This is a genomic window from uncultured Massilia sp. (genome assembly GCF_913773735.1).
Lineage (GTDB): Bacteria > Pseudomonadota > Gammaproteobacteria > Burkholderiales > Burkholderiaceae_D > Telluria.
Genome location: NZ_CAJYEB010000010.1, coordinates 57,672 through 113,776, shown reverse-complemented (window position 1 = coordinate 113,776; position 56,105 = coordinate 57,672). Strand labels below are relative to the sequence as shown.

50 protein-coding genes, 1 tRNA gene, 1 pseudogene and 1 riboswitch (2 of these 53 cut by a window edge) are annotated in these 56,105 nt (G+C 68.8%); of the genes and pseudogenes, 15 read left to right on the top strand and 37 right to left on the bottom strand.

Translation table 11 applies throughout. The annotated features are described in order from the left end of the window. The 12 genes from xrtB to QZ749_RS03920 all read right to left on the bottom strand — a co-directional run. Window positions 1-129, bottom strand: the beginning of a protein-coding gene (xrtB, locus tag QZ749_RS03975; RefSeq protein WP_296943503.1) for an exosortase B. 828 nt of this gene lie to the left of the window's left edge; the window shows 129 of its 957 coding nt (coding positions 1-129); it begins with the start codon at window positions 127-129; its stop codon lies beyond the left edge, outside the window. A gap of 1 nt (window position 130) precedes the next feature. Next, window positions 131-997 (bottom strand): chain length determinant protein tyrosine kinase EpsG, encoded by an 867-nt coding sequence (epsG, locus tag QZ749_RS03970; protein WP_296943500.1) that lies wholly within the window; start codon window positions 995-997, stop codon window positions 131-133. A gap of 15 nt (window positions 998-1,012) precedes the next feature. After that, window positions 1,013-2,425: a chain length determinant protein EpsF gene (epsF, locus tag QZ749_RS03965; RefSeq protein WP_296943497.1), complete on the bottom strand. Its 1,413-nt coding sequence runs from the start codon at window positions 2,423-2,425 to the stop codon at window positions 1,013-1,015. 176 nt (window positions 2,426-2,601) lie between these two features. Then, window positions 2,602-3,390 (bottom strand): polysaccharide export protein EpsE, encoded by a 789-nt coding sequence (gene epsE / locus QZ749_RS03960; protein WP_296943494.1) that lies wholly within the window; start codon window positions 3,388-3,390, stop codon window positions 2,602-2,604. 38 nt (window positions 3,391-3,428) lie between these two features. Next, window positions 3,429-4,463 carry an EpsD family peptidyl-prolyl cis-trans isomerase gene (locus tag QZ749_RS03955; protein ID WP_296943491.1) on the bottom strand — a complete coding sequence of 345 codons (1,035 nt, stop codon included), beginning with the start codon at window positions 4,461-4,463 and terminating at the stop codon, window positions 3,429-3,431. 178 nt (window positions 4,464-4,641) lie between these two features. After that, on the bottom strand, window positions 4,642-5,619 hold the full coding sequence (locus QZ749_RS03950) for a GDP-L-fucose synthase (protein ID WP_296943488.1): 978 nt from the start codon (window positions 5,617-5,619) through the stop codon (window positions 4,642-4,644). A 3-nt stretch (window positions 5,620-5,622) separates the two neighbouring features. Continuing rightward, a complete protein-coding gene (gene gmd / locus QZ749_RS03945) occupies window positions 5,623-6,738 on the bottom strand; it encodes a GDP-mannose 4,6-dehydratase (protein WP_296943486.1) in 1,116 nt (371 codons plus the stop codon). 163 nt (window positions 6,739-6,901) lie between these two features. After that, the gene (locus QZ749_RS03940) at window positions 6,902-8,281 is read right to left on the bottom strand and encodes an undecaprenyl-phosphate glucose phosphotransferase (protein WP_296943483.1); all 1,380 of its coding nucleotides are present in this window, start codon (window positions 8,279-8,281) and stop codon (window positions 6,902-6,904) included. A 23-nt stretch (window positions 8,282-8,304) separates the two neighbouring features. Next, complete coding sequence (gene epsL, locus QZ749_RS03935) at window positions 8,305-9,501, bottom strand: XrtB/PEP-CTERM-associated polysaccharide biosynthesis outer membrane protein EpsL (protein ID WP_296943480.1); 1,197 nt, start codon at window positions 9,499-9,501, stop codon at window positions 8,305-8,307. Between the two features lie 39 nt (window positions 9,502-9,540). Continuing rightward, entirely contained in the window at window positions 9,541-10,266 is a 726-nt protein-coding gene (locus tag QZ749_RS03930) for a CAAX prenyl protease-related protein (RefSeq protein WP_296943478.1), read from the bottom strand. 45 nt (window positions 10,267-10,311) lie between these two features. Beyond that, the gene (locus QZ749_RS03925) at window positions 10,312-12,255 is read right to left on the bottom strand and encodes an ATP-binding cassette domain-containing protein (protein ID WP_296943475.1); all 1,944 of its coding nucleotides are present in this window, start codon (window positions 12,253-12,255) and stop codon (window positions 10,312-10,314) included. A gap of 166 nt (window positions 12,256-12,421) precedes the next feature. Next, window positions 12,422-12,496, bottom strand: a tRNA-Arg gene (locus tag QZ749_RS03920). A 133-nt stretch (window positions 12,497-12,629) separates the two neighbouring features. Between QZ749_RS03920 and QZ749_RS03915 the strand changes: the two genes are divergently transcribed. Next, window positions 12,630-13,247, top strand: a complete 618-nt coding sequence (locus tag QZ749_RS03915) for a DedA family protein (protein WP_296943473.1) — start codon at window positions 12,630-12,632, stop codon at window positions 13,245-13,247. Window positions 13,248-13,249: 2 nt separating this feature from the next. Here the strand turns inward: QZ749_RS03915 and QZ749_RS03910 are convergent, their stop codons facing one another. The 7 genes from QZ749_RS03910 to QZ749_RS03880 all read right to left on the bottom strand — a co-directional run bounded on the left by QZ749_RS03910 (window position 13,250) and on the right by QZ749_RS03880 (window position 25,222). Continuing rightward, complete coding sequence (locus tag QZ749_RS03910) at window positions 13,250-13,840, bottom strand: hypothetical protein (RefSeq protein ID WP_296943471.1); 591 nt, start codon at window positions 13,838-13,840, stop codon at window positions 13,250-13,252. Beyond that, window positions 13,837-16,053: a PAS domain-containing sensor histidine kinase gene (locus QZ749_RS03905; protein WP_296943469.1), complete on the bottom strand. Its 2,217-nt coding sequence runs from the start codon at window positions 16,051-16,053 to the stop codon at window positions 13,837-13,839. The genes QZ749_RS03910 and QZ749_RS03905 overlap by 4 nt, the downstream gene beginning before the upstream one ends. Window positions 16,054-16,424: 371 nt before the next feature. Beyond that, window positions 16,425-17,126, bottom strand: a complete 702-nt coding sequence (locus QZ749_RS03900; RefSeq protein ID WP_296943467.1) for a response regulator — start codon at window positions 17,124-17,126, stop codon at window positions 16,425-16,427. 74 nt (window positions 17,127-17,200) lie between these two features. Next, on the bottom strand, window positions 17,201-21,547 hold the full coding sequence (locus QZ749_RS03895) for a hybrid sensor histidine kinase/response regulator (RefSeq protein ID WP_296943465.1): 4,347 nt from the start codon (window positions 21,545-21,547) through the stop codon (window positions 17,201-17,203). Between the two features lie 92 nt (window positions 21,548-21,639). After that, on the bottom strand, window positions 21,640-23,472 hold the full coding sequence (ggt, locus tag QZ749_RS03890; protein ID WP_296943463.1) for a gamma-glutamyltransferase: 1,833 nt from the start codon (window positions 23,470-23,472) through the stop codon (window positions 21,640-21,642). Window positions 23,473-23,650: 178 nt separating this feature from the next. Beyond that, entirely contained in the window at window positions 23,651-24,415 is a 765-nt protein-coding gene (locus QZ749_RS03885) for a 3-hydroxyacyl-CoA dehydrogenase (protein ID WP_296943461.1), read from the bottom strand. Window positions 24,416-24,508: 93 nt separating this feature from the next. Continuing rightward, a complete protein-coding gene (locus QZ749_RS03880; RefSeq protein WP_296943459.1) occupies window positions 24,509-25,222 on the bottom strand; it encodes a hypothetical protein in 714 nt (237 codons plus the stop codon). Window positions 25,223-25,427: 205 nt separating this feature from the next. Between QZ749_RS03880 and QZ749_RS03875 the strand changes: the two genes are divergently transcribed. After that, window positions 25,428-26,723, top strand: a complete 1,296-nt coding sequence (locus QZ749_RS03875; protein WP_296943855.1) for an acetyl-CoA hydrolase/transferase family protein — start codon at window positions 25,428-25,430, stop codon at window positions 26,721-26,723. A 116-nt stretch (window positions 26,724-26,839) separates the two neighbouring features. Here the strand turns inward: QZ749_RS03875 and QZ749_RS03870 are convergent, their stop codons facing one another. Then, window positions 26,840-27,037: a hypothetical protein gene (locus QZ749_RS03870; RefSeq protein ID WP_296943457.1), complete on the bottom strand. Its 198-nt coding sequence runs from the start codon at window positions 27,035-27,037 to the stop codon at window positions 26,840-26,842. Between the two features lie 222 nt (window positions 27,038-27,259). Here QZ749_RS03870 and QZ749_RS03865 point away from each other — a divergent pair, with 222 nt between their 5' ends. Next, entirely contained in the window at window positions 27,260-27,790 is a 531-nt protein-coding gene (locus QZ749_RS03865; RefSeq protein WP_296943454.1) for a thioredoxin domain-containing protein, read from the top strand. Between the two features lie 78 nt (window positions 27,791-27,868). Here the strand turns inward: QZ749_RS03865 and QZ749_RS03860 are convergent, their stop codons facing one another. The 7 genes from QZ749_RS03860 to QZ749_RS03830 all read right to left on the bottom strand — a co-directional run bounded on the left by QZ749_RS03860 (window position 27,869) and on the right by QZ749_RS03830 (window position 34,103). Continuing rightward, the gene (locus tag QZ749_RS03860) at window positions 27,869-30,040 is read right to left on the bottom strand and encodes a sodium-translocating pyrophosphatase (RefSeq protein WP_296943452.1); all 2,172 of its coding nucleotides are present in this window, start codon (window positions 30,038-30,040) and stop codon (window positions 27,869-27,871) included. A 162-nt stretch (window positions 30,041-30,202) separates the two neighbouring features. Next, window positions 30,203-30,859 carry an adenylate kinase gene (gene adk, locus QZ749_RS03855; RefSeq protein WP_296943449.1) on the bottom strand — a complete coding sequence of 219 codons (657 nt, stop codon included), beginning with the start codon at window positions 30,857-30,859 and terminating at the stop codon, window positions 30,203-30,205. Window positions 30,860-31,045: 186 nt separating this feature from the next. Further along, complete coding sequence (gene kdsB / locus QZ749_RS03850) at window positions 31,046-31,801, bottom strand: 3-deoxy-manno-octulosonate cytidylyltransferase (RefSeq protein ID WP_296943446.1); 756 nt, start codon at window positions 31,799-31,801, stop codon at window positions 31,046-31,048. Window positions 31,802-31,809: 8 nt separating this feature from the next. Beyond that, a complete protein-coding gene (locus QZ749_RS03845; RefSeq protein ID WP_296943443.1) occupies window positions 31,810-31,983 on the bottom strand; it encodes a Trm112 family protein in 174 nt (57 codons plus the stop codon). Then, complete coding sequence (lpxK, locus tag QZ749_RS03840) at window positions 31,964-32,995, bottom strand: tetraacyldisaccharide 4'-kinase (protein ID WP_296943440.1); 1,032 nt, start codon at window positions 32,993-32,995, stop codon at window positions 31,964-31,966. Before lpxK ends, QZ749_RS03845 begins: the two co-directional genes overlap by 20 nt. Before the next feature lie 50 nt (window positions 32,996-33,045). Then, complete coding sequence (locus QZ749_RS03835) at window positions 33,046-33,498, bottom strand: biopolymer transporter ExbD (protein WP_296943852.1); 453 nt, start codon at window positions 33,496-33,498, stop codon at window positions 33,046-33,048. Beyond that, complete coding sequence (locus QZ749_RS03830) at window positions 33,498-34,103, bottom strand: MotA/TolQ/ExbB proton channel family protein (RefSeq protein WP_296943437.1); 606 nt, start codon at window positions 34,101-34,103, stop codon at window positions 33,498-33,500. The genes QZ749_RS03835 and QZ749_RS03830 overlap by 1 nt, the downstream gene beginning before the upstream one ends. A gap of 1,086 nt (window positions 34,104-35,189) precedes the next feature. Here QZ749_RS03830 and xseA point away from each other — a divergent pair. The 4 genes from xseA (at window position 35,190) to QZ749_RS03810 (ending at window position 38,801) form a co-directional block, all read left to right on the top strand. Continuing rightward, the gene (gene xseA, locus QZ749_RS03825) at window positions 35,190-36,551 is read left to right on the top strand and encodes an exodeoxyribonuclease VII large subunit (RefSeq protein ID WP_296943435.1); all 1,362 of its coding nucleotides are present in this window, start codon (window positions 35,190-35,192) and stop codon (window positions 36,549-36,551) included. Between the two features lie 118 nt (window positions 36,552-36,669). Continuing rightward, the gene (locus tag QZ749_RS03820) at window positions 36,670-37,248 is read left to right on the top strand and encodes a superoxide dismutase (protein ID WP_296943432.1); all 579 of its coding nucleotides are present in this window, start codon (window positions 36,670-36,672) and stop codon (window positions 37,246-37,248) included. Window positions 37,249-37,434: 186 nt separating this feature from the next. Then, complete coding sequence (locus QZ749_RS03815) at window positions 37,435-38,010, top strand: hypothetical protein (protein ID WP_296943429.1); 576 nt, start codon at window positions 37,435-37,437, stop codon at window positions 38,008-38,010. Between the two features lie 104 nt (window positions 38,011-38,114). Beyond that, window positions 38,115-38,801, top strand: coding sequence for a response regulator transcription factor (locus QZ749_RS03810; protein ID WP_296943427.1), 687 nt, complete (start codon window positions 38,115-38,117; stop codon window positions 38,799-38,801). A 33-nt stretch (window positions 38,802-38,834) separates the two neighbouring features. Here the strand turns inward: QZ749_RS03810 and QZ749_RS03805 are convergent, their stop codons facing one another. The 3 genes from QZ749_RS03805 to QZ749_RS03795 form a co-directional block, all read right to left on the bottom strand. After that, window positions 38,835-39,527, bottom strand: a complete 693-nt coding sequence (locus QZ749_RS03805; RefSeq protein WP_296943424.1) for a hypothetical protein — start codon at window positions 39,525-39,527, stop codon at window positions 38,835-38,837. Between the two features lie 2 nt (window positions 39,528-39,529). Continuing rightward, entirely contained in the window at window positions 39,530-40,384 is an 855-nt protein-coding gene (locus tag QZ749_RS03800) for a MipA/OmpV family protein (protein WP_296943422.1), read from the bottom strand. Between the two features lie 64 nt (window positions 40,385-40,448). Beyond that, on the bottom strand, window positions 40,449-40,940 hold the full coding sequence (locus QZ749_RS03795; protein ID WP_296943419.1) for a hypothetical protein: 492 nt from the start codon (window positions 40,938-40,940) through the stop codon (window positions 40,449-40,451). A gap of 274 nt (window positions 40,941-41,214) precedes the next feature. Here QZ749_RS03795 and QZ749_RS03790 point away from each other — a divergent pair, with 274 nt between their 5' ends. After that, on the top strand, window positions 41,215-42,531 hold the full coding sequence (locus QZ749_RS03790) for an ATP-binding protein (protein ID WP_296943416.1): 1,317 nt from the start codon (window positions 41,215-41,217) through the stop codon (window positions 42,529-42,531). A 10-nt stretch (window positions 42,532-42,541) separates the two neighbouring features. Here QZ749_RS03790 and QZ749_RS03785 read toward each other — a convergent pair whose 3' ends face one another. From QZ749_RS03785 to QZ749_RS03770, 4 genes are all read right to left on the bottom strand, one after another. After that, window positions 42,542-43,222, bottom strand: coding sequence for a thiol:disulfide interchange protein DsbA/DsbL (locus tag QZ749_RS03785; RefSeq protein WP_296943414.1), 681 nt, complete (start codon window positions 43,220-43,222; stop codon window positions 42,542-42,544). 77 nt (window positions 43,223-43,299) lie between these two features. Further along, entirely contained in the window at window positions 43,300-43,695 is a 396-nt protein-coding gene (locus tag QZ749_RS03780) for a hypothetical protein (RefSeq protein WP_296943413.1), read from the bottom strand. An 11-nt stretch (window positions 43,696-43,706) separates the two neighbouring features. Beyond that, window positions 43,707-44,369: a thiol:disulfide interchange protein DsbA/DsbL gene (locus QZ749_RS03775; protein ID WP_296943412.1), complete on the bottom strand. Its 663-nt coding sequence runs from the start codon at window positions 44,367-44,369 to the stop codon at window positions 43,707-43,709. A 209-nt stretch (window positions 44,370-44,578) separates the two neighbouring features. Continuing rightward, complete coding sequence (locus QZ749_RS03770; protein ID WP_296943410.1) at window positions 44,579-46,549, bottom strand: TonB-dependent receptor; 1,971 nt, start codon at window positions 46,547-46,549, stop codon at window positions 44,579-44,581. 89 nt (window positions 46,550-46,638) lie between these two features. Further along, a riboswitch (cobalamin riboswitch) is annotated at window positions 46,639-46,893 on the bottom strand. 129 nt (window positions 46,894-47,022) lie between these two features. On the opposite strand from QZ749_RS03770, the gene QZ749_RS03765 reads away from it, so the two are divergent. The 7 genes and pseudogenes from QZ749_RS03765 to QZ749_RS03735 all read left to right on the top strand — a co-directional run. Then, on the top strand, window positions 47,023-49,335 hold the full coding sequence (locus QZ749_RS03765) for a M1 family metallopeptidase (protein WP_296943408.1): 2,313 nt from the start codon (window positions 47,023-47,025) through the stop codon (window positions 49,333-49,335). 5 nt (window positions 49,336-49,340) lie between these two features. After that, window positions 49,341-50,264, top strand: a complete 924-nt coding sequence (locus QZ749_RS03760; RefSeq protein WP_296943405.1) for a hypothetical protein — start codon at window positions 49,341-49,343, stop codon at window positions 50,262-50,264. A gap of 103 nt (window positions 50,265-50,367) precedes the next feature. Further along, the gene (locus tag QZ749_RS03755) at window positions 50,368-51,183 is read left to right on the top strand and encodes a class III extradiol ring-cleavage dioxygenase (protein WP_296943402.1); all 816 of its coding nucleotides are present in this window, start codon (window positions 50,368-50,370) and stop codon (window positions 51,181-51,183) included. Between the two features lie 114 nt (window positions 51,184-51,297). Continuing rightward, window positions 51,298-51,789 carry a type VI secretion system tube protein Hcp gene (locus QZ749_RS03750; protein WP_296943851.1) on the top strand — a complete coding sequence of 164 codons (492 nt, stop codon included), beginning with the start codon at window positions 51,298-51,300 and terminating at the stop codon, window positions 51,787-51,789. A 10-nt stretch (window positions 51,790-51,799) separates the two neighbouring features. After that, entirely contained in the window at window positions 51,800-52,276 is a 477-nt protein-coding gene (locus tag QZ749_RS03745) for a penicillin-insensitive murein endopeptidase (RefSeq protein ID WP_296943400.1), read from the top strand. Further along, on the top strand, window positions 52,273-52,644 hold the full coding sequence (locus tag QZ749_RS03740) for a hypothetical protein (protein WP_296943398.1): 372 nt from the start codon (window positions 52,273-52,275) through the stop codon (window positions 52,642-52,644). The genes QZ749_RS03745 and QZ749_RS03740 overlap by 4 nt, the downstream gene beginning before the upstream one ends. 101 nt (window positions 52,645-52,745) lie before the next feature. Continuing rightward, window positions 52,746-53,000: pseudogene (locus tag QZ749_RS03735) on the top strand (IS110 family transposase); the annotation flags it as partial. A gap of 13 nt (window positions 53,001-53,013) precedes the next feature. Here the strand turns inward: QZ749_RS03735 and ylqF are convergent. The 3 genes from ylqF to QZ749_RS03720 all read right to left on the bottom strand — a co-directional run. After that, window positions 53,014-53,961, bottom strand: a complete 948-nt coding sequence (gene ylqF, locus QZ749_RS03730) for a ribosome biogenesis GTPase YlqF (protein WP_296943394.1) — start codon at window positions 53,959-53,961, stop codon at window positions 53,014-53,016. Window positions 53,962-54,026: 65 nt separating this feature from the next. After that, the gene (locus tag QZ749_RS03725; protein ID WP_296943392.1) at window positions 54,027-55,286 is read right to left on the bottom strand and encodes a hypothetical protein; all 1,260 of its coding nucleotides are present in this window, start codon (window positions 55,284-55,286) and stop codon (window positions 54,027-54,029) included. Window positions 55,287-55,330: 44 nt separating this feature from the next. Then, a protein-coding gene (locus tag QZ749_RS03720; protein ID WP_296943389.1) for a hypothetical protein crosses the window boundary here: on the bottom strand, window positions 55,331-56,105 show its 3' portion. It continues 98 nt past the right edge of the window; the window shows 775 of its 873 coding nt (coding positions 99-873); the start codon falls outside the window, past its right edge; the stop codon is at window positions 55,331-55,333.

Sequence of the window (56,105 nt, the reverse complement as noted above, 5' to 3'; positions counted from 1 at the left end):
GTACCAGAAGGTCGGCACGAAGAGGACGCCCAGGCCGAGCAGCACCGGCCACCACTCCGGCAACGCGTCGCGCAACGCAGTCCGCAATGCGGCGGCCGGCGCGCGGGCGGCGTGCACCTTGGAATCCATGTCAGAACTCCATCACCACCGAACCGAGCACTTCGCAGCCGGCGTCGGCCAGCTGCTCGGCCGCGCGGCCGATGTGCGAGATGCGGGTGTAGTTCTTGCGCGTGACGAGCAGCACGCCGCCGGCGCGGCTGGCGACGGCGATCGCGTCGACGCCGGACTGGAACGGCGGCACGTCGTACAGCACGACGTCGTAGCGCGACTCGAGCTGGGTGTTGAGGTTGCGGAAGCCCTCGCGCGCCACCAGTTCCTGCGGGTTCGGCGGCAGCGTGCCGGCCGGCATGATCGACAGGTCGACGAAGGCCGGCACGCGCGCGATCACGTCCAGGTCGGCCCGTCCGGCCAGCAGGTCCGACAGGCCCTGGCGCGGCTTGAGCGCGAACATGTCCTGCTGGCGCGGGGCGCGCAGGTTGGCGTCCACCAGCAGCGTCTGCTCGCCCAATTGCGAGAACACGATGGCCAGGTTGGCCGCGAACAGCGCCGCGCCGTCCTCGGGATCGACGCCGACGATGGCCAGCGCGCGGCGCCCGCGCGCGAACCAGCGCAGCATCAGCTGGCTGCGGATCGCGCGCAGCGACTCGACCTGTTCCGAGAACGGCTCGTAGGCGGCGATCAGCTTGGGCGACAGGCCCGCCTGCCCTTTCTGCAGGTAGGGATAGGAGAACTGGCGGGCCAGCACCTGCTGGATGTCGTCCTCGCTGACGAGGCCCAGGCGCACGGCCGCCTCGCCGAAGCGGATGCCGGTCTCCTTCTGCATGCGCAGCACGCGTTCGGCGTCTTCGGGATTGAGCTTGCCGGCATCGAGCAGCAGCGCGCCCATGCTCGACTCGGCGCTGCGCTCGGGAATGGCGTTGAGTATCGGTGAATTCATGGCTTGTCCAATCGATCAGTTCAGGCGCAGCAGGCGGCGCGGCGTCATCAGGGCGCGCAGGCCGCGTCCGTGCGTGCGCGGCGACTTCCACGCGATGGTGCCGAGCACCGGGATGCCCAGCAGGTCCTTGACGTCGCCGGCCGAACGCACCGGGCGGTTCAGCAGTTCCGTCAGCAGCGCCAGGCCCACGCCCAGGATGGTGCCCAGCAGGATCGAGACCAGCGTGTTGAGCAGCACGCGCGGGCCCGACGGGGTGGTCGGCGGCACGGCCGGGTTCAGCAGCGAAATGTCGGACTGCGTCGACTGCGCCTCGATGCGGGTCTGCGAGAAGCGCTGCGAGGCGGCGTCGAAGGCGCGCTGCGCGCTGTCGAGGTCCTTCAGCAGCACGCCCTGCTCGTCGCGGGCGCGGTTCAGCTGCAGCACCTTGGTCTTCTGTTCGTCGACGGCCTTGCGCAGCTCGGCTTCGCGCTGGCGGTATACCTCGGCGTTGGCGCCGACGCTGCGGGTGACGGTGCCGGTGGCGGCGTTCAGCTCGGCGCGCACCTTGTCCAGCTCGGCCTTGGCGGCCAGGTATTGCGGGTGGTTGCGGCCGTAGCGCTGCGACGTGTCGGCGAACTTGCCCTCGGCCACGGCCAGGTTGGCGCGCATGGTCTGGATCAGGCCGTTGTTGGCCACGTCGGGCGAGCCGAACGCGGCGTTGCCGGCGGCGGCCTGGCGCGAGCTGGCTTCCATCGCGGCGGTCTGGGCCGCGACCAGCTGGGCCGACAGGTCGTTCAGGCGCGACAGTTCGACGTCGACGCGGTTGTTGTCGAGGCTGACGATGCCCTTTTCCTGCTGGTACTTCGACAGGCGCGCCTGCGCCGCCTCGAGGTTGTCGCGCAACTGCTTGGTCTGTTCGTTGAAGTAGTTGGAGGCGTTCTTGGCCGGCTCGGTCTTGAGCTGGACGGTGATCTTCTGGTACTCGTCGGCGAAGGCGTTGGCGACGGCGGCCGCGAAGGCCGGGTCGGCGCCCTTGAAGCTGATCTCGACGACGGACGACTCGCGCGACGGCACGATCTCGAGCTTCTTGAGCAGCAGGTCGGCCAGCCAGTCGCGCACCGAGCCCTTGCCCTCGTTGGCCTCGTTGAACTGCTGCACGACGGCCGGGCTGTTCGCCAACCGCAACGCATCGACGACGCGCAGCGCCACGTTCTTGCTGCTGATGATGTCGATCTGCGTCGCCATATAGCCCGGCAACAGCTGGCCCGGCATCGTCAGCCCGGTCAGCGGATCCACCCCCTTGTAGTTCAACAACACGGATGCCGTTGCCTTGTAGGTCTTGTTCTGCACGAGGCTGTAGCCCAATGCCAGTGCGACCGTCACGAGAAGGGTCGTCAAAATGATCTTCTTCCGTGCAAGCAAGATCAGCAGGAATTGTCGGACGTTCATGATGAACCTTTTCAGCAGGGTGGATCGAAAACCAGCAACAGCAATTGGTCGAAACCAACAACAACAACAACAACAAACTGGAACACCGTCAGCGTTCCGGCGCCCCGGGAAACCTTAGCGAGGGGTCGCAGGCCGCAGCTGCGGCCGCGCAGCAGGTTTATCGGGGTTCCCCTCAGTCAGAACCAGGATTCCTTGACGATGACGACGTCGTCCGGCTGCAGGACGTCGTTCGCCTTCACGTCGATCGTACGCGGCACGCCGGCCTGGTCCTTGCGCGTGATCTGCAGGCCGCGCTGGGTGCCGCGCAGGCTCAGGCCGCCGCCGGCCGAGATGGCTTGCTGGACGGTCATCGCGCGCTCGACGCGGAACGGCCCCGGGCGCTGGACCTCGCCGGTGATGTAGGCGCGCGGCGCGCGTTCGACGAAGATGATGTCGCCGCCGGCCACTTCGTAGTCGCGGTTGAGCTCGCCCTTGCGCACCATGTCGACGACGTCGATGGTCTCGCGCGTGGTCTGGCCGTCGCGGGTGCGCACCAGGCTGACCATGTCGCCGCCCTCGGCGCCGATGCCGCCGGCCAGGGCCAGCACGTCGAGCACCTTGCGCTTGCCGTCGATCGGGTAGCGGCCCGGGCGGTTGACCTGGCCCAGCACCGACACCTGCTGGCTGGCCAGCGTGGTGATCAGGAGGTTGACCTGCGCCTTCTTGAGGTAGCCGCCCTTCTCGAGCAGGCCGCCGATCTTCTTCTCGGCCTGCTGGGTGGTCAGGCCGCCGACCTGGACTTCGCCCAGCAGCGGGAAGGTCAGGCTGCCGCCTTCCGAGACGCGCGTCTCGACCGCGAGGTCGGGGCTGCCGTAGACGGAGGCGCGGACCACGTCGCCCGGGCCCAGCAGCACCTCGGCCGCGCCGGCCAGGCCGGCTCCCAGCATCAGGGCCGCCGCGATCATCCAGTGTGCGAATCGTTTCATGGGGTTCTCCTTCTTGTTCGTCGGGGTCTCGGGATGGTTCACTTCAGTCCTGCGACGCCGCGGTCGAGCGCGGCCTTGTCGGTGCCGCCGGCATTCTCGGCCGGCGCGGGATCGGCGGCCGCGGCGGGCGTCGCGGCAGCGGCGGCAGCGGCCGGCGCATCGGCGCCGGCGACGGCGCTGGCGGGCGCGGCGCCGCCGGGCAGCGCGGGCGTCGCCTTCGGATCGGGCATCATGCTCTTGTTCAGGTAGTCGATCTTGGCGGTGGAGCGCAGGCGCTGCAGCTCGGCGGACGCCATTTCCTGGTTTTTCTTCTTCATGAGGAATTGCTCGATCTGCGCCTGGGCGACCTGCAGCGACACCGGCGCATCCTTCACCTCGGCCACCGAGATGAACATCGCGCGCGGCCCCTCCTTAACGACGAACAATTGCCCCTTGGGCATGCCCAGCAGCTTCGACGCCAGCGCCGGCGGCACGTCGGCGGTCGAGCGCGTGACCTGGTTGCGGCCGTAGCGCACCTTGTGCGCATCGAGCCACACGGCGACTTCTTCCAGCGACTTGGCGCCGTCGGCGGCGCTGCGCAGCTCCGGCGTCAGGTCGTTGGAGGAAATGACCAGCTCGTTCATGCTGAACTGCTTGCGGTTGGCAAAGAATTCCGGATGCTTGTTGAAGTAATCCTCGACCTCGGCCGACGTCGGGCGCCCCGGCGTGCCGATCTTCTTCTGCAGGTAGGCCTGGGCGATGATCAGCGCGCGGGCGCGGTCGATCGCCTGCATCACCTTGGGATCGCGGTCGAGGTTTTCCTTGGCGGCCGCCTCCTGCAGCAGCTGGCGGTCGATCAGCACCTGCAGCAGCTGCTTGCTGGCGGTGTCCTGCTGGGCCGACGCCACCCCGGCGCGCTGCAGTTCCTCGTTGAGCTGCAACACCGTGACTTCCTCCCCGTTCACGCTCGCCAGCGCCTGGCCGGGCTTCTTCGCTTCCTTGGCCTTGTCGCCGCAGGCGCTCAAGGTGGCTGCAACCAGGATCAGCGCGGCGCACAGCGCGCGCTTCGGGACGGTGAGGGAGGATGTGTTCATGATGGACGCCAGGTTGTTGTTCAAGATAAAGTTTCCTTCGGTTGGTCAAAGCGGCAGCGATCGCACCGCCACGGAACTCTTTTTATGCGCACCCATTCTGGGAGCCGCACGGTTGAGTATCTGTTCGTCAATTAACACTCTTCCATGCGGCCCCGCCCGCGGCTGCCGCCTGCGCTCCTCAGGCGGCAGCGCGCTTTTCCATCTCGGTCAGTTCGACGAAGGCGTCGTAGGCCATGCGCAGGCCGTCGCGCAGCGGCGTGCGCGCCTGCCAGCCGAGCGACTTCAGCTTCGACACGTCGAGCAGCTTGCGCGGCGTGCCGTCCGGCTTGCTGGTGTCGAAGCCGATGCGGCCGCGGTAGCCCGTCACCTCGCCCACCAGTTGCGCCAGCTCGGCGATCGTGACGTCCTCGCCGGTGCCGACGTTGATGTGCGAATGCATCGGGTCGGTGTGCGCGGCATAGGTGGCCTGGTCGAGGTTCATCACGTGCACGCAGGCCTCGGCCATGTCGTCGACGTAGAGGAACTCGCGCATCGGCTTGCCGCTGCCCCAGATCACGACTTCCGGCGCATTGGCCAGCGTCGCCTCGTGGAAGCGGCGGATCAGCGCGGGGATGACGTGGCTGTTTTCCGGGTGGTAGTTGTCGCCCGGGCCGTAGAGATTGGTCGGCATCACGCTGCGGTAGTCGGTGCCGTACTGGCGGTTGTAGCTCTCGCACAGCTTGATGCCGGCGATCTTGGCCATCGCGTACGGCTCGTTGGTCGGCTCCAGCATGCCGCTCATCAGGTACTCTTCCCTGATCGGCTGCTGGGCCAGGCGCGGGTAGATGCACGAGGAGCCGAGGAACAGCAGCTTCTGCACGCCGTTCGCGCGCGCCTCGTGCACGACGTTGGCCTGCACCATCATGTTGTCGTAGATAAAATCGGCCGGATATGTGTTGTTGGCATGGATGCCGCCCACCTTGGCGGCCGCCAGGTAGACCTGGTCGATGCGTTCGTTACGGAAGAAATCGCGCACCTGGTCCTGCTCGGTGAGTTCCAGTTCCGCGTGGCTGCGCGTGACGATATTGGTATGGCCCTGGGCGCGCAGCGCGCGCACGATGGCCGAGCCGACCAGGCCGTTATGGCCGGCGACGTAGATGCGGGGTTGCGTATTCAACGTTCACTCCAATGAAATTGCGACGTTGTAACCATGCGATGCCAGCAGCTTGTGGCGGCGTGCCCTGTCGAGGTCGTGCGCCACCATTTCCTGCACCATCGCTTCGAAGCTGATGCGGGGTTCCCAGCCGAGGCGCTCGCGCGCCTTGCCGGGGTCCCCGAGCAGCGTGTCGACTTCCGTTGGACGGAAGTATTGCGGATCGACCGCGACCAGCGGTTGACCCACCACCACCCCAGGCGCTTTGTCGCCGCCGACGGACGCGACCACGCCGCGTTCGTGGACGCCTTCGCCCTGCCAGGCGATCTCGATGCCCAGTTCGCGCGCGGCAAGCTCGACGAACTGGCGTACCGAATACTGGCGTCCGGTCGCGATGACGAAGTCCTCGGGGGTATCCTGCTGCAGCATCAGCCATTGCATCTCGACATAGTCGCGCGCATGCCCCCAGTCGCGCAGGGCGTCCATGTTGCCGAGGAATAGCTGCTGCTCCAAACCCTGGGCGATGTTCGCTAGGGCGCGCGTGATCTTGCGCGTCACGAAGGTCTCGCCCCGGCGCGGCGACTCATGGTTGAACAGGATGCCGTTGCAGGCATACATCCCATAAGCCTCGCGATAATTGACCGTGATCCAGTACGCGTACAGCTTGGCCACCGCATACGGGCTGCGCGGATAGAACGGCGTCGACTCGCGCTGCGGCACTTCCTGCACCAGGCCGTAGAGTTCCGACGTCGAGGCCTGGTAGAAGCGGGTCTTTTTTTCCAGGCCGAGGAAGCGGATCGCCTCGAGCAGGCGCAGCGTGCCGATGCCGTCGACGTCGGCCGTGTACTCGGGCGACTCGAACGATACCGCCACGTGGCTCATCGCGCCCAGGTTGTAGACCTCGTCGGGCTGGATCTCGCACAGGATGCGGTTCAGGTTCGAGGTATCGCTCAGGTCGCCGTAATGCAGGAAGAAGTGCGGGTTGTCGGCGTGCGGATCCTGGTAGATGTGGTCGATGCGCGCCGTGTTGAACAGCGAGGCGCGGCGCTTGATCCCGTGCACCTCGTACCCTTTTTCCAGCAACAGTTCGGCCAGGTACGATCCATCCTGGCCGGTGACCCCGGTGATCAACGCTTTTTTCATATGGCTTGCTTCCCAGGGATCCGGCCCAATCTGGCCTTGACCCGTTAAAATTGCAATCTCATCAATTATTCTACGCAGCCCAGCGGATGCCGCAAGCGGCGATCCGATTGAATATTGTCGCTTAAGTCGTCCTTAAGTGCTGTTATTTCCGCGCAGAATGCTTCTAAAATGCATTTTCTCGCGTAAAGACCACCTTGACGGTCTTGAGGATGATCCACAGGTCGAGCCACAGCGACCAGTTGCGCAGGTAGTCCAGGTCGTACTGGATGCGCGCTTCCATCTTGTCCAGCGTGGCCGTTTCGCCACGCAGGCCATTGACCTGCGCCCAGCCGGTGATGCCCGGCTTGACCTTGTGGCGCAGCATGTATCCCTTGATCAGCTTGCGGTATTGCTCGTTGTGCGCGACCGCGTGCGGGCGCGGCCCGACGATGCTCATCCTGCCCTGCAGGACGTTGATGAACTGCGGCAGTTCGTCGAGCGAGGTGCGGCGCAGGAAGCCGCCGATCCTCGTCACCCGCTGGTCGTTCTTCTGCGCCTGCGTCACCGTGGCGCCGTTTTCCATCACCGTCATCGAGCGGAACTTGTAGACGATGATCTCGTCGCCGTACAGGCCGTAGCGGCGCTGGCGGAAGATCACCGGCCCAGGCGAACTCATGCGCACGGCCGCGGCGATCGCCAGCATCAGCGGCGCCAGCATCAGCAGGATCAGGCTGGCGAGCACGATGTCGGAGATGCGCTTGACCATGCTGTTCACGCCCATGAACGGCGATTCGCGGATGGCGATCACGGGCATGCCGCCGACGTTGTCGAAGCGCGCCTGCATCAGGTCGAAGATGTACACGTCCGGCAGGAAATACACCGAGGCGGTGGTGTCCTGCAGCTCGTCGATCAGCTTGCGGATGCGCGGCTGGGCGGAAATCGGCTGGCTGATGAAGATCATCTTGATGCCGTGCGCGCGCACGTAGGCCACCAGGTCGTCGGTCTTGCCGAGCATCGGATGTCGCATGTCGGGCGGGCGGCGGCCGTCGTCGCGGTCGTCGAAGAAGCCGCGCACCTGCATGAACAGGTTCGGATGGCGGTCGCAGATGCCGGCGAACTTCAGGCCGACGTCGTTGGCGCCGACCACCACCACCGAGCGCACTTCCTTGTCGTGCCCGGGCCGCTGGGCCATGCGCGCGGCGATGTGGCTGGCGAGCAGGATCACCGGCGTGGCGACGAACCAGGCCAGCACCACGCGCTCGTCGTAGTAGTACTTCAGGCCGCTGGACGAACCGAGGAACAGCAGCACGGCCACGGTCACGCACCAGCCGAACACGACGTCGCGCGCATACGCCCCCATGCGTCCGCTGCGCCAGGTGCGGTACGGATCGATGTGCCCGTACACGGCCGACGAGATGAAGAAGGCCAGGATCATCAGCACCAGCAGGTAGCCCGAGAACGGCTCGTGGAAGAACAGGGCCGACAGGTACAGCGTCCCCATGACGATCAAGGGATCGAGCACGCGCTGGAAGAACGAGATCAGGGGTATGTCATTGACGGTCATAGAAAGCGATCGGAATCGCGCAATCAGAATTGCGCATTGGCCGACAGCGTCATGCTGTTCGACTTGAAACTGCCGGTGCCGAGCACGACCGATCCGCTGCGCTCCTGGTGCGCCACCCCGGCCGAGACCTGGATGGTCGGGCGCGGCGTCCAGGTCGCGCGCAGGCTGGCCGTGCGGATGGCGTCGCGCAGGTCGCCCGCGCCGTCGAATTCGCGGCGCGCGTTGTAGTTGCGCCGCTCGTAGATGGCGTCGGCGTTGACCTTGATCTTGGCGGTGGCGTCCCACTGGGCGCCCACGCTGGCGCCCTTGTTCAGCGTGTAGCTCACCAGGGTGCTTTCCAGCGGCGCGAAATCGCGCCAGACGGCGGCGTTGTAGGTCATCTTGCCGCGCGGCTGGTAGGTCGCCCGGACCTTGCCGGCGGCGCCCTTGGTCTTGCCGGCGCCGAACGACGGCTGGTCGCGCTGGGTATAGCCGACCAGCGCGTCGAAGCCGGTCGAGCCGGTGGCCTGGTACTTCACGCGCACCTTCAGCTCGTCCTGGTCGAAGTCGCTGCCGACGAGCACGCCGTTGATCGGGCGGCCGTACGGGTACTTGCCCTTGACCTTGCGCGCCACCAGGCCGACCGTGTTGCCGCTGCGCGCCAGGTAGCCGAGCTCGAGCTCGGAGGCATCCTCGGTGCGGTTGTTGAAGCGCTGGCTGAGCAGTTCGTATTCGTACTTGTCGCGCTGGAAGCCCGCGCGCACGCGCCAGGCGGCATGGAAGCGCCACGCGGCTTCCGCGTACTGGCTGCGGCTGGTGCGCAGGTTGCGCTCGTCGCTGCGGAAATCGGTGTACGGCGCCAGCACCTGCTGGTAGGTGGAGCCGATCTTGCCTTCGAGATGATTGCCGAGCTGCCAGAACCAGTTCGCCTGGATGTCCTTGCCGTCATAGTTCAATTGCTTGAAATAATCGAAATCTGTCTTGGACAGTTTGGCGATGATGGAAATCCGCTGGCGGCTATACGTCTTATCGAAGATCAAGCCACCCTCGCGCGTCCACCAGGAATCGGACAAGTGGTTGTCGAATCCGGGCTGGCCCTCGGGCACGCGCAGCAGGTTGTCGTCATGGCCGTAGGCCACGCCGCCGTAGACGTGCAGCGCATCGCGCTGGCCGGCGCCGGCCGGCAGGGCGAACAGGGCAAGGATCAACAGGGCAAGGGGACGCGTGCGGAAGTTCGACATGGTTGGGTATGTTTTTCCTGGGTTGAACGTGCCGGACGGCTACCAGAACGACCAGCTGCCGGTGTGCACCACCCAGGCCCCGAGCAGGCCATTGGTGACGGCGTGGGCCAGGATCGGCGACCAGAGGTTGCGGTGGTACATGTACAGCAGGCTGTAGGCGATGCCGGCGACGATGCCGGCCAGCCACAGGTTGTGCTCGAAGCCGAACAGCACGACGGTGACGACGACGGCCTTGAGGCCGACGCGGGCGGGCGCGACGGCCTCGAAATCGGGCGCGGCGACCCAGCGCATCAGGAAGGAGCGCCAGAACAGTTCTTCCATCACGGGCACCACCAGCGCGGCGCCGGCGATGCGCAGGACCACCAGCAGCCAATCGATCTCGCCATCGACGCGCGGGTCGTAGCCGGCCGGCGTGCCGACGACCATCCAGCCGGTCGACAGCTGGATCCACAGCACGAGCACGACGATGCCGGTGGCCACGGCGGCCAGGATGGCGGAGGGGGACAGGCGGAAGGCGGCCAGCTCGCCGTAGCGGCGCCAGAACAGCGCCAGCAGGCAGGTCACGAGGGCGATCTTGGCCGGGTACAGCCAGCGCAGCACGCCTGGTGCGGCGCCCAGGCGTTCGGCGACGTCGCCGACGACGATGAAGGCCAGGTAGGCCGCGAAGGGCAGGATGCGGGCCCAGGCCGCGCGGTTGAACATGGGAGCGTCGGCAGGCAAGGCTGCCGCGGCGGGCACGGCGTAGCGGTCGTCATGCTCGGTCATGTTCCTCCATCGGCGGGCGCCTGGCCCGCATCCCTCAGTTCATGCTCACTGCTCTCCCCTGGTGCGCGCCTCGAGGCGTTCCCAGCGTTCCAGGGCATCGAGCAGCAAGTCCTCGATCTCCGCGTGGCGCGCGTTCATGCGGCGCGCGTCGGCAGGATTGGTCTTGTAGAAGTCGGGCGCATTCAGCTGGGCCGTGATCGCCGACTGCTCGTCTTCAAGGCTGGCGATGAGCTTGGGCAACTCTTCCAGCTCACGCTGTTCCTTGTAGCTCAACTTTACCTTCTTGCCATTCGCGTTCTGTGCGCTGGATGACATATCGTTGGGTTTGGTCGAATCGGCCTTCGGCACAGACGCTGCCGGCGTTGCCGCCGGGCCAGACGCGGCGGCCGGCCTGGCCGATTTCACCCGTTCCCAATCGCTGTAGCCGCCGACGAACTCGCGCCACATGCCTTCCCCTTCGGAAACGATGACTTGCGTCACCACATTGTCCAGGAACGTGCGGTCATGGCTGACCAGGAACACGGTGCCGTCGTACTCGGTCAGCAATTCTTCCAGCAGTTCCAGCGTGTCGATGTCGAGGTCGTTGGTCGGTTCGTCCAGCACCAGGCAGTTGGCCGGCTTGGCGAACAGGCGCGCCAGCAGCAGGCGGTTGCGTTCGCCGCCCGACAACGACTTCACGGGCGAGCGCGCGCGTTCCGGCGCGAACAGGAAGTCGCCCAGGTAGCTCATCACGTGCTTGCGCTGGCCGTTCACCTCGACCCAGTCGCTGCCCGGGGCGATGGTGTCGGCCAGTGTCGCTTCCTCGTTGAGCTGGGCGCGCATCTGGTCGAAATAGGCGACGTTCAGCTTGGTGCCGAGTTTCACGCGGCCGCTGTCGGCGGTTTCCTCGCCCAGGATCATCTTCAGCAAGGTCGTCTTGCCGGCGCCGTTCGGCCCGATCAGGCCGACCTTGTCGCCGCGCAGGACGGTGCCGGTGAAGCCGGTGACGATGACCTTGTCGCCATAGCGCTTCGACACGTTTTCCAGTTCCGCCACAATCTTGCCCGAACGCTCGCCGGAGCCGATGTCGAGCTTGACCTGGCCCTGCTGGTCGCGCCGCGCCGCGCGCGTCAGGCGCAGGGCTTCGAGGCGGCGCACGCGGCCCTCGTCGCGGGTCCGGCGCGCCTGCACGCCCTTGCGGATCCACACCTCTTCCTGCGCCAGCACCTTGTCGAACTTGGCGTTCTCGATTTCCTCGTTGGCCAGCAGCTCGGCCTTGCGTTCCTGGTACGTCGTGAAGTTGCCCGGGAAGGACAGCAGCTTGCCACGGTCCAGTTCGACGATGCGGGTGGTGACGTTGTCGAGGAAGCGGCGGTCGTGGGTGATGAACAGGATCGAGCCGCGGAATTCGCGCAGCAGGCTTTCCAGCCACTGGATCGAGGTGAAGTCGAGGTGGTTGGTGGGTTCGTCCAGCAGCAGCACGTCGGGCGCCGCCACCAGCGCCACGGCCAGCGCCACGCGCTTCTGCATGCCGCCCGACAGCGTGCCCATGGTCGCATCGCCGGCCAGGCCCAGGCGGTCCAGCGTGGTCTCGACCTTGTTGCCGAGGTTCCAGGCATCGGTGGCGTCGAGCCTGACCTGCAGCTCGTGCATGCGCTCCATCAGCGCCTCGTCGTCGCCCTGGCCGAACTGGCCGGTCAGCGCCTCGTACTCGGCCAGCATCGCCTGCTGCTCGCCCATGCCGAGGGCGACGGCGTCGAACACGGTCATGTCCGGATCGAACACCGGTTCCTGTTCGACGTAGGCGATCTTGAGTCCCTGCTGCATGACCAGCAGGCCGTCGTCCAGCTTCGAGCGGCCGGAAATGATTTTCAGCAGCGAGGACTTGCCGGTGCCGTTGCGGCCGATGAGACCGACGCGTTCGCCGGTTTCCAGCGAAAAGTCGGCATGGTCGAGCAGCGCGACGTGGCCGAACGCCAGTTGCGCGGAAGAGAGGGAAATGACAGCCATGGTGTTATGTAAGCGAGTGCCGCCCGGCGCGGGCCGGAAACGGACAAAAGGGTCGATGAAGCGAGCATTGTACCGACTGGCGGCGCGGCCGGCGGGAACATCGTGGGGAAAACGGGGAGGCGCGGGAGCGCCGTGCGGGAACGCGCGGAAACGCGCGGGAGCGCAGTGGTGTCGCCAGCAGGAATCGAACCTGCATCTAAGTCTTAGGAGGACCTTGTACTATCCATTGTACTATGGCGACACACGCGTGTTGCAGCACGTTATTCTACCCTACCGCCGGCGCGCGAACAATCGTCGCGCACGGTAGGCGCGGCGCAGCCCGGCGCCGGCCGTGCTATCGTGCGTTCATCCCAACCCGCCCGCGCGAGCCCGGCATGTTCGACTTCATCACCGGCTTCCTCAAGGACCACGGCTACCTCGGCCTGTTCGCCCTGATGGTGCTGGAAAACGTGTTTCCCCCGATTCCCTCCGAGGTCATCGTCCCGTTCGCCGGCTTCGTCGCGGCGCACGGCCACCTGCACCTGGCCGGCGTGCTGCTGGCCGGCACGCTCGGTTCCGTCGTCGGCGCCCTGCCCTGGTACTACGCGGCCCGGGCCTACGGCGCCGACCGGCTCCGGCGCGCGGCCGCGCGCCACGGGCGCTGGATGGCGCTGACCTGCCGCGACATCGACAAGTCCCTGCACGCGTTCGACCGCCACGGCGCCGGCGCCGTGCTGTTCGGCCGCCTGGTGCCGGCGATCCGCACGCTGGTCTCGCTGCCGGCCGGCATCGCCCGCATGCGGCTGCCCACCTTCCTGCTGCTGTCGGCGCTCGGCTCACTGGCCTGGACCGCCCTGCTGGCCGCCACCGGCTACGTGCTGAAGGACCAGTACCACCACGTGGCGGACTGGGTCGATCCGGTATCGAAGACCGTGCTGGCCGCGCTGCTGAGCGGGTACCTGTACCGCGTGGCGACCTGGAAGCCGGAACGCGGCGCGGCGCGCCCGCGCTGACCTCACGGCGCCAGGCGCCGGAACGTCACCACCCGGACCAGCGGATCGGCATCCCAGCTGCCGGGACCGTTGATCCTTTCCCACACCGCGCGGTAGGCCGCCACCGGATCGGCGGCCGGTCCCACGCCTTCCGCGCGCGCGTCGTCCGCGCCGATCGCGCCCAGGCGCTCGATGCGCACCGCCACGATCTCGAGCAGGATGCGGCTGGCCGCGCGCGGCATGAACAGCGCCGGGCGCCGGTGCCAGGCCGGCGCCGCGGCGGCGTCGCGGCGCCCGTCGACGTCGGGCGCGTCGACGTCGAAGCGCCAGTCCAGGCCGGCGGCACGGGTCGTATCGACGAAGGCCCACTCGCTGCGCCCGCGCGCGGCATTGGCGCGCGTGGTCCAGCGGCCGAACGCCGCATAGGTTTCGCGCACCCACAGGCGTTCGCCGGGCGCGCCGAAGCGGCCGGCGGACGACGTGCCGGGAGCGACGACGCGCCGCGTCTGCGTCTTGGTGCCCGCCAGCAGCGCGTCGACCATCGGCCGGGAGAACAGGATGCCGCGCTCGCGCGGCGCCGGGACGCGGCGCGCTCCCGCGTCCGCCGGACTCACGCCGGCATCCGCGCGTCCGCCGGCGCCGCGCCGTCCTGGCGCGATGCGGCCACGGCCGCCTGGGCCAGCATGGCGTCGGCGCGCCCGGCCAGCGCCTGCATGGTGAAGGGCTTGGTCAGCAGTTCCATCCGCGCCGGCAGCGTGTCGTTCTTCATCACGGTGCTCTCGGCATAGCCGGTGACGAGCAGCACCGGCAGTTGCGGCCAGCGCATGCGCACCTGGTCGGCCAGCTGGCGCCCGTTCATGCCGTTCGGCAAGCCGATGTCGGTGACGAGCAGGTCCGGACGGCCCGGCTGGCGCGGGTCGCGCCCGGCCTGGCGCTGCAGGTCCTGCAGCAGGCGCAGCGCCTGCGGGGCGTCGGCCGCAACCAGCACCGCATAGCCCTGCAGCTGCAGGACTTCGGCCATCACGGCGCGGATGTCGTCCTCGTCGTCGACGACCAGCACCAGGCCCTTGCCCGTGCCGCTGGCGACCGCCAGCGCGCCATCGGGCGCCGGCGCGGGGACGGGCGCGGCGCCGCACGCGGGCGCGGGCGCGGCGTCGGGTTGCGCCTCGGCCATGTGGCGCGGCAGCAGCAGGCGCACCTCGGTGCCCTGGCCGGCGCGCGACTCGATGCGCACGTGCCCGCCGGACTGGTGCGCGAAGCCGTACACCATCGACAGGCCCAGGCCCGTGCCCTGCCCCATCGGCTTGGTGGTGAAGAACGGGTCGAAGGCCCGCGCCAGCACGTCGGGGGGCATGCCGGTGCCGTTGTCGCGCACGGTCACCTGCACGTACTCGCCGGGCTTGAGGTCTCCGTGGCGGCGCGCCTGCGCCGCGCTGAAGGCGACGTGGGCCGTCTCGATGTCGATCAGGCCACCCTCCGGCATGGCGTCGCGCGCGTTGTTGGCCAGGTTCAGCAGCGCGCTCTCCAGCTGGTTCGGATCGCACAGCGTGGTCCAGACCAGCGGCTGCAGGCGCGTGCGCAGCGCGATCGCCGGGCCGGCGGCGCGCTCGATCAGTGCCATCATCGACAGGACGAGGGCATTGACGCTGGTCGGCCTGGGGTCGAGCGCCTGGCGCCGCGAGAACGCCAGCAGGCGGTGCGTCAGCGCCGCCGCGCGCTGGGTCACGCCGAGCGCGGCGTCGATGCGGGCCGGCAGGTCGCCGCTCTGGCCCATGCGCAGGCGCAGCTTCATGAGTTCCAGGTGGCCGGTGACGCCCGCCAGCATGTTGTTGAAGTCGTGCGCCAGCCCGCCCGTGAGCTGGCCCACGGCTTCCATCTTCTGCGCCTGGCGCAGCGCGTCCTCCGCCTGGCGCAGCGCGTCGGCCTGCTGGCGCTCGGCGGTGACGTCGCGCGCCACGCCGTACAGCAGCTCGCCTTCCGGCGCGATGGTCCACGATACCCAGCGCTGGCTGCCGTCGCGGTGCAGGATGCGCACCTCGTAGCCGACCAGCGGCAGGCCGCCCGCCAGCATGCGCAGCTTGTCCAGCACGTCGGCGCGGTCGTCGGGATGCACCATGTCCATGAAGGGCCGCGTGGTCGCCTCGGCGGCGCTCCAGCCGAAGCGTTCGGTGAACGCCGGATTCACGGTAAGGAAGCGGCCGGTGGCCAGCGAGGCCGCCATCATCACGTCCGGCGAGATGCGCCATAGGCTGTCGCGGTCGGTGGCGTGGGCGGCGAGCTGGTGCGCCAGCGCATCGTTCAGGCGCCGCACGGTGTCGTCGCGCTGGCGCAGCGCGGCCTCGGCGCGTACCCGCGCGCTGGTCTCGACCAGCGTGCACAGCACGCCCGCCACCGCGCCGCGCGCCGTGCGCACCGGACTGCAGCACAGCGTGTGCCAGGTCTGCGCCACGCCGCCGTCGCGTAGCGCCAGCAGCGCGACGTCCTCGCGTTGCGCGGCCGCGCCATCCAGCGCGCGCGCGGCCAGCGGCGCCAGCGCCGCGGCCAGCGCCTCCCAGGCCGCGCCGCCATGGCCGGCCAGCGGCGCGCCCGGCGCCGCCTGGTCGCCCAGCAGGTCGCCACAGGCATCGTTGTGGAAGACGGCCAGCGTCTGTCCCCAGAGCAACAGCGTGGGCAGGGCGGCATCGAGGACGATGCCCAGCGCGCCGCGCAATGCGTCCGGCCAGCCGGCGATGGGGCCGGCGGTCGCGCCGCCGCAGGCCTGCCAGTCGTGCGCGGCGATGCGCGTCGCCATCCGGCTGGCGTTCAGGAAGGTCAAACTGGAATCCACCGTGTTCATTGTTTCCGCTCGTGCAGTCCGCGGCCGGCGGCCGACGACGCAGGGTGCCGTGCAAAGCCGACCATTCTATTGGCAAGACGTCGCGGACGGCGCGCGCCACACCCGGCCCAGCCCGGTGTGCCGGCGCGGTTCCGCAGCGCGCGCCGGGCGCCCGGGACGGCCGCGGGCCGGCCGCCGTCCAGGCGCTGCAACCGGCTCAGTATGCCGGAAAGACCGCGTTCGCGATGGGTGGATTTACAACAGGATGGTGCGCCGCGGCTTGACAGCGCAGGCCGGCCGGCATGCCGTCGCGGCCGGCGCGTCGATCGGCCGGCACAGCGATCGGCCGCACATCAATCGGCCGCACATCAATCGGCCATACATCAGTCGGCCAGCGCGCGCGCCGCCTCGGCCTGGCGCGCGGCGGCCGCGCCGGCCTGCTCGAGCATGCGCGCGGCGGCGGCGCCATCGAGGTCGGCGCCGGCCGCCAGCGCATTGAGCCCGCCGGCCGGCGCGCGCAGGCCGAGCGTGCGGCAGCCTTCGGCCAGGCGCGCCAGCAGGTCGCGCGCCGCCTGCGGCCGTCCGCCGGCCAGCAGGGCCTCCAGTTCCGCCACGGCGCCGGCGAGCTGGCGCTGCAGGCCGCCCAGGTAGAGCTGCAGGCGCGCCGTGTCGATGCCCAGGCGCCGCGCGACCGCGCCGGCTTCCTCGCCGTCGTCGCACGGCGCCAGCCGCGCCAGGTGCTCGGCCACGCCGACGCCGTCGAAGGGTTTCACGATGTAGCCGGCGGCGCCCAGGCCGAGCGCCTGCTCCATCGTCGCGGCATCCGAGGCCGCCGACACCAGCACGAACGGCAGGTGCGCGAAGCGCGCGTCGGCCTTCACCCGGGCCAGCAGTTCCATGCCGGACAGGCGCGGCATGCGCAGGTCGCAGAACAGGATCGCCGGATCGGCGCCGTCCTCGAGCTGGCGCCAGGCCTGCTCGCCATCCTCGGCTTCCCGCACGTCGGCGCCATGGCCGGCGCCGTCGATCATGTGCATCAGCATCATGCGCGAGACCACGTCGTCGTCGACGATCAACACCTTCATGCCTGCTCCGCTAACTATTGTTGAAAGGAAATTATACCGAGTTCAACAGGATGGGGACGCACGCGCTGCGGGCCTCACGCCGTGGCGGCCTCGAACCGGGCCAGCAAGTCCAGCAGCTGCGGCAGGCGCGCGCGCACCGCATCCAGGCGGCCGGCGTCGGCCTGCGCCTCCAGTTCGCCGCACAGGAGGTGCAGTTCGGTCTCGTCGAGATAGCCGGCGCTGCCGCGCAGCCCGTGCAGCAGGCGCCCCGCCGCCTCGTGGTCCGACGCTTGCAGCGCCGCGTCCAGCTCGGCGCGCCGGCGCGGCAGGTCGGCCAGGAAGGTCTGGCGCAGCCTGGCCTTGAGGTCGGTGGCGCGCCGGCCCGCGTTCTGGGCGGCGGCCACGGCCAGCGGCGGCGGCCCGGTGAGCACGCCGAACATGGCGTCCAGGTCGGCCGTCGACGGCGCCGTCCGCGCCGCCGGCAGCGGCATCGGCGCCAGCTGGATGCCGCGCTGCAGCTGGCGCTCGATGGCGCGCGTCAGGTGGTAATGCAGCTGGGTGTCGTCGATCGGCTTGGTCAGGAAGGCGTCCATGCCGCAGGCCAGGTAGCGGTTGCGGTCTTCCTCGCTGACGTTGGCCGTCAGCGCCACGATCATCAGGTGCTGGTCGAGCACCGGCGCCCCCAGCGGGCCGCCGGCGCGGATCAGGCGCGTGGCGGTGGCGCCGTCCATCTCGGGCATGCGCCCGTCCATCAGGATCAGGTCGTAGCGCGTGCGCGCGCACGCCGCCACCGCCAGCGCGCCGTTCTCGACCACGTCGCACTGGTGGCCCAGTTCCTCCAGCAGCATGCGCACGATGATCTGGTTGGTCGGGTAGTCTTCCGCGCACAGCACGCGCAGGCGGTGCGTGTGCGGCTGGCGCGGCTGGTCGGCCACCATCGGGGGCGCCACGCCGTCGGCCAGCGGCAGCACGAAGCTGAAGGTCGAGCCCGTGCCCGGGGTGCTGGTGGCGCCGATGCTGCCGCCCATCAGCTCGACGAGCTGGCGGCAGATCGCCAGCCCCAGGCCGGTGCCGCCGTAGCGCCGCGTGGTGGTGGCGTCGGCCTGCTCGAACTTCTGGAACAGGCGCGGCAGCGCGTCGGCCGGGATGCCGATGCCGGTGTCCTCGACCGAGAAGCGGATCATGTTGCGGCGCCCGGCGTCGACCTGGTCCTCGGGACGGCGCTCGACGCGCACCGTGACCGTGCCGCTCTCGGTGAACTTGAAGGCGTTGCCGACCAGGTTGACGAGGATCTGGCGCAGGCGCGTCGGGTCGCCCACCACGAAGCGCGGCAGGTGCGGGTCCAGGTGCACGGCGAAGCCGACGCTGTGCGCGCCGGCCTGCTCCTCGAACAGCGTGACCACGTGCTCGATCGCGCCGTCCAGCGCGAAATCGATGTTCTCGATGGTGAGCTTGCCCGCCTCGATCTTGGAAAAGTCGAGCAGGTCGTTGATGATCGCCAGCAGCGACTGCGCATTCGCCTGGCCGCGCAGGATCTGCTCGCGCGTCGCGTCGCGCAGCGTGCCGTCGCGCAGCGCGAAGCCGAGCATGCCGATCACGCCGGCCAGCGGCGTGCGCATCTCGTGGCTCATGTTGGCCAGGAACTCGGACTTCTGGCGCGTGGCGTCCTCGGCGCGCTGCTTGGCCTGGTACAGCCTTTCCTCGTTTTCCTGCAGCGCGGCGTTGGCCAGCGCCAGCTCGTCGGTGCGGCGCCGGACCTGGCGCTGCTGCTCGCGCAATTCCTCGGTCTGGCACTCCAGCAGCCGGTTCTGCTGCTCGATCTTCTCGGTGCGCACGCCGACCTGCTGCTCCAGCTGTTCCTTCTGGCGGCTCAGGTTGTCCACCCGCACGCGGTAGATCGCGTAGCCCAGGCCGACCACGAACATGGCGCACAGGCCGCGGAACCACCAGGTCTTCCAGTACGGCGGCAGCACCGTGATCTCCAGGCTGGCGGCCGCGTCGCTCCAGACGCCGTCCTTGTTGGCGGCGCGCACCTGGAAGGTGTAGCTGCCCGGATCGAGGTTGGTATAGGTGGCGAAGCGCTTGCCGGCGTCGACGCCGATCCAGTCCTGGTCGAAGCCGACCAGCCGGTAGGCGAAGCGGTTGCGGCCCGGCGCGGCGAAGTGCAGCGCCGAGAATTCCAGCGAGAACACGGAATCCTCCGCCGGCAGCGTGATGCCGGACAGGCGCTCGATCGGCCCCGGCAGCAGGCCCGGTCGGATTTCCTGGGCCGGCTGGCCGAAGATCTGCAGGCCCGTGATCACGGCGCGCGGCGCGATCAGGTTGTCGTGCAGCGCGCGCGGATTGAACGCCGTGATGCCGTTGTTGCCGCCGAAGTAGAGCGTGCCGTCCGCGCCGCGCAGCGCCGAGGCGTCGAAATAGGCGCCCTCGATGGTGCCGTCGGCCGAGTTGTAGTTGCGCCAGCCGCCGCTGACCGGATCGAGCCGGTGCAGGCCGCTCGAGCTGCTGACCCAGATGTAGCCGTCCAGGTCTTCCAGCATCGCCGCGACCACGTCGTCGGCCATGCCGTCGCGCGCCGTGTAGCGCTGGAAGCGCGGCGTACCGTCCGCCCCGATCACCATCTTGTTCAGGCCCACCGCCGTGCCCACCCACAGCGTGCCGCGGTGGTCCTCGAGCAGGTAGTGCACTTCGTCGTGGCTGATGCTGGCCGGGTCGAGCGGATTGTGGCGGAAGTGGCGGAACTTCCCGGTGGCGCGGTCGAGCAGGTCGAGGCCGTCGAAGGTGCCGACCCAGAAGCGGCCCTGGCGGTCTTCCAGCATCGGCCGCGCGATGTTGTCGGCCAGGCTCGAACTGGACGCCGGATCGTGGCGCCAGGTGCTCAGCTTGTCGGTCCGGGGATCGAGCCGGTGCAGGCCGCCGCGGCTGGCGATCCACAGCATGCCGTCGCGCGTGACCAGCAGGTTGCGCACGTTGTTGGCGTCGACGTCGCCCTCGCGCGACAGCAGGCGGCGCGAGATCTTCCCGCTGCGCGGGTCGAGCCGCGCCAGGCCGTTGCGCGCGCCGACCCAGACCGTGCCGTCGTGGCCCACCGCCGCGGCGGTGGCCATGACGTCGCCGGACATGCCGTTGCTCACCGGCGCCAGGCGGTAGCTGCGGTCGTCGCCGCTGGCCGGATCGAAACGGTGCAGGCCGCCGTTGGTGGCCAGCCACAGCTTGCCGCCGCCGGCGTCGACGATGCCGCGCACCTTGTTGTCTTCCAGCGAAAGCGGCGAATCGGCCCCGCGCACGATGCGCGCGAAGCCGCCGCTGCCCATGTCGGCGCGCGACACGCCGCCGTACCAGGTGCCGACCCAGAAGGTGCCGACGCGGTCGCCGTACAGGGCCGAGACCTGGTTGTCGCCCAGGCTGTAGTTGTCGGTGATGCGGTGCGGGTGGTTCTCGAAGCGCCCCTGCTCGGGCAGCCAGCGGTACAGGCCGCGGTCGTGCGAGCCGACCCACACCTGGCGCTCGGCATCCTGGTACAGCACGCTGATCTCGCCCGACGGCATCTCCTCGGCCGGGCCGAAGCGGCGCAACTCGCCCTTCTGCCCCAGCGGCAGGCGCTCCAGCCCGCCCATGCTGCCGACCCACAACCGGTTGCCGGCATCGACCAGCAGCGCCTGGATCACGTCGGACTTGCCGCCCTGCGCCGACGGGTGATGGCGGAAGTGCATCAGGTCCGGATCGAGGCTGTCCAGGCCGGCCGAGGTGCCGATCCACAGGCGCCCGTCGTGCCCCAGCGCCAGCGCGTTGACCTTGTCCGAGGCCAGGCTGTCGGCCACGCCCGGCACGTGGTGCCAGATCGCGAAGCGCCCGCTGGCGATGTCGAAATGCTGCAGGCCGTCGGCCGTCGCCAGCCACAGCCCGTCCTTGCCGTCGTCGAGGATGGCGCGGATGTGGCGGTTGCCGTTGCCGCGCTTGGCCGGTTCGTCGGGCAGGAAATGGGTGAAGGTGCCGGTGCTGGGTTCATAGCGGTCGAGACCGCCGTCGGTGCCGATCCACAGCCGCCCCTTGCGGTCGACGTAGAGCACGCGCACCCAGTTGTTGACGAGGGTCTTCGGATCGCCCACCGTGTTGCGGTAGTTGGTGAAGCGGTAGCCGTCGTAGCGCGACAGGCCGGACTGGGTGCCGAACCACATGAAGCCGTCCGGGTCCTGGACGATGGCGAGCACCGATTCCTGGCCCAGGCCATCCTCGACGGACAGGTGTTCGAAGCGCAGCGTCGGGCTCGGCGCGGTGGCGGCCCGCGCCGGCGCGCCGGCGACGAGCGCCAGCAGCGCCAGCGCGACGGTAAAAGCCAGCGCCAGCGCGAACGCGCGCGCCGGCGCGCGCCACGCGGCGGCCGCCCTCCCCGTCATGCGCGCGATCGGGGCCGCGCACGGGACGCCGCCGAGGGCCGGCATCCGATTCGATTCAATATCCACGCGGCAAGATTATCAAACTCCACCGCGCTTGCGTCGAATAATTAGCTTTTAGTCAAAGATAACGGCGCGTTTTAGTCGCCTTTTGCCACACCCTCGCGGCGCGGGTCGGCGCCGCCGAACCACAGCGGCACGCCGTGCACCTCGATGCGCTCGATGCCCTGCAGGCCAGAGGTCTGGTCGAAGACGCGCACCACGTGGCCGCGCGCCTTCAGCTGCGCGATCTCGGCGGCCGGGAAGCGCCCGGTCTCCAGCTCGGTCGGGCCGTTGCGGCTGCCGAAGTTGGGCAGCGCGATCGCCTGCTGCATGTTCAGGCCCCAGTCGAGCGTGCCGACCAGCACCTTGGCCACGTAGTTGATGATCAGCGGGCCGCCGGGCGAGCCGACCGCCAGCACCAGCCTGCCGGTCTTCCTGTCGAACACGATGGTCGGGCTCATCGCGCTGCGCGGACGCTTGCCCGGCTCGACGCGGTTGGCGATCGGGCCGTCGGCGTCGCGCGAATCGAACGAGAAGTCGGTCAGCTGGTTGTTCAGGATGAAGCCGTCGACCATCTGGCGCGAGCCGAACGCGTCCTCGACGCTGGTGGTCATCGACAGGCCGGCGCCGTACTGGTCCACGGCCACGATGTGCGAGGTCGAATGGGCCTCGATCGAATTGTCCAGGCCCCAGTTCCAGGCCATGTCCACGCCGGGCGGCTTGCCCGGCTGCGCCTTGCCCATCGAGCGGTCGTCCTTCACCAGGCTGGCGCGCCGGGCCAGGTAGCCCTTGTCCAGCAGGGCCGGCAGGCCGCGGCCCGGCAGCGGCACGAAGTCGGTGTCGGCGGCATAGCGGTCGCGGTCGGCGTAGGCCAGGCGCCCCACTTCGGAGAACACGTGGACGGCGTCGGCCGACGGCACGCCGTCGGTCGGCGCCAGCGCCTTCATGTCGCGGGTCTCGAACATGCCGAGCATCTGCGCCACCGCGATGCCGCCCGAGGACGGCGGCGGCATGCCGCAGACCGTGTACGCGCGGTAGTCGCTGCAGACCGGGTCGCGCTTCTTCGGCCGGTAGGCCGCGATGTCGGCGGCGGTGAGCAGGCCCGGATTGGTCGGATGCCCCTTCACCTTGGCCTCGATGTCGCGCGCGATGCGGCCCGTGTAGAACGCCTCGGCGCCGCCGTCGGCGATCTCGCGCAGGGTCCGCGCCAGTTCCGGGTTCTTCAGCAGGTGCCCGACCGGCCAGGGCTTGCCGTCCGGGCCGTAGAAATAGGCGCGCGCGGTCGGATCCTTGCCGATGTACTTGTCGCCGGCCAGCAGGCTGTTCAGGCGCGGGCTGACCCGGAAGCCCTGTTCCGACAGGCGGATGGCCGGCCCGAACAGCGTCTTCCACGGCAGCTTGCCGTGTTCCTTCTGGGCCAGCGCCAGCATGCGCAGCACGCCCGGCGCGCCGGTCGAGCGGCCGCCGACGATGCCTTCGGCGCGCGACAGCGGCGTGCCGTCGGCATGCTGGAACAGGTGCTCGTCCGCCTTCGACGGCGCCGTCTCGCGGCCGTCGTAGGCCTGCGTGGTCTTGCCGTCGTAGTAGACCAGGAAGGCGCCGCCGCCGATGCCCGAGGATTGCGGCTCGACCAGGGTCAGCACCAGCTGGGTGGCGATGGCGGCGTCGATCGCCGTGCCGCCCTGCCTGAGCATCTCGTAGCCGGCCTCGACCGCCAGCGGATTGGCGGCGGCCACCATGTACTTGCGCGCGGGCCAGCCGGCCTTGTCCTGGTAGCCGCTGGCCGCCTCGGGCTGCTGCTGCAGCGCCTGGCTGGCGACGCGCGCCGGGGCGGCGTCCTGGGCGTGGGCGGCGCCGGCAAAGGCGAACGCGGCGAACAGCGCCGGCAGGGTCAGGGAAAGGGAGGCGCGGGCGGGCGGCGTGGACGTCATGGGTGGTCTCCGATAAATACGGCGCGCGGACTGGGCCGCGCGCCAGGTAGCAACGGAGCATCGTACAGCAAATCGCCAAGACATTCACAGAAGGAATGTTTTGCGAGATCGTGGTGCGGTGTGCGTGAAGATGGTGCGGCGCGGGGCCCGCCGACGCCGTGCGGCGGCGGCCCGGCCCTTACTTCGGCTGCATCCGGATCGCGCCGTCGAGGCGGATCGTCTCGCCGTTGAGCATCACGTTCTCGATGATGGCCCTGGCCAGGTGCGCATACTCGTGCGGCATGCCCAGGCGCGGCGGGAACGGCACCATCTTGCCGAGCGAATCGCGCACTTCCTGCGGCATGCCCATCAGCATCGGCGTCTCGAAGATGCCCGGGGCGATCGTCATCACGCGGATGCCGCTGCGCGACAGGTCGCGCGCCATCGGCAGCGTCATGCCGGCCACGCCCGCCTTCGAGGCGGCGTAGGCGGCCTGGCCGATCTGGCCGTCGAACGCCGCGACCGAGGCGGTGTTGACGATCACGCCGCGCTCGCCGTGCTCGAGCGGCTCCTGGCGGCCCATGGCGTCGGCCGCCAGGCGGCACATATTGAAGGTGCCGACCAGGTTGATGTCGATGGCGCGGCGGAACTGCTCGAGCGGGTGCGGACCGTCCTTGCCGACGGTCTTGACGGCCGGCGCGACGCCGGCGCAATTGACCAGGCCGCGCAGGCGGCCCAGCGCCAGCGCCGCCGCGACGACGGCCTGGCCGTCGGCTTCGGCGGTCACGTCGCACTTGACGAAGCGGGCCACGGCGCCCAGCTCGTCCGCCAGCGCCTGGCCGGCTTCCTGCTGCACGTCGGCCAGCACGACCTTGCCGCCGGCGGCCACGAGGGTCCGCGCGGTGGCGGCGCCCAGGCCGGAGGCGCCGCCCGTCACGATGAATACATTGTCCTGGATCTGCATGTCCTGGTGTCTCCCGATGGTTGTACGCTTATTGACGTTAACGTTAACGTCAACCCGCGGATTGTAACCAATTCCGGGGCGTCCCGGCCAGCGTCACAGGCACTGGACCGTGCTCGTGCCGCGCGTGCACAGGCGTCCGCCGCTGCCGATCACGGCGGGGCCGCTGCCGCTGTAGCTGTTGCCGGCCGCGTCGGTGCAGAAACCGCCCTGGCAGCCGACGATGGCGGAGGAAGTGGGCGACGGCGGTTGCGGCGCGGGCGCCGGGGCCGGGACGGGGACCAGGCCGTGGATCGCCGCCGTGCCTGCCGCGCTTCCAGCCACGCTTCCTGCCGCGCTTCCTGCCGCGCTTCCAGCCATATCGCCGGGCCGGCCCGGCGGCCGCGGCGCCAGCGGACCGGGCGGCTGCGGCGACGCGTGGCGGCGCGCTTGCGGCTGTCCCTGCCGGCCCGGCTGCCGCTGCCCGTCCGCCGGCGGCGGCGCCTGGCGCGTCAGCGTATCGGTCTCGTCGTGCACCTCGGCCGGGTCCTTGCGGACGGCGTCCTGCCCCTGGCGGCCGCGCGGATCGAGCACCGGCCCGTAGCTGGGCGCCAGCGGCGTCTTGCGCGCCCCGGCGGCCGGCGCCGGGCGCGGCGCGCCGTCCAGCGTGCCGGCTTCGTCGGCGACGGCGGCCTCGCGCCTGGCGCGCTCGTCCCGCGCGGCCTGGTCCTGGCCCTGCGCCCGCTGCTGGACCTGCGCCTGCGCCTGCGCGCCCTGCCCTGCCAGCGCGATCGCCAGCGCGACGGCCGCCCGCATCCCTGTCTGTCCCATGGTCGCCTCCCGAGTTCGTGATGGCATTATCGGCTGCGCGGCGGGGCGTCGGCGCACGTCAAGTTATTGTCAGCTTCGTTGCGTAAGGTATGCTGGGCGGGCTCCGCTCCGGCATGGACGCGGGGCGCGCAGCGCAGCGACCACACGACATGGCGCCACCGAGACGCTCGGCAGGCGCCGGCGACAGGAGACGACCATGCAGACGATGCAGGAGCTGTACCGGGCGAAGCGCACCAGCGCCTTCGATGCCCTCGACCACTTGCGCAACGGGGACATGATCATCGTCCCCACCGGCGTCGGCGAACCACCGACGCTGCTGCAAGCCTTGTCCGAGCAATGCCACAGGTTTTCCGACATCCAGGTGGCGCAGATCCTGGCCATGCGCAAGTACGGCTATTTCGAGCGCGCCTGCCGGCCGCACGTGCGCCACGCCGCGCTGTTCTTCGGCGGCGCCTCGCGCGCCGGCGGCCAGGGCGGCTGGTGCGACTTCATTCCGAACTATTTTTCCGAGATCCCGACGCTGATCGAGCGCGGCCTGATGCCGGCCGACGTCGTGTTCGCGATGGCGTCGCCGATGAGCCCGTCCGGCCACTTCGCGCTGAGCCTGGGCACCGACTACACGATGGCGGCCGTCGCCAGGGCGCGCGCCGTCGTGCTGGAAGTGAATCCGCACGTGCCCTTCACCCACGGCCAGTGCCACGTGCACGTGTCGCAGGTGACGGCGCTGGTGGAAAGCGACGATCCGATCCTCGAGGTCGGCCTGCCGAAGATCGGTCCGGTGCAGGAAGCGATCGGCCGCCTGGTGGCGGAGCACATCGAGGACGGTTCGACGCTGCAGATCGGCTACGGCGGGATCCCGGACGCGGTGGTGATGCAGCTGACCGGAAAACGCGACCTCGGCATCCACACCGAGATGATCGGCGACGGCATCCTGACCCTGGTGGAAGCGGGCGCGGTCACCAATCGCCGCAAGACCCTGTTGCCGGGCAAGATGGTGGCGACGTTCGCGCTCGGCTCGCGCCGGCTGTACGACTTCATGCACCAGAATCCGATGCTCGAGATGCACCCGTCGAGCTTCACCAACGATCCCTACATCGCCGGGCAGAACGACAGGCTGGTGACGATCAACGCCAGCCTGCAGGTGGACCTGCTGGGCCAGTGCGGCAGCGAGAGCATCGGCCACCTGCCCTATTCCGGCACCGGCGGCCAGGTCGATTTCGTGCGCGCGGCGAACCGCTCGCGCGGGGGCAAGTCCTTCATCGTGCTGCCGTCGACCGCCAAGGACGGCAGCATCTCGCGCATCGTGCCGACGCTCTCGCCGGGCACCCACGCCACCACCAGCAAGAACGACGTCAACTACGTCGTCACCGAGTGGGGCGTGGCCCAGCTGCGCGGCAAGTCGGCCAGGCAGCGCGCCCAGGCGCTGATCGCCATCGCCCATCCGGATTTCCGGCCCTGGCTGCGCGAGGAGGCGGACCGGATGTGCGTGTTCTCGGCCTGAGCGGGCCGGGGCGCCCTGGCGCACGCGCGAATGACATCGCCCCCGGGCGGGCATGCCGCGCGCGGGCGATGTCGTGGCGGCCCGGCGCTACCCGGGCCGGCAGGGGCGGCGGCGGTTCAGGCCTGCGCCGCGCCGCCGTTGCGTACCGGATTGCCGGCGGTGCCGTACACCAGCAGCGCGCGGCGCAGTTCGCTCGGATCGTCGGTCTCGGCGCCGGACTGCGGCGCCGCCACCTGGGCCCGGGCCTGGTCCGGGGCGGGTTCGGCAACGGGGTTGCGGGCGGCCTGGCCCGCGGCTTCGTCGTGGTAGGACATGGTGCTTCTCCATTTGGTTGGTAACAGGGCGCGGCAGGCTGCCGTGCGGGCAGCGGCCGCTGATGGGGTAAATGTAACCCAGTTGTCACCGTCGCGTCGCCCGGGGGTTGGTTTTTCGCCACCATTTTTGCCGGGCCGAACCATACGGCGGCGATCGCGCCGGCATGCCATCATGGACGCTCCGGCGCGGCGCGGTCCGCGCCTTCCACGAAAGGAGAATCCATGCAGAGCGTCGACGAGATCGGCAAGGACGAACACGTGCGCGGCCCGCAGGACGCGGCGCTGACGCTGGTCGAATACGGCGATTTCCAGTGTCCTTACTGCGCCCGCGCCCACCTGGCGCTGCGCGCGCTGGCGCCGCAAGTGGGCGGGATCCGCCTGGTGTTCCGCCACCTGCCCCTGACCGACTTCCATCCGCTGGCCGGCCCCGCGGCGGAAGCGGCCGAGGCGGCCGGCGCCCAGGGCAAGTTCTGGGAGATGCACGATGCGCTGTTCGAGCGCCAGCACGAGATGATGGACGAGGAGGACCTGGCGCTGCTGGCGCAAAGCCTGGACCTCGACGTCGCGCGCCTGCGCGCCGACATGCTCGACGGGCGCCACCGCGAGCGCGTGCAGGCCGACCTGGCGCGGGCGCGCAAGGACGGGGCGCAGCGCACGCCGAGCTTCTTCATCAATGGCCGGGCCTACCATGGCGATTCCGACCTTGCATCGCTCGAGACGGCGCTGAACGAAGCGCTCGGGAAGACCGGTTGAGCCGGGTTCACCCGAACAGCCCCGTAGGGTGGACGGGTCGCCCGTCCACGCGTTCGACGCAGGCATGCCACCCGCACATCAAGACGACGTTGGACGAACCGGCACCTGCGCGCCGCCCGTCCAGCTTACGCCGCTGGGACGCGTGGACGGCGGCGCCGTCCATCCTGCCGCCGCAGGCGCGGCCTGCAGCGCCTGCGGCGCGGACACGGCCAGCCAGCCGCCCGCCGGCAGCAGCGGCACCAGCAGCAGCGCCACGATGTTGATGATCTTGATCAAGGGGTTCACGGCCGGGCCGGCCGTGTCCTTGTACGGGTCGCCGACCGTGTCGCCCGTCACCGCCGCCTTGTGCGCCTCCGATCCCTTGCCGCCGAACTGGCCGTCCTCGATGTATTTCTTGGCATTGTCCCAGGCGCCGCCGCCCGTGGTCATGGAGATCGCGACGAACAGGCCGGTGACGATCGTCCCCATCAGCATGCCGCCCAGCGCGGCCGGGCCGAGCAGCATGCCGACGGCGACCGGCATCAGCACCGGCAGCAGCGAAGGCAGGATCATCTCGCGGATGGCGGACGCCGTCAGCAGGTCGACGGCGCGGTCGTACTCGGGGCGGCCGGCGCCCGTCATGATGCCGGCGATGTCGCGGAACTGGCGCCGCACCTCGACCACGACGGCGCCGGCCGCGCGCCCCACCGCCTCCATCGCCAGCGCCCCGAACAGGTAGGGCACGAGGCCGCCGACGAACAGGCCGACGATCACCATCGGGTTCGACAGCGCGAACTCGGTGCGGATACCGGCCGCGTCCAGCGCGTGGGTGTAGTCGGCGAACAGCACCAGCGCGGCCAGCCCCGCCGAGCCGATCGCATAGCCCTTGGTGACGGCCTTGGTGGTGTTGCCGACGGCGTCCAGCGGGTCGGTGACGGCGCGCACGCCGTCCGGCATGCCGCTCATCTCGGCGATGCCGCCGGCGTTGTCGGTGATGGGGCCGTAGGCGTCGAGGGCGACGATGATGCCGGCCATCGACAGCATCGCCGTGGCGGCGATGGCGAGGCCGTACAGTCCGCCCATGCGATAGGCCAGCAGGATCGCCGCGCACACCACCAGCACCGGGTACGCCGTCGACTTCATGGACACCCCCAGGCCGGCGATGACGTTGGTGCCGTGGCCGGTGGTGGACGCCGCGGCGATGTGGCGCACCGGCGCGAACTGGGTGCCCGTGTAGTACTCGGTGATATAGACCATCAGCGCCGTGAGCACGATGCCGACGGCGGCGCAGCCCAGCATGCGCCAGCGCATCGCGTCGTCCGGCCAGGCCAGCCAGGTGACGACGGCGAAGCCCAGCAGCGACAGCCCGGCCGACCACCACAACCCGGTGTACAGCGCCGCCATGATCTTGCGCCCGGGCCGCGCCCGCACCAGCGCGCAGCCGGCGATGGAGGCGATGATGGCCACGCCGCCCAGCAGCAGCGGGTAGGCGGTGGCCGCGCCGGCGGCGCCGGGCACGACGAGCGCGCCCAGCAGCATGGTGGCGACGAGGGTCACGACGTAGGTCTCGAACAGGTCGGCCGCCATGCCGGCGCAGTCGCCGACGTTGTCGCCCACGTTGTCGGCGATGACGGCGGGATTGCGCGGGTCGTCCTCGGGGATGCCGGCCTCGACCTTTCCGACGAGGTCGGCGCCGACGTCGGCGCCCTTGGTGAAGATGCCGCCGCCCAGGCGCGCGAAGATCGAGATCAGGGAGGCGCCGAAGGCCAGGCCCACCAGCGGCTGCAGCGTCGCGTGCATGGCGCGCCCCGGGGCGGCGCCGGCCAGCAGGATCCCGTAGGACGCGGCGACGCCCAGCAGGCCCAGCCCCACCACCAGCATGCCGGTGATGGCGCCGCCGCGGAAGGCGACGTGCAGGGCCTCGGCCAGCCCGCGCGAGGCGGCCTGGGCGGTGCGGACGTTGGCCCGCACCGACACGTTCATGCCGATGAAGCCGCAGGCGCCGGACAGCAGCGCGCCCGCCAGGAAGCCGGCCGCGGTGGCGCCGCCGAGCAGCAGCCAGATGGCGGCGCAGAGGACGAGGCCGACGAGGGCGATGGACCGGTACTGGCGCGCCAGGTAGGCCGCGGCCCCCTGCTGGATGGCCAGCGCGATTTCCTGCATGCGCACGCTGCCCGGATCCTGCTGCAGGACCCAGTTGCGCGACCACAGGCCGTAGACGACGGCGATGACGCCGCACGCGACGGCGAAGATGAGCTGCGGGGATGCCATGGCGCCTCCTCGTTTCCGATCATTCCCACACCAGTTGGAAGGGCCGCCGTATCTGCGCGGCGGCCCGCCTTGCTGCATGCTGCCGAAATCGACCTGAAACCGGACGGAGGGCGTGGAGGCGCCCGGCGCCGCGGGACGGTGGAACGCCGTCCCGGAAGGGAGTTACTCCGCCAGCGCCGCGAAGGCGGCGTCGCGGACCTGCTCGACCGGGCCCACGCCCGAGATCTTGCGGTACTTCGGCGCGCCCGGCAGGCCGGACTCGGCCCACTTGCCGTAGTAGCCGAGCAGCACTTCGGTCTGGTTGTGGTAGACGGCCAGGCGCTTCTTGACGGTCTCTTCCTGGTCGTCGTCGCGCTGCACCAGCGGCTCGCCGGTGACGTCGTCCACGCCCTCGACCTTCGGCGGGTTGAACTTGACGTGGTAGACGCGGCCCGAGGCCGGGTGGCTGCGGCGGCCGCTCATGCGCTCGACGATCATCTCGTCGGGCACGTCGATTTCCAGCACGTAGTCGATGGCGACGCCGCTGTCCTTCATGGCGTCGGCCTGCGCGATGGTGCGCGGGAAGCCGTCGAACAGGTAGCCGTTGGCGCAGTCCGCATCCTTCAGGCGCTCCTTCACGAGGCCGATGATGATGTCGTCAGAAACCAGCTGGCCCGCATCCATCACTTTTTTCGCCGCCAGGCCCAGCTCGGTGCCGGCCTTGATCGCCGCGCGCAGCATGTCGCCGGTGGAGATCTGGGGAATGTTGTACTTGTCTTTGATGAAGTTGGCCTGGGTGCCTTTACCGGCGCCAGGGGCTCCTAACAGAATGAGACGCATGAAGGATTCCTAATAGTTTTGAAGACGGCCGCCGCATACTGCCTGCGACGGCCGGGATTGATGCATATTTGACTAAATCTGGATACGAAACTTACCACAAAAACAGCATCCAACGCCACTGGGCGGCGGCGATCGACCAGACTGTTGACCTCGCGCAGACCGGGCGTGGAGCTATTTCCGCAAAGATCAAGACGCGTAGTAAAGTTGTACGCGCGCCAGGTCTTCCGGGGTATCGACGCCGGCATGCGGCGCCCGTTCCGTCACGTGCACGGCGATGGGATGGCCATGCCACAGCACGCGCAGCTGTTCCAGCGCTTCGATCGATTCCAGCGGCGACGCTTCCAGCTGCGGGTAGCGCTGCAGGAAGTCGTTGCGGTAGGCGTACAGGCCGATGTGGCGCAGCGGTACGTAGCCGGGCGGCAGGGACGCGCGGTCCTGCGCGAAGCCGTCGCGGTGCCAGGGGATGGTGGCGCGCGAAAAATACAGCGCCCTGCCCGCCTTGTCGAGCACGACCTTGACCACGTTCGGGTTGAACGCGTCGGCGGCGTCGGCCAGCGGATGGGCGCAGGTGGCCATCGGCACGTCGGTCCCGACGTGCGCGGCGCAGGCCGACAGCAGGGCCGGATCGATCAGCGGCTCGTCGCCCTGCAGGTTGACCACGACGGCATCCGCCGCCAGCCCGAGCGCGCGCGCCACCTCGGCGATGCGGTCGGTGCCGGACGGGTGGTCGGCGCGGGTCATGCAGGCGTCGATGCCGTGCGCGGCGCAGGCGGCGACGATGTCGGCATGGTCGGTGGCGACGACGATGCGCGCCGCGCCGGACGCGCGCGCGCGCTCGGCGACGCGCACGACCATGGGCTTGCCGCCCAGGTCGGCCAGCGGCTTGTTCGGCAGCCGGGTCGACGCCAGGCGCGCCGGGATGATGACGCTGAAGTCGGTCACGTCGCCCCTCAGACGGTCGGCTCGACCTTGCGGGCCTGGTCGGCCCACATGATCGGGATGCCGTCGCGGATCGGATAGGCCAGGCGGTCCGGGCGGCAGGTCAGCTCCTGCGCTTTCTTGTCATATTCGAGCGGTCCCTTGCACAGCGGGCAGACCAGGATATCAAGCAGTCGGGCATCCACGACATTTCTCCACGATTTTGGCGGCCAGCGCGGCATCGATCTGCGCGCCGACCGGGACGACCCACAGGCGCGGGTCGCCGTTGATGTTTTCAAGTTGCCGACATTTTACTGCATCCTTCTCCGTCACCAGGATGATCTCGGCGAGGACGGCGCGGAACGGATCGTCGCGGAAGTCGTGGTGGTCGGGCAGCGGCATCTCGGCGACCTCCAGCCCGGCCGCGCGCAGCATCGCGAAGAAGCGGCCCGGGTTGCCGATCCCGGCCGCCGCGAGGATGCGCTTGCCGCGCAGCGCCGCCAGCGGCACCCGCACGCCGGGGTCGGCCAGGCGCTCGGCGAACTCGCCCGCCAGCACCATGCGCCAGGGCGCGCCGCCGACCGCGGCCGCCAGCGCCGGCGTGACGTGCGGCGCGTTCACCACGGTGAAGTCGCGCCGGCGCGACGGCGGCTCGCGCAGCGGCCCGGCCGGCAGCGTCCAGCCGTTGCCGGTGCCGCGGCCGTCGAACAGGACGATCTCGACGTCGCGCTGCAGCGCGTAGTGCTGCAGGCCGTCGTCGGCGACCAGCACGTCGACGTCCGGATGCAGCGCCAGCAGGTACCGGCCGGCCTCGGCGCGGCGCCGCCCCACCACCACCGGACAGGCGCCGCGGGCGGCGATCAGCAGGGGTTCGTCGCCGACGTCGCCGGCGCGCGATCCGGGCAGGACTTCGCGCGGCGCGGCGCCGGCGGCCGCGCCGTGGCCGCGCGAGATCACGCCGGGACGCAGGCCCGCCGCGCGCAACTGCTGCACCAGCCAGATCGTCAGCGGGGTCTTGCCGGTACCGCCGACGAAGATATTGCCGACCACGACCACCGGCACCGGCAGGCGCTCGGAGTGCAACAGGCCGGCGCGAAACAGCGCGCGCCGCAGCGCGGCCAGCGCGCGCAACGGCAGCGCCAGTGGCAGCAGCGCCAGCGCCAGCGGCCCGCGCCGGGTCCAGGCGCGGGTGAGGGTCGATTCGAGGGAAAACGCCATGTGTCAGCCAATGACGCCGCTCCCGCGCGGGCGGGAGCGGCGGCGGTGCGCTATTTCTGTCCGCCGGTCTGCGCGGCGAAGGTCAGCTTGTCGTAGCCGGCCAGGCGCGCCGCTTCCAGCACGTTGATCACCATCTGGTGCATGGCGAACTGGTCGGCGTTGACGATCACGACCGGGTCGCGCGCCGGATTGGCCAGCGGCTGGCCGTCGGGGCCGGTGCCGGCCGCGCGCTTGAGGTCCTCGGCCAGGCCGGCCACGCCGTGGAACGAGACGGCCTGGTTGTTCACCGTGTAATTGCCCTTGGCATCGACGGTGACGTTGATCTCGAACGGCTTGTCCAGCGCCTTCTCGGCGTCGGCGGTCGGCAGCGTGATCTGCAGCTCGGTGAACTTGCTGTAGGTGGTGGACACCATGAGGAAGATCAGCACCACCAGCAGCACGTCGATGAACGGGATCAGGTTGATTTCCGGATCCTCGCGCTTGCGGCCGCGGCGGAAATCCATCATTTGCGCGCTCCGTGCACGACGTCGACGAACTTCACGGCCTGCAGTTCCATGTCGATGATGAAGCTGTCGACCAGCGCGCGGAAGTGGCGGTAGGCCACCAGCGCCGGCATCGCGATCGCCAGGCCGAAACCGGTGTTGTACAACGCCACCGAGATGCCGTGCGCGAGCTGGGCCGGATTGGTGCCGCTGGCGTTCTGGGCGCCGAAGATCTCGATCATGCCGACCACGGTTCCGAACAGGCCCATCAGCGGCGCCAGCGACGCGATCGTGCCCAGCGTCGTCAGGAAGCGTTCCAGCACGTGGGCCACGCCGCGGCCGGCTTCCTCGATCGATTCCTTCATCACGTCGCGCGGCGCGTCGACGTTGCGCAGGGCCGCGGACAGCACGGCGCCCAGCGGCGAATTCTGCTGCAGCTTGTCGACGATGTCGGGAGTCACCTTGCCGCTGCGATACACCTGGATGACTTCGTCGAGCAGCTGGCGCGGCAGGATCTTGTCGCGGCGCAGGTAGATCAGGCGTTCGATGATCAGGGCCAGGGCGATGATGGAAGCAATCAACAACAGCCAGATGGGCCAGCCGGCAGCTTGGACGATGGCGAGCAAAACGAACTCCTGGATAAGTAAAGGTCAACGAAAAGTCGACATGACAAGGGAATTGCGCAATGTAACGTGTCGGCAAGATTGCGGCAAGTAGAGTTCTTCACACATTCTGTGGATAAAAATGTGCGCAAGCCAGGGCATGGCGCCCAAGCTGTTTGATTCTTAAGGGAAATTCCTATATGCATAAAAAGGCGGCACGGCCACACTGTCATTTCTAAAAAGCAAAATTCAAGGGAACGCTGGGATGTAGTTGCCCACAATTTCTGTGGATAAATTTGTGTCCAACACCATCGATCCACGATAAGCCATTGATTTTAATGAACAAATATCCAGGGCACAAAAATCAGGCAGCATGGAGTCCGACTACAGCACCGCATCCACGCACCGCTTTCTTCACATTTTTTGTGGACAAAATTGTGCGCAAGCGCACACAACTGTGCCAAGACCCTTGATTTGTAAGGGAAAAATCAGCCTGCCCGATTTTTATGCAGCATCAAGTTTTCCACAGTGGCGGCCCGGCGCGGCTCCGTGGCGACGAATGTGCACACAAACTGTGGAAAACAATGTGCGCAAGCCTTTCGCTTGCAGGACAAGTCCTTGATTCGATGTGCATTTGCGTTTCAAGCCCGTTTTTTAGGCAGGCCGTCTGTCCGGGCCGTACCGCGGCCCGCTGTTGGCTTGGCAACACGACGCGGCGAGGGCTGCGGTATAGTACCGGCCTTGACGCCATGCCATGAATGCCGCCTGACCCGGGCTGTGCACATAAATTGTGGAAAACGATGTGAGCAAGGGCCAGGAATGGGGCCCAAGTGTTTGATTTCCATGAGAAAACAGCGTGATGCTCAAAACGGCGGCAGCAGCGACTTGTCCACTTCCTCACAGTTTCTGTGGATAAGATTGTGCGAAAGTGCCATCTCGCTGACGGAAGTCATTGATCTTTAAGGAAATTCTGTTTCTGCATCGAAATCGGGCAGTGCATTTTTCGTTAAAAATCAGGCATTTATAAAAATTACTTGTTGTTTTACCGTAGATGTAACATCGGTGGCCAGCCACCCCATTGTTGTGGACAGTTTCACCCAGCTCATCCCTATGTTCAGTCAAGACGCCGCCGATCCGGCCTATTCCGCCCCGCCCGTCCTCACCGTCACGGCCCTCAACCAGCAGGTGGCGCGCCTGCTCGAACGCTCCTTTCCGCTCGTGTGGATCGGTGGCGAGATCTCGAATTTCACGCGCGCCGCCTCGGGCCACTGGTATTTCACGCTGAAGGACGATGCCGCCCAGGTCAGGGCCGTGATGTTCCGCGGCCGCGCCCAGTTCGCCGGCTTCGTGCCGCGCGAGGGCGACAAGGTCGAGGTGCGCGCGCTCGTCACGCTGTACGGCGCGCGCGGCGACTACCAGATCAACGTCGAGGCGATCCGCCGCGCCGGCGTGGGCCAGCTCTACGAAGCCTTCCTGCGCCTGAAGGAAAAGCTCGGCGCCGAGGGCCTGTTCGACGAGGAACGCAAGCGCGCGCTGCCGCTGTTCGCGCGCACCATCGGCATCGTCACCAGCCCGCAGGCGGCGGCGCTGCGCGACGTGCTGACCGCCCTGCGCCGCCGCGCCCCGCACGTGCGCGTGGTGCTGTACCCGGCGCCGGTGCAGGGGCAAGGCGCCGCCGAGCGGATCGCCGAGGCCATCCGCACCGCGTCGCGGCGCGCCGAGGCCGACGTGCTGATCGTCTGCCGCGGCGGCGGTTCGATCGAGGACTTGTGGAGCTTCAACGAGGAAGTCGTGGCGCGCGCGATCGCCGCCAGCGCCATGCCGGTGATCGCCGGCGTCGGCCACGAGACCGACTTCACCATCGCCGACTTCGCGGCCGACCTGCGCGCGGCCACGCCGACCGCCGCCGCCGAGCTGGCCGCCACGGCGCGCGCCGACTGGCTCGCCTCGCTGCGCAGCGATGCCGGCGACCTGCGGCGGGCGATGGCGCGCACCCTGTCCGACGCCGGCCAGGGCCTGGACGGCCTGGCGCGCCGCCTGCAGAGTCCGTCGAGCCGGCTCGCCCACCAGCGCCTGACGCTGCTGGGCATGGCGAGCAGCCTGACGCATGCGGTGCGCGCGCCCGTCAATCGCCACGGCGTGCTGCTGGCCCAGCTGCAGCAGCGCTGGGCGCGCCACCGTCCGGACGTGCGCGCGCTGCGCACCCAGATCGCGTCCGAGCAGCGCCACCTGGTGGCCAGCATGGCCGGCCAACTGCGCGCGCGGCGCGAGGCGCTGCACGCACTGGCGGCCCAGCTCGAACTGTTGAATCCGCAGCGCACGCTGGAACGCGGCTATGCGATCGTCAGCAATGCGCGCGGCAAGGTGCTGACGGCGCCCGGCCAGATCAAGCCGCGCGACGTGCTGCGCCTGCGCCTGGCGCAGGGCAGCGTCGAGGTGGGCGTGGCCGGCGTGCAAGACGTTCTGGAATGATCTTTCCGGCAAGCTGGCCTGTTTGTCATGCGATATCTGCACCATTCCGGAAGAAGGTTTAGAATAACGCCCGATCTGCCAAGAAGGACTTAGTTTCCACTCACCAAAGGAACAAGACATGGAACACACCCTGCCCCCGCTCCCGTACGCCAAGGATGCACTGCAGCCGCACATCTCGGCTGAAACCCTGGAATACCACTATGGCAAGCACCACCAGGCCTACGTGACCAACCTGAACAACCTGATCAAGGGCACCGAGTTCGAGGACATGCCCCTGGAAGAGATCATCAAGAAGTCGCAAGGCGGCGTGTTCAACAACTCCGCGCAAGTGTGGAACCACACCTTCTTCTGGAACTGCATGACCCCGAACGGCGGCGGCGCGCCGACCGGCAAGGTCGCCGACCTGATCAACGCCAAGTGGGGTTCGTTCGACAAGTTCAAGGAAGAATTCCAGAAATCGGCCGTCGGCAACTTCGGTTCGGGCTGGACCTGGCTGGTGCAAAAGCCGGACGGCACCGTCGACATCGCCAACACCTCGAACGCCGGCACCCCGCTGACCACCGAGAACAAGGCCCTGCTGACCTGCGACGTCTGGGAACACGCCTACTACATCGACTACCGCAATGCCCGTCCGAAGTTCGTCGAGGCATGGTGGAACGTCGTCAACTGGGACTTCGTGAACCAGAACCTGGCGTAATCGCGCCCCCACGGCGCCGGCAACGGCGCCGCACGCAAAACGGCCCGCACGCAAGCGGGCCGTTGTCGTTGGGCGCGCCGGCGGCATCGCCGCACATGCATGCGCAATGAGGCGCAATGATGCGCAATGCTTGACATGAGCGCAACCCGGCGGCATCGTTCGCATCTCGTCCTTGCGGAGTCATCCATGACCAATGCCTTCCTGCTGGGTGCCCTGCTCGCTGGCATGACGCTTGCCCCGCTGCGCGACGCCCAGGCCGGGCCCAGGGTGATCGAGGTGCGCAACGGCATCAACAAGTTCAGGCTGGGCGACCAGCCGATGATGGCGGTGCGGGCGCACCGCGACAATTTCAATGCCCATGACGTCGACGTCGTCAGCTTCTACGCGGTCGGCAAGGGCGGCGCGGCACTGGGCGTCGTGTCGGTGTTCGGCCCGGCGCAGGGCAAGGAGACCGAGCGCTACCAGGTCACCGTCGGCGGCGGCGCCGACTGCCGCCTGCACGATTTCCGCCTGGTCGATGCGGACGGCCGCCAGCCGGCCCGCCTGGTGCTGGCCGAACGCGACTTCGGCGCTTCCTATGCGGACGCGGCGACGGTGCACTTCACCTGGTACGCGCTGGCGCGCAACACCGAGGAAGTGCCGGGCCGGCCCGCGCTGTACTTCCAGGCGGAGCGGACGGCCGACAGCCGCAAGGCGTATTGCGACGTCAACGAGGCGTTTGCCCGGGAACTGGGGCTGGGCAATGGCGGCGCCGATCTGTGACGGGCCGGTTTGTCGCGAAACTGTATCACTTTGTCGGGCTTGCCCACCAAACATGCTGCTTTGTCGATCCTCTTATAAAATGACGGGTTGAAGGAGAAAACTGCATGTATCGCGTACTGTTGGTGGAAGACGATCCGCGCCTGGCGGAACTCGTCACGGAATATTTGTCGAGCTATGAATTCTCGGTCGACCTCGTGACCCGCGGCGACGCCGCGCTGGAACACTTCAAGCAGGACGTGCCGGACATCGTCGTGCTCGACCTGATGCTGCCGGGCATGGACGGGATGGTGGTGTGCCGCCAGATCCGCGACGTCTCCGACGTGCCCATCCTGATCCTCACCGCGCGCGAAGACACCTACGACGAAGTGTCGGGCCTGGAACAGGGCGCGGACGACTTCGTCAACAAGCCGGTCCAGCCACGCGTGCTGCTGGCGCGCCTGCGCGCCCTGCTGCGCCGCACCCAGGCGCGGACCGGCAGCGACGTGCGCATGCTCGAGTTCGGCCAACTGCGCATCCTGACCAACGACCGCAGCGTGACCTGGCGCGGCCAGCCGTGCGTGCTCAGCAATACGGAATACAAGCTGCTGCTGGTGCTGGCGGAGGCATCCGGCCGGGTGCTGTCGCGCGACGAGCTGCTGAAGAAGATGCGCGGCATCGAGTTCGACGGCCTGGACCGTAGCATCGACAACTGCATCTCCAAGCTGCGCCGCAAGTTCGACGACACGCTGTCGGAAAAGATCAAGACGGTGTGGGGCGAAGGGTATCTGTTCTCGCCCTCGGCCTGGAACTGAAGCACGCCCCTCCCGCGCGGGAGGGACCTCCCCTCATTCGAACACCGGCACGATCGCCAGCGGCGCATTGTAGGTCGTGACCTGCGCGCGCTCCGCGCCGAAGCGCCAGTCGACGACCGCGAAGCCGGCGTCGGCGTCGCCCGCGAAGGCCGCGCCCTGGGTCGCGGGCAGCGCCTGCTCCTGGCCGTCGGCGCGGCGCAGGCGGGCGCCGGCCTGGTCCTTCTTGGGGAACACGAAGCGCACGCCGACGCACTGGCGCGCCTCCTGCGACGCATCCACGTAGCGGGCGAAGCCCAGCGCCTGCTGGCAGGCGCTGCGCAGGTCGGCCCCATCGTACTGGCCGTCGTGGCGCGGCGCGATCGTCACGCGCGGGCGCACGGTGAACGGCACCCCCTTGCGGTTGAGCACCAGCACCGCGTTCTCGTCGTAGGACGACTTCTGCAACGGCAGCACGGTCCGCCCGAGCGCGTCGAGCGGCAGGTTGAGCTGGGTGGTCTTGCCGGTCAGCGTCAGTTGCGCGCCGTCGCCAGGGGGACTGCGGTCGAGCGGCTGCACCTGCAACTGGCTCACCAGCAGGTTCTTCGGGCCGCCGAACTTTTCGAAGCGGACCATGGCGCGATAGGCATCCCGGTAACCCACCCACTCGCCATCGCGCAACTGCGCCGCGGCCGGGACGGCCGCCAGCAGCAGGGCGATGGGTGCGATGAGTCTACGGATGGCGCGCATCGTCAGAACCGGTAAGCGATGGCGGTCGAAACCGTCACGTTGGTGGGCCGCTCGACGAGCGGGCTGTTGCGGGCGCTGCCCAGCAGGCGCGTGGCCTGCACGTTCGACGTCAGCATCCAGGACGGCGACAGCGTCCAGTTCCAGTGCGCGCCGACGTGCGCATCCTGCAGGCCGCCGCGCGCGCTGTAGTACGGGAAGCGGCTGCGCATCGATTCCATGGTGGACACGCCGAAATAGCTGTCGTTGTAGCGACGGTTGACCACGGCGACGCCGGCCGACAGCGACACGCGGTGGTGCGCCTGCGCAAGCACGGCCAGGCGCTGCACGCCCAGCTCCAGGCGCACGCCGTCGCGCTCCTTGCCGGCGCCGGCCAGCAGGCTGCCCGTCAGGCGCCAGCGCGGGTCGAGGTAGTAGTTGGCGAAGGCGCCCGCCTGCAGGCGCGCGCCGATCTCTTCCATGCCGCCCAGGCGTTCGCCCTTCAGGAAGGTCTTGTCGATCGGGGACGGAATGAAGCCGGTCATCTCGACCACGCCGATGCCGCCGATGGTCGAACCGGCGCCGGATTCGTCGCGCCCCGGATGCACGGCCAGCAGCGGGCCGTATTCGAACACGGGATCGTCGGACAGGTGCATGCCGGCGCTCATGCCGGAAATGAACACGCCATTGCTCCATTGGACCTGCAACACCGGCAATGCCGACACCTTGCGGCTTGCCGCGCCGTCGTAGCGCGGCGCCGATTGCACGCCCAGCCCCACGTACATGTCGCGGCTGCCGTCCGGCATCGGGTTGGTGGCCGGGGTCTGTGCCCAGGCAACGCCGCAGCCGGCAGTCAACGCGAGGAAGAGAAACTTGTTCATGGTCGAGGCTGGAGATTCAGGAAGACAACATTCTACGTGCATGTATTCCCTTCACTCAATTCCATCACTTCAGCTCGACCGTTTCTGTGGCAAATTCCACAGGAAGGTCGCTGCGCGTGGTCGCCACCAGGTGGGCGGGCGCCGTCAGCATCATCATGCAGCGCACGGTCGGGCCGGGCACCTTGTCGATTTCCTGGACGCGGATCCTGCCGCCCGCGACGGCGATGCCCGCGATCTCGGTGCCATGGCAGCCGCTGCTGCGGGTCCCCAGGAACACGCCGACCACCATGCGCGCTGCGAAATCGACCTGCGGCGGCGCGGCGTCCGCACCGGCATGCTCGGCCCACAGGCGCTGCCAGGCCTGCGCATCCCGCACCACGACGGTGCGGGGCGCGTCGATCCGCGACGTCGTGGACTTGTCCAGCGTGACGAATGGCAGCGGGCCGTCGGCTGGCGTCGGCGTCGGTGCCACGGCGGGCACGGCGGCACAGGCGGACAGCGCGGCGGCGACCGTCGCGGCCGCTACCCATTGCGCTGCCTGCGCCGTTCGCTTCACAATTGCCATCCGGGACCTCGTTGCGCTGGCCGCGCCGCAGCGCGGCGCGGGAGAATAAAAAAAGGCCCGCCGTCTTCGCGCATCAGGCGGGCCAAACGGAAACCTGACGAAACGCCATGTTACGTGTTGGCAGCAAGAGGTTCATCCTGTACATGTCGGCCATTTGTCCTCAATTTGTAAATGACGATTTTTACGGTGTTACGTAAGATACAATTTCAGATATGCAAGATATGACGACATTCATCCCACATGCCGGGGTCGCGCGGGAGCGGGCGTGAACCGCCTGTTCTTCCGCTTCTTCGTGCTGGTGATGCTGTCGATCACCGGCGCGACGTTCGTCATCTATTTCGTGTTCGCACGCCTGTTCGGCGATCCGCTCGACGACATCGCGCGGCGCCAGGCCTCGGCCCAGATCTTCCTGCTGGAACAGTACGTGGACCAGGCCCCGGCCGACGAGTGGCTGGGCCGCCTGAACAAGGTGCGCGAAGTCTCCGAGGCGCAGTTCGACCTGGTCCCGCTCGATCAGGTGCGCAAGACCCTGCCCGGCCGCGACCTGCCTGCGCTGGAGCGCGGCGCCATCGTCCTCGATCCGGCCAACAAGACCTTCTACCGGCGCGTCGACCTCAAGGGCGAGCGCTACATCGGCAGCGAGGGCGAGGCGATCCGCGCCAGCCAGCTGCCGATCGACCTGGGCCAGGCGCTGCTGATGGAAGTGGTGCGCTACGTGGTGGTGGCGCTGGCGCTGCTGGTGCCGATCGCGCTGTGGTCGCGCCAGCACTGGCGCGCCCTGCAGGCCTTGTCGGACGTGGCCGACGAGTTCGGCGCCGGCAGGCTGGCGGCGCGGGCGACGCTGCGGCGCACCGATGCCGTCTATCCGCTGGCCGAGCGCTTCAATGCGATGGCCGGCCGCATCCAGGGCCTGCTGGAAGCGCAGAAGACCCTGCTGCACTCGGTGTCGCACGAACTGCGCACGCCGATCGCGCGCCTGGAATTCGCGCTGGAACTGCTGGCCGACCGCACCGACGATCCGGCGCTGGCCAAGCGCATCGCCGCGATGGAAGGCGACGTCGCCGAACTGGAGGAACTCGTCAACGAGCTGCTGTCGATGAGCAAGCTGGACAATGCCCAGGAAGCGCAGCGCGCCCTGTTCGAGGTCGAGCCGCTGCTGCAGGAATGCGCCGACGGCCTGCATCCGCGTCCGCCGCGCTTCGGGCTGGAACTGGGAGCGCACCTGGGCAGCATCGACGGCGACCGCCGCCTGCTCGGGCGCGCGATCGGCAACCTGCTGCGCAATGCGCAGAAATACGCGGCCGGCCAGGTCGAGCTGCATGCGCGCCGCGACGGTTACCAGCTCGAGATCGCGGTCGAGGACGACGGTCCCGGCATCCCCGACGAGGACCGCGAACGCATCTTCGAACCCTTCTTCCGCCTCGACCGCAGCCGCGACCGCGCCACCGGCGGCTTCGGCCTGGGGCTGTCGATCGCGCGCAAGGCCGTGGCCCTGCACGGCGGCACGCTGGTCGTGGAACCGTCGGCGCTGGGCGGCGCGCGCTTCGTGATCCGGGTGCCGGACGGCGTGGTCGCGGCCTGACGACGGCGCCCTAGCGCGCGCTGGCGGCCTTGTCGACCAGCGCGTCGGCGACCTGCATCGTGGCCAGGAACACGGCGTTGCGGTCGCCGCCGCGCATGCCCGCGCCGGCCAGCGACGGCGAGGTCATGTAGCGGCCATCGATGACCAGCGTGGGCGCCGTACTGACGCGGTAGTCGCCGACGAGCTTGCCGAGCTGGCGCAGGCGTGCCTGCACGCCGAAGGAATTCCACGCCGCCAGGAACGTGGCGCGGTCGATGCCGTTCTGCGCCACCCAGTCGACGATCGCGTCCTGCTGGTTCAGGCGGATGCGGTCGACGTGCACGGCCTTGAAGACCTTCGCATGCATCGCGTCGACCTTGCCCAGCGCTTCGAGCGTCAGGTACAGGCGCGCTTCCAGATCGTTGGGACCGGTGTACGGGAAGTGGATGCGGCGCACGACGATGCGGTCGCCCTGCTTGCGGACCCAGTCCTCGAACGCGGGTTCCATGGCATTGCAGTAGGGGCAGTGGTACATGAAGAACTCGACCACCTCGACCTTCTTGCCGGCCGCCTGGACGGGTTGCGGCTGGGCGAGCGTCACGTAGTCGACGCCCTCCTGCGGGTTGGTCGGGGACGCCAGGGCGGACGACGCCAGCAGGAACAGGCCGAGACCGGCGCCGCGCAGCGCGGCGCGCAGGAAATGCGGGAGCATGGTGATCCTTCGGGTTGGTTGACGAACCTGAAGGTTATCACTTTCTCTACAGAATGTTGCTTAGATAAAAATTAAGGCTAGGCAGGCGGCGCGGGTTGCTGCTGCGGCTGCCCTTCCGTCTGCGGCTGCGGCTGCGGACGGCGTACGCGGCGCGGCTGCTCGGGCACTTCCGGCTTGACGTGGGTGAAGCCGTACCACAGGTGTTCCCACCAGTGGTCGCGCGCGCGCACGGTGACCAGGCAAGCCTTGTCGACCTCGCCCTTGAACAGCGGATCCTGGCACTTGCCCGTCAACAGGGCGTAGCGCTGGTTTTCCGCGTTCACGAGGGCGATGGACAGCCAGATGGCGAGGCCGGCGAACAGCACCACGAGGCTCCAGGCCACGTGGTTGACGTTGCTGGTGTCGTACAGGTCCTCGTCTTCCGGCTTGGACTTGTCGTACATCCTCAGGATTTTGCCTTCGATATCGCTCATTGCGTCACGTGTTATTTCGACTTGGCCGCCTTGGCGACCAGGGCATCCAGCACCTGCAGCGTGGCCTGGAACAGCACCTGCTCGTTGTTGGTCTTGACCGAATTGTAGACCACCGCCGGCGAGGTCACGTACTTGCCGTCGACGACGACGGTCGGCGCGCCGTCGACCTTGTACTCGGCCACCGTTTGCGGCAGGCGGCGCAGCTTGGTCATCACGCCGAACGAGTTCCAGGCATCGGTGAAGGTCTTGCGGTCGATGCCGTTCTTCGACACCCAATCGATGATCACGTCGTCCTTGGTCAGGCGCACGCGGTCGACGTGCATGGCCTTGAACACCTTGGCGTGCATGTCGTTCACCTTGCCCAGCGCTTCCAGCGTCAGGTACAGGTGGGCTTCCGGGTCGGCGGGGCCGGTGGCCGGGATGTGGATGCGGCGCAGGACGATGTTGTCACCCTGCTTTTTGACCCATTGCTCGAACGCCGGTTCCAGCGCATTGCAGTGCGGGCAGTGATACATGAAGAACTCGATCACCTCGACCTTCTTGCCCGCGGCCTGCACCGGCAGCGGCTGGGCAAGCGTCGTGTACTCGACGCCGCTCTTCGGGTCGGTCGGCGAGGCGAACGCGGTGCTGGCGACGAGGCTGGCGGCAATCAGGGCAAAACGCAGGGAACGCATGGGAATCCTTCTCGGGTAGTTAAGCGAACGACCGCGAGATTACCACTTTTTGGCCGTCCAACCTTAGCGCAGGCTTATTTTTGCATTTGCTTACGCAAGTCACCAACACCGGGGTCAGAGCCGGGGTCAGAGCCAGGGTCAGAGCCCGGTTTCAGGAAATTGCCCAAAATCGGGCTCTGACCCCGGCTCTGACCCCGGTTTGAGGTGGGTTAAAAGTCGTAGCGTGCCGAGAGTTTGAGTTGGCGGCCGTCGCTCGGGTAGATGCCGGCGCGGCAGCTGAAGGCGTTGCTGAAGTAGTGACGGTCGGCCAGGTTCAGGCCGGTCGCCGCGAGTTCCCAGCGGCCCAGCGTGATCGCATAGCGCGCGTCGAACGTGGCGTAGGACGGGATGCGCGCGCTGCAGCCGTTGCTGAAGTCGTCGCCGTAGCGCTGGCCGTCGACCCACTGGGCGCCCAGGTCGGCCGACTGGCCGTCGCCCGGCAGCCAGGAGAGGCGCGCCGTCAGCACGTTCTTCGGCACCAGCACCATCTCGCGGCCGGCGTTCGGGCCGTCGGTGAACTTGGCGGTCACGTGCTGCAGGTGCGCGCTGGCGCGCCAGCCGGCGGCGATGGCCGCCTCGGCGTCGATCTCGACGCCCTCGCGGCGGGTCGGGTCGAGGTTGGTGTTGGCGCCGAAGGCCCCGGCCGTCGGGTCGTAGAAGATCTCGTTGCGCAGCCTGTGGCGGAAGGCGCGCGCCGTCAGCTTGCGGGTGCCATCGCCCAGCGTGGCGCCCAGTTCCAGGTCGTGCGAGGTCTGCGGCTTCAGGATGTCGACGCTGGAACGGTAGCCGTTCTCGTCGACGTTGGCCACGCGGTAGCTCTGGCCCGCCTTGGCATACAGCTCCAGCAGCGGCCGGACGCGGTAGCTGGCCTGCGCTTCCCAGGCGTTCTGCGACTGCGAACGGTCCTCGGCCGGCAGGCCGGCCCTGGCGTCGACGACGTCCTTGTCGAAAGTCTCGTGGCGCGCGCCGAGGGCGAGGCGGCCGTCGTGCGCCGGGTCGAAGCGCAGCTCGTCGCGGAAGTACACGGCCTTCGACGTCTGGCTGGCGTCGGCGCTGGAATAGTCGGACGTGGTCTTGCGCTTCCAGCGGATCGCATCGACGCCCACCACCAGCTCGTTCAGCATGCCGTGCACGTCGCTGGCCCAGCGCGCGCGCGGCGAGAACTGGTCCTGGCGCCCGTCGTAGGCGTTGATCGAGGTAAAGCCGGTCAGGTAGTTCGAGCGCACGTTGCGCTCGCGGTGCGACAGCTCGGCGGCCAGGTCGACGGCGCCCAGGCGGTATTCGGCGAAGGCGCTGGCGCGGTCGGTGTCGAGCGAACCGAAGTCCAGCGCGGTGAAGGTCTGGCGCGGATCGTCCTCGAACTGCGCCAGCGTCAGCGAGCCGGGCAGGCGCGAATCCTGGCGCGCGCTTTCCACGCGCAGGCCGGCGCGTCCGCCCGTGAAACGGGTCTGCACGCCCAGCGAGAAGCTGGTCTGGTCGAAGTCGTTGTTGCGGCGGTAGTTCTCGGTGCCCTGGCGCGCCACCGACAGGTCGGCGCCGACGTCGCCCGTCACGGCCGACAGCGAGGCGCGCACGTCGTGCTGGCGGAACCGGCCGCCTTCGGCGAACACGGAACCGTGGATGCCCTGCGCGCTGGCGCGGCGCGTGACGATCTGGATCACGCCGCCGGTCGCGCCTTCGCCGTACAGCACGCTGTTGCCGCCGCGGACGATCTCGATGCGCTCGACGCTGTCGATGGGGATCGTCGACAGCACCGTGTTGGCAAGCTCGTTCTCGTTCAGGCGCACGCCGTCGACCATGATCACCATGTTCTGGGCGCTGTTGGTGCCGAAGCCGCGCAGGTCGAGGGCGAAGTCGGGCGAGCCGTCCAGGCCCTGGCGGCCGAACACGCCGCCGATCTTGCGGATGGCGGCATTGACGTCGCCGGCGCCGGCGCGGCGGATGTCGTCCCGGGTGATCACGGTGGCGCCGATCGGCTGCAGCGCGGGCTCGCTGGGGAAGCGCGCGCCGGTGATGACGACGGTGGAAGGATCGTCCTGCGCGGTGGCGGCCACCGACAGCAGGGAGGAAAAGGCGAAGGCGCAGGCCAGCGCGAGCGGCTTCACGGCCGGCGCGCCGCCGCGAAGGGCAGCAGGTGTCATTGGATGTCTTGTCTCGGATCGTTGTGCCGGCGCGCGTCCCCGCATGCCGGCAACCACGGAAGCGGCGCGTGCGCATGCAGGCGCCTTCAGCCGCTTCCCCCTCGTCTGGCCGGTATCCGGGCTGGCAAGGCGGACCATCCCACCTTCCCACGCACGGCTACGGGCGCGGTGGTCTTCGGGATGGCCTGTCGCGGCGTCAGTCGTCCTGCGACTGCGGCGACGCTTGCTTACCGTTGCGGGGGCAGCACACGTTGGCGCGACGCCGCAGGCATCGACGCTCCGTGTTTCCCGTTTAACTCGCCGCGCAGGGCACGCGGCGGGGCACCAGAACCCGCGGATTATACCCCGTGCGCGCCCGCCCCCGGCGACGGCGCCGCATCCGGCCTTCCCGCGCGGGCCGCGCAAATATCTCGTGCGTTTCTGGCAACTCATCTATAGTGGGAACGATATTCTTTCCTGACCTGGGGGTGTGCATGAACTTGCGTTTCGACCCGGCGCTGCGGCGCCGGCTGGGCCTGGGCGTCGCCTGCGCCATGCTGGCGGCCGGCGTGGCCTTCGCCGCCGCCGGCAGGGGGCCGGACACGGTCGCGGGCAAGGTCCCGGACAAGGCCCCTGCCAAGGCGCCGGCCAAGACGCCGGACGCGGCAGCCGGACGGCCCGTGACCGCACCCGCCTCCGCAGCCGCGCCGGTCCCGGCACCGGCCGACGGCATCGCGCTGGCGGCGCCCGACGCCGCCGCCGTGCGCGTCCCCAGCAGCCCGCAAGCCTGGGGCGGCGCGCGCACCGGCCAGGAAGCGACGCTGTCGGACCGCGTGGTCCACTACGACATCGACGCCACGCTCGACCCCGACAAGCACACGGTGACGGGACGCCAGAAACTCACCTGGCGCAACCGCAGCGACGTGGCCGTGACCAGCGTCTACCTGCACCTGTACATGAACGCCTTCGAAGGCACGGGCAGCACCTTCTTCACCGAGAAGCGCGAGCGCGACGCCGCGTTCCGCTCCGGCGTCGACATCAAGGAAGGCGAATGGGGCCACATCGCCCTGCGCCGCGTCGAGCAGGCCGAGGCCCGGGTGCCGTGGCATGTCGTCCACCCCGACGGCGGCCCCGCCACCGACCGCACGGTGGTGCGCCTGGACCTGCCGGCCGCCGTCGCGCCGGGCGCGTCGACCACGCTCGACATCGACTTCCAGACCCAGCTGCCGCGGGTGATGGCGCGCACCGGCTACTTCGGCACCTTCCACCTGGTGGCCCAGTGGTTTCCCAAGATCGCCGTGCTGGAACTGCCGGGCGAACGCGGCGCCACCGCCCCGCGCTGGAACGCCCACGAATTCCACCTGAATTCCGAGTTCTACGCCGACTTCGGCAGCTACGACGTGCGCATCACCGCGCCGAAGGACTACACGGTCGGCGCCACCGGCGAGCGCCAGGGCACACCAGGCGCGAAGGACGGCATGCTGACGCACCGCTTCGTGCAGGGCGACGTCCACGACTTCGCCTGGACCGCCGACAAGCGCACCGCGAAGCCGCTGGTCGACACCTGGACCGGCCCCGGCAGCCCGCAGGTGACGGTCACCGTGCTGTACCCGCCCGAGTACGCCGCGAGCGCGGCGCCGGCGCTGAAGGCGGCCAAGGATTCGCTGACGTATTTCTCGAACACGCTCGGCCCCTACCCGTACAGGACGCTGACCGTGGTGATCCCGCCCTACAACGCCGCCGAGGCGGGCGGCATGGAATACCCGACCTTCTTCACGGCCGAGGGCTACGCCGAGGTCGAACCGGGCACGCTCGCCCAGTACGGCCTGGACTTCGTCACCATCCACGAATTCGGCCACGGCTACTTCTACGGCCTGCTGGCCTCGAACGAATTCGAGGAGCCGATGCTGGACGAAGGCCTGAACGAGTACTGGGACCTGCGCATGCTGCGCGCGCGCGGCCAGCGCATCGGCGCCAGCACGCCGCTGCTGCGCAAGCTCGGCTTCGGCCCATCCTTCCCCGTGTTCGACGCCGAGCGCCTGGGCACCCCGCGCAGCGATCCGGCCGATCCGGTCGGCCAGAACGCCTGGAACCGCCTGCAGGACATCGGTCCCGTCTACTCGCGCACGGCCACCCTGATGCGCGACCTCGAGGCGCGCATCGGCACGGCGCCGATGGAGCGCGCGTTCCGGGAATACTACCGGCGCTGGAAGTTCCGCCACCCGAGCGTGGCCGACCTGCGCGAGACGCTGGCCGAGGTCACCGGCCAGCGCGCCGTCATCGAGCAGGCGTTCGCGCAGCAGGTGTACGCGGCCGCGCGCATCGACGACCGCGTCCAGTCCCTGGTCAGCCATGAAGTGCTGCCGCTGCCGGGCACGCGCCAGGAAGGCAGCCAGTGGGTCGAGGACAAGCAGGCCGACCTCGACAAGCGCATCGCCGACACCCGCGCGCAGTGGAAGAAGGCGCATCCGAACGCCAGGGAAGGCACCGGACCGTACCCGTACCGCACCGAGGTCCTGCTGCGCCGCCATGGCGCGCCGGTGGCGCAGACGCTGGTGGTGAAGTTCGCCGACGGCAGCAGCGAGACGGTGCGCTGGGACGGCGCCGACAGCTGGCGCAAGTTCAGCTGGATCAAGCCGGCGAAGGCGGTGTCGGCCGAACTCGACCCGCAGCGCCTGCACTATCTCGACACGAGCAAGCTCGACGACAGCCGCACCATCGAGGCCGACGGCAGCGCCACGCGCCGCTGGGGCCTGGAAGTCGCGGCCGTCGTCCAGTACCTCCTTTCCCTCATCGCCAACGTATGACGACCATGCACACGACCATCGAGGCTCCTTCGCTCGCGCCCCAGAACACGGCCGTGCCGCGCCGGCCCGGCCTGCGCTCCGCCCTGCTGCGCACGCGCGCCGTCCTGCAATGGCGGCTGCTGCTGTGGTGGGCCATCCTGCTGCTGTTGCCGGCCATCGTCGCCACGCTGCCGTTCTGGCAGATGCTGGCGGCGAACCTGGACCATTCGGTGCACGCGGCGCGCCTGGCCGAGCGCCTGGACATGCTCGCCATCGCCGACCTCGTCACCAGCATGCGCGAGCGCGGCGACGCCGGCGCGGGCCTCGCCAACGGCGGCCTCGTCGCCGTCGCGCTGACGCTGCTGCTCTCGCCGCTCCTGAGCGGCATGACGATCGCCGCCGTGCGGGCGCCGCAGCGCCTGCGCTGCATCCCGCTGCTGGCGGCCGGCGCCCAGGAATACGGCCGCCTGCTGCGCATGCTGGCATGGGCCGTGGTCCCGCTGGGGATCGCCGGCGCCGTCGGCGGCATGGCCTCGGGCGCCGCCGGCAGGGTCGCCGAACGGGCGATCCTGCAGGGCGACGCCGAGCAGGCCACGCGCCTGGCGCTGGTGGCGACGGTCGTGCTGCTGGCGCTGGCGCACGCGAGCCTGGACGCCGGCCGCGCCATCCTCGGCAACGAACCGCGCCGCCGCTCGGCGGTCCTGGCCTGGTGGGCCGGGACCAGGCTGCTGCTGCGCCGCCCGCTGGCGGTACTGGGCGTATACATGATCGTGACCGGCATCGGCCTGGCCGTGGCGGCCCTGCTCGCGCTGGCGCGCCTGCACGTGCCGGCGCTGGGCGCGGCCGGGACCGTCGGCGCCGTCGTGCTGGCGGAACTGGCCGTGCTGGCGCTCGGCGTCATGCGGGCGGCCAGGCTGGCGGGGATGATGGAGCTGGCGCGCAGGGAGTAGCGTTCGCACCGTGCATGCCTGCGCGTGGGCTCGCATCGGGCGCCTTCGGACGCGATCCGCACGGATCGGCTACCATGGAATTTTTCGATGCCCCGGAGCGCCCATGTCCCCTCGCCTGCCCACCTATTTCGTCTCGCACGGCGGCGGCCCCTGGCCGTGGATGAAGGACCAGTTCGGCGCCGCCTACGCCGAACTGGAAGCCTCGCTGGTCGACATCAAGCGCCAGGTCGGCGTGCGCCCGAAGGCGGTGCTGGTGGTGACGAGCCACTGGGAGGCGGACCGCTTCCTGGTCTCGTCCGGCACCAGCCCGGGCATGATCTACGACTACGGCGGCTTCCCGCCGCACACCTACGCCATCCGCTATCCGGCCCCCGGCGAGCCGCGACTGGCCGCGCGCGTGGCGCAGTTGCTGGAAGGCGCCGGCCTGGCAGCCGGCCTGGACGCCGAGCGCGGCTTCGACCACGGCACCTTCTCGATGCTGGCGCCCGTCTATCCCGAGGCCGACATGCCGGTGGTGCAGCTGTCGATCCGGCGCGACTACGACCCGGCCACCCACCTGGCCGCCGGCCGCGCGCTGGCGCCGCTGCGCGACGAGGGGATCCTGATCATCGGCAGCGGCCTGTCCTTCCACAACCTGCGCCAGTTCGGCCAGGCCGGCGCGCTGTCCTCGCGCGCCTTCGACGGCTGGCTGCAGCACGTGCTGCTGGCGCTGCCGCCCGTTGAACGCGAGCAGGCGCTGCTGCGCTGGGATGCGGCCCCCGCCGCGCGCCAGGCGCATCCGCGCGAGGATCACCTGGTGCCGCTGTGGGTGGCGCTGGGGGCGGCCGAGCAGGAGCGCGCCGCGTGCGTGTACCACGAGGAGGCGTTCTTCGGGGCGTTGACGGTGTCGAGTTTCAGGTTCGGGCAAGTGGCGTCCTAACGTCGAGAAAATAGTTTGACTCCAGCCAAATACTCCAAGTCGATCCAGCTCAACAATGCTCTGTTGACCGATTGGTCCGCACAAACCATCGAACATCGACGCGGAGAAAGCAAAATGGCGATTGACGCATACCTGCAAATAGATGGCATCAAGGGCGAGTCACAGGACGCTGCACACCAGGGCTGGATCGAGCTTTCATCCGCCCAGTGGGGCGTCATCCAACCCCGGTCCGCCACAGCATCGACGGCTGGCGGCCATACGGCTGAGCGCTGTGAACACCAGCATATCGCGCTGACCAAGCTCGTCGATTTGTCGTCTCCTCTCTTCATGCAGACCTGTTCGTCAGGTAAAACCATTCCGAAAGCGAAACTCGAATTCATGCGGGCCGACAGCGATGGCAAGCCGGTCAAATACTACGAAGTCGAACTGGATAATGTGCTCATCGGTAGCGTCAGCCAGACCGTACACGAGGGAGGGCTGATGCATGACCAGATCAGCCTCAAGTTTTCCAAGGTCAAATGGAAATACACCCAGCAAAAGATCAGCGGGGGCACCGGCGGCAACACGGCAGGTGGATGGGATCTGGCGACCAACAAAATCGCCTGAAGGACTGGCCATGCTGCAAGTCCAACCGAAGGATTCACGCGGCGACTTCATGCTGCCTCAGCGTCCTGAGGGCGCAGGATATTACGTGTACGGGACACCCACGAATGGCGGGGGCCAATATGGCCATCCGGCATTGCTGTCCGTGCTGTTCTGGGTCGAGCGGGAATGGCAGACCGTCGATCATCGCAGGTTTGGCATCGGCAACATCAGCCTTGCCAACGGCGGAGAATACAAAAAACACAAAAGTCATACGGACGGATTGCAGGTGGACGTGCGTGCAATCAGAATCGATGGCCGTCAGGAGCGTGTCACCCGCTTTCAGCGTGATCAGTACGACCGGAAAGCGACGGCAACACTGATTGCCATCTTCCACTCCCATCCCTTGGCGAGAACCGTCCTGTTCAACGACACGGACATCCCTTTCGTGAAGCCATGGGAAGGCCATGACGACCACTTTCACGTCGACATACGAGCTTCCTCGCCATGAAAGCCCTGTCACTTCTTCTGACAATGGCACTGTCGGCGGGTGTCCATGCCCAGGAAAAACCGTTCTATCCCGCGCCAGCCAAGCCGCTCAAGGCCGAGTACACGATCTACTCGGGAGGTCTCGGGGACGAGCAAGCGCCCACGAAAACCGATCGCAAGCTGGCCATCGACATCAAGGGACAGGCAGCCAAGGACATCTTCGATTCGCTCTATCCCGACGCCAAAGGGGTGTCTTGCAGCGGCGAGGCAGGCGAGCGCTTGCGCCGGAAGGGACATGTCTGGTGCGCCTCCTCGCCCCGCGATGGGTACCGGTGCTTCCTGGGATTCGATTTGCGGTCCGGCGCAAGCATTGCGGGAGGCAGTTGTTGATGTGAGGGAGCTTTCATGGAATGGACGCATCCTTCCTGGAACGGCATCGATGTCCCAAAGTGAATGTGTAAGGGGTCCACAACCAGACAGGAGCGTCCACCATGAAGCTTAGTGCATGCGGCATCGACTTGGCAAAGTCGGTGTTCCAGGTACACGGTGTCGATCTTCACGGCAAGCCGTGCATGCGTAAGCAGCTCAAGCGTGCGGAAATGCTGACGTTTCTTGCGAAGCTTGCGTCGTGCTTGATCGGCATGGAAGCTTGCGGCAGCGCGCACTACTGGGCGCGCAAGCTCAGTGAGATGGGGCACACCGTAAAACTGATGGCCCCGCAGTTCGTGAAGCCCTACGTGAAGACGATCCCGTGCATCATCAAGTCCCCCGCTTCCCCCGCGCCGCCTCTTCCGCCTTGCGCGCCGCCTTCTCGGCCGCGATGCGCGCCTTTTCTTCCATCGCGATGCGGTGGCGCTCCAGCGCCTCGGCGCGCGACTGCGGGGTTTCCAGGCTGATGCGGCCCAGCGCGCCGCTGCGATAGTCCACCAGCAGCGTGTGCGCCGCCTTTTCGTAGTCGTAGTCGCCGCCGCGCGCGCGGAAGGCGCGGCGCTGGGCGATGCCCTCGATCACGCCGAAACCGTCCAGGCCCTCGGTCTTGAAGCCGTAGCGGGCGGCCAGCAGCTGCGGGTAGCGTTCGAGCAGGAAGCCGCCCAGGAATTCCGCGACTTCTTCCTCGATCACGGCATTGGTGCCGACGGCGTGGCTGGCGGCCAGCATCAGGCCGTCGCTTTCCATGGCGATCTTGGGCCACAACATGCCCGGCGTGTCGACCAGCACGGTGAACTGGTCGAGGTAGAGCTTCTGCTGCGACTTGGTCACGGCCGGCTCGTCGCCGACCTTGGCCACGCGCTTCTTCAGCAGGGCGTTCATCAGGGTCGACTTGCCGACGTTCGGGATGCCCATGATCATGATGCGCAGCGGCTTGGTCGGCACGCCGCGGTGCGGCGCCAGCGTCTTGCACAGTTCGGGGATCTTCGCCACCTCCGCCGGCTTCTTGGTCGTCATCGGGTAGGCGCTGACGCCCTCCTGGGCGTCGTACCAGGCGGCCCAGGCCGCGGTGGCGGCGGGGTCGGCCAGGTCGGTCTTGTTCAGGACCTTCAGGCAGGGCTTGTTGCGGAACTTGCGCAATTCCTCGACCATCGGGTTGCTGCTCGCCTGCGGCAGGCGCGCGTCCAGTACCTCGATGACCACATCGGTGTTTTCCATCTGCTCCGCGGCCTGCTTGCGGGCGGCGGCCATGTGGCCCGGGAACCATTGTATCGACATGCTTGATCTCTAATTCTGCGTTCAATCCGCTATTTTACGCCGGTACGGCGTACGGACACGGCTTTTCACGGCGCCACGCAGGCAGCCGGCGGCGGCGGCGCGGCCGGGTCGACGGCCGCCAGTCCGGCGCGCGCCCGCGCCACGTCGCGCGCGAATTCGGCCAGGTAGCGGCTCCTCTCCTCGCTCTGCCATTCGGCAGTGGAAAAGCCGGCCGCGTCTTGCTGGACGCTGGCCGCCACCCGCCCCTGCAGGCGCGGCAGCATGATACGGTCGGGGTCGCCGTCTTCCTTGAGCAGGTAGCCCTCGACGTCGCGCAGCGTCAGCGGCAGTGCCGGCCGGCCGTCGCGCACCAGCCGGCCGAACAGCGCCAGCTTGACCTCGGCGGGTCCGGCGTCCAGTACCTCGTCGAAGGTCAGCAGCGCGAACGGCTGCCCGTGCGCATCGTCGACGCGGCCGCTGACGACGTAGCGCCCGGCCCGGCGCACGTCCAGCCCCAGGTAGAAATCCAGCGCTCCCGCTTCCAGCGCCGCGCGCACCCGGCCGGTCCAGGCGGCCGGCAGGTCGGGCGTGTGGATGACGTCGAACTGCACGATGCCCGCGCGGCCGCCGACGGCGTAGCGCACTTCGGCGCGGATGGTGCCGTCGAAGCGCGCCAGCACGCCCTGGCCCGGCGCGAGCACGGCGGTGAACGTGCCGTCATCGGCCACGGTATCGGCCGCGGATGCGGCTGCGGCTGCGGTTGCGGTTGCGGCTGCGGCACCGGCACCGGCGCCGTCGTCGGCGAAGGCGAGCGCCACCCGGCCGGCCTCGGGCGTGCCGGCTTGGGTGACGCCCTGGGCGAATGCCGACGAGACCGCCAATGGCAGCGTCCTGCCGTCCTCGTCGACGGCGCGCAGCGTGAAGGTGACCGCTTCGCCGGCGCCCAGGTAGACGCGCGACTGCGACGCCTGCAGGCGCACCCGGTCGTCGCTGCCCTCGCCGTCCAGGCGCATGGCGCCGGTGGACACCACCGGATCGTTGGGCCGCGCCTGGTCGGCGTTCTCGGCCATCGGCCGCGCACCGGGCGGGTAGCGGCTGGCGGCGCGGTAGCTGCAGTAGGTGCGTTCGGCCTCCCGCACCGCCTCCAGCAGCCGGCGACGCTCCCGCTGCCGCGCCGGATCGGCGGGCGCCGGCCCGGTGGACGGGGTTGCCGGGGGCGCGAAGGCCGTGGCCGCGGCGGCCGGTGCGGACGACGGCGCGTCGGCCGCGCCCCATGGCGCCAGTCCTACCAGGACAGCGGCGACCAGCAAAGCGGCCAGTATGGCGGCCAGTACGGCGGCCAGCACCGACGCCGTCCGCCGCGGGCGCGAGGATGGCCGGGACCGCACGTTCAGCGCGCGCTGTCGACCACCGCGGCCCGCAGCACCGACACGATGCCGCCCCAGTTGCCGCCCGTGTAGTGGCGATGGTCCTCGCCGTCGTCGCGGAAGGCCACCGAGTGGAACGCCCACTTGCTGCTGCCGCCCTGGTTCTGCGCCGTGCCCAGGGTGAGGTCGTCGCAGAACCAGTCGCCCGGATTGCACAGGGCGCGGCCGGCACTGCCGGCGACGCCGCCGGCGCTGTGGTAGGCCTCGACCTCGTCGTCCTGGCCCGGCAGGATGCCGGAGTACAGCGTGCCGCGCGCGCCGGCGTACATGTGGAACCAGATGCCGCGCGTGGCGTTGTGGTTGTACATGGCGCGCGCGGTGCTGGTGCGCAGGTCCTGGACCAGCGGTTCCGACGTGGTCCAGGAACCGATGTCGGCCAGTTCCGAGCCGCCGGCGGACCCGGCCGCGACGCGCACCCACTTGATGTTCCAGCCCGTCTGCGTGCCGCCGGCATTGCCGCACACGCCGGACGCGTTCGCCACCGCGTTCTTGTTCGCGCGTACCGTGCCGCCATAGTTGGCCAGCGTGTAGCCGACCAGCAGGTCGCCGGCGCTGTGGGCGGCCACGTAGCACCAGTTGCCGCCGGTGCAGAAGCAGTCGAGGGCGTCGCGCAGGCGCGGGCTCTGCGAGGCGATGCTGCCGCGCCCGTCCCAGTTGGCGGACTTCTTGTTGATGCCGGCCGGGGTCGAGGCCGGGCCCCAGTAGCCGAAGCTGTCGTAGTTGCCGACGATGCCGCCG

Excerpts from the sequence above, each read along its gene's own strand:
- epsG (WP_296943500.1), bottom strand. The coding sequence starts at position 997 with ATGAATTCACCGATACTCAACGCCATTCCCGAGCGCAGCGCCGAGTCG.
- epsF (WP_296943497.1), bottom strand. The coding sequence starts at position 2,425 with ATGAACGTCCGACAATTCCTGCTGATCTTGCTTGCACGGAAGAAGATC.
- epsE (WP_296943494.1), bottom strand. The coding sequence starts at position 3,390 with ATGAAACGATTCGCACACTGGATGATCGCGGCGGCCCTGATGCTGGGA.
- QZ749_RS03955 (WP_296943491.1), bottom strand. The coding sequence starts at position 4,463 with ATGAACACATCCTCCCTCACCGTCCCGAAGCGCGCGCTGTGCGCCGCG.
- gmd (WP_296943486.1), bottom strand. The coding sequence starts at position 6,738 with ATGAAAAAAGCGTTGATCACCGGGGTCACCGGCCAGGATGGATCGTAC.
- QZ749_RS03940 (WP_296943483.1), bottom strand. The coding sequence starts at position 8,281 with ATGACCGTCAATGACATACCCCTGATCTCGTTCTTCCAGCGCGTGCTC.
- epsL (WP_296943480.1), bottom strand. The coding sequence starts at position 9,501 with ATGTCGAACTTCCGCACGCGTCCCCTTGCCCTGTTGATCCTTGCCCTG.
- QZ749_RS03930 (WP_296943478.1), bottom strand. The coding sequence starts at position 10,266 with ATGACCGAGCATGACGACCGCTACGCCGTGCCCGCCGCGGCAGCCTTG.
- QZ749_RS03925 (WP_296943475.1), bottom strand. The coding sequence starts at position 12,255 with ATGGCTGTCATTTCCCTCTCTTCCGCGCAACTGGCGTTCGGCCACGTC.
- QZ749_RS03915 (WP_296943473.1), top strand. The coding sequence starts at position 12,630 with ATGTTCGACTTCATCACCGGCTTCCTCAAGGACCACGGCTACCTCGGC.
- QZ749_RS03900 (WP_296943467.1), bottom strand. The coding sequence starts at position 17,126 with ATGAAGGTGTTGATCGTCGACGACGACGTGGTCTCGCGCATGATGCTG.
- QZ749_RS03895 (WP_296943465.1), bottom strand. The coding sequence starts at position 21,547 with ATGCCGGCCCTCGGCGGCGTCCCGTGCGCGGCCCCGATCGCGCGCATG.
- ggt (WP_296943463.1), bottom strand. The coding sequence starts at position 23,472 with ATGACGTCCACGCCGCCCGCCCGCGCCTCCCTTTCCCTGACCCTGCCG.
- QZ749_RS03885 (WP_296943461.1), bottom strand. The coding sequence starts at position 24,415 with ATGCAGATCCAGGACAATGTATTCATCGTGACGGGCGGCGCCTCCGGC.
- QZ749_RS03880 (WP_296943459.1), bottom strand. The coding sequence starts at position 25,222 with ATGGGACAGACAGGGATGCGGGCGGCCGTCGCGCTGGCGATCGCGCTG.
- QZ749_RS03875 (WP_296943855.1), top strand. The coding sequence starts at position 25,428 with ATGCAGGAGCTGTACCGGGCGAAGCGCACCAGCGCCTTCGATGCCCTC.
- QZ749_RS03870 (WP_296943457.1), bottom strand. The coding sequence starts at position 27,037 with ATGTCCTACCACGACGAAGCCGCGGGCCAGGCCGCCCGCAACCCCGTT.
- QZ749_RS03865 (WP_296943454.1), top strand. The coding sequence starts at position 27,260 with ATGCAGAGCGTCGACGAGATCGGCAAGGACGAACACGTGCGCGGCCCG.
- QZ749_RS03860 (WP_296943452.1), bottom strand. The coding sequence starts at position 30,040 with ATGGCATCCCCGCAGCTCATCTTCGCCGTCGCGTGCGGCGTCATCGCC.
- adk (WP_296943449.1), bottom strand. The coding sequence starts at position 30,859 with ATGCGTCTCATTCTGTTAGGAGCCCCTGGCGCCGGTAAAGGCACCCAG.
- lpxK (WP_296943440.1), bottom strand. The coding sequence starts at position 32,995 with ATGGCGTTTTCCCTCGAATCGACCCTCACCCGCGCCTGGACCCGGCGC.
- QZ749_RS03835 (WP_296943852.1), bottom strand. The coding sequence starts at position 33,498 with ATGGATTTCCGCCGCGGCCGCAAGCGCGAGGATCCGGAAATCAACCTG.
- xseA (WP_296943435.1), top strand. The coding sequence starts at position 35,190 with ATGTTCAGTCAAGACGCCGCCGATCCGGCCTATTCCGCCCCGCCCGTC.
- QZ749_RS03820 (WP_296943432.1), top strand. The coding sequence starts at position 36,670 with ATGGAACACACCCTGCCCCCGCTCCCGTACGCCAAGGATGCACTGCAG.
- QZ749_RS03815 (WP_296943429.1), top strand. The coding sequence starts at position 37,435 with ATGACCAATGCCTTCCTGCTGGGTGCCCTGCTCGCTGGCATGACGCTT.
- QZ749_RS03810 (WP_296943427.1), top strand. The coding sequence starts at position 38,115 with ATGTATCGCGTACTGTTGGTGGAAGACGATCCGCGCCTGGCGGAACTC.
- QZ749_RS03805 (WP_296943424.1), bottom strand. The coding sequence starts at position 39,527 with ATGCGCGCCATCCGTAGACTCATCGCACCCATCGCCCTGCTGCTGGCG.
- QZ749_RS03800 (WP_296943422.1), bottom strand. The coding sequence starts at position 40,384 with ATGAACAAGTTTCTCTTCCTCGCGTTGACTGCCGGCTGCGGCGTTGCC.
- QZ749_RS03785 (WP_296943414.1), bottom strand. The coding sequence starts at position 43,222 with ATGCTCCCGCATTTCCTGCGCGCCGCGCTGCGCGGCGCCGGTCTCGGC.
- QZ749_RS03780 (WP_296943413.1), bottom strand. The coding sequence starts at position 43,695 with ATGAGCGATATCGAAGGCAAAATCCTGAGGATGTACGACAAGTCCAAG.
- QZ749_RS03775 (WP_296943412.1), bottom strand. The coding sequence starts at position 44,369 with ATGCGTTCCCTGCGTTTTGCCCTGATTGCCGCCAGCCTCGTCGCCAGC.
- QZ749_RS03770 (WP_296943410.1), bottom strand. The coding sequence starts at position 46,549 with ATGACACCTGCTGCCCTTCGCGGCGGCGCGCCGGCCGTGAAGCCGCTC.
- QZ749_RS03765 (WP_296943408.1), top strand. The coding sequence starts at position 47,023 with ATGAACTTGCGTTTCGACCCGGCGCTGCGGCGCCGGCTGGGCCTGGGC.
- QZ749_RS03760 (WP_296943405.1), top strand. The coding sequence starts at position 49,341 with ATGCACACGACCATCGAGGCTCCTTCGCTCGCGCCCCAGAACACGGCC.
- QZ749_RS03755 (WP_296943402.1), top strand. The coding sequence starts at position 50,368 with ATGTCCCCTCGCCTGCCCACCTATTTCGTCTCGCACGGCGGCGGCCCC.
- QZ749_RS03750 (WP_296943851.1), top strand. The coding sequence starts at position 51,298 with ATGGCGATTGACGCATACCTGCAAATAGATGGCATCAAGGGCGAGTCA.
- QZ749_RS03745 (WP_296943400.1), top strand. The coding sequence starts at position 51,800 with ATGCTGCAAGTCCAACCGAAGGATTCACGCGGCGACTTCATGCTGCCT.
- QZ749_RS03740 (WP_296943398.1), top strand. The coding sequence starts at position 52,273 with ATGAAAGCCCTGTCACTTCTTCTGACAATGGCACTGTCGGCGGGTGTC.
- ylqF (WP_296943394.1), bottom strand. The coding sequence starts at position 53,961 with ATGTCGATACAATGGTTCCCGGGCCACATGGCCGCCGCCCGCAAGCAG.